This window comes from Rhodococcus sp. 06-1460-1B, assembly GCF_002258475.1.
Lineage (GTDB): Bacteria > Actinomycetota > Actinomycetes > Mycobacteriales > Mycobacteriaceae > Rhodococcoides > Rhodococcoides fascians.
On sequence record NZ_NOYS01000034.1, the window covers coordinates 1 to 57,671 of the forward strand.

At 62.6% G+C, this 57,671-nt stretch carries 48 protein-coding genes and 5 pseudogenes (1 of these 53 running past the window's edge); 43 read left to right on the forward strand and 10 right to left on the reverse strand.

What is annotated here, in order from left to right; translation table 11 throughout:
- Positions 1-386 precede the first annotated feature (386 nt).
- From CH268_RS20135 to CH268_RS20180, 11 genes and pseudogenes are all read left to right on the forward strand, one after another.
- Entirely contained in the window at positions 387-1,094 is a 708-nt protein-coding gene (locus CH268_RS20135) for an MlaE family ABC transporter permease (protein WP_228139276.1), read from the forward strand.
- Positions 1,095-1,104: 10 nt separating this feature from the next.
- Entirely contained in the window at positions 1,105-1,968 is an 864-nt protein-coding gene (locus tag CH268_RS20140; RefSeq protein ID WP_027498257.1) for an ABC transporter permease, read from the forward strand.
- 8 nt (positions 1,969-1,976) lie between these two features.
- Positions 1,977-3,014: an MlaD family protein gene (locus tag CH268_RS20145; protein WP_068052708.1), complete on the forward strand. Its 1,038-nt coding sequence runs from the start codon at positions 1,977-1,979 to the stop codon at positions 3,012-3,014.
- A complete protein-coding gene (locus tag CH268_RS20150) occupies positions 3,011-4,018 on the forward strand; it encodes an MlaD family protein (RefSeq protein ID WP_068052711.1) in 1,008 nt (335 codons plus the stop codon). The genes CH268_RS20145 and CH268_RS20150 overlap by 4 nt, the downstream gene beginning before the upstream one ends.
- A complete protein-coding gene (locus CH268_RS20155) occupies positions 4,015-5,010 on the forward strand; it encodes an MlaD family protein (RefSeq protein WP_027498254.1) in 996 nt (331 codons plus the stop codon). The genes CH268_RS20150 and CH268_RS20155 overlap by 4 nt, the downstream gene beginning before the upstream one ends.
- Positions 5,004-6,053 carry an MlaD family protein gene (locus CH268_RS20160; RefSeq protein ID WP_027498253.1) on the forward strand — a complete coding sequence of 350 codons (1,050 nt, stop codon included), beginning with the start codon at positions 5,004-5,006 and terminating at the stop codon, positions 6,051-6,053. Before CH268_RS20155 ends, CH268_RS20160 begins: the two co-directional genes overlap by 7 nt.
- On the forward strand, positions 6,053-7,090 hold the full coding sequence (locus tag CH268_RS20165) for an MlaD family protein (protein WP_032370850.1): 1,038 nt from the start codon (positions 6,053-6,055) through the stop codon (positions 7,088-7,090). Before CH268_RS20160 ends, CH268_RS20165 begins: the two co-directional genes overlap by 1 nt.
- Complete coding sequence (locus tag CH268_RS20170; protein ID WP_027498251.1) at positions 7,087-8,046, forward strand: MlaD family protein; 960 nt, start codon at positions 7,087-7,089, stop codon at positions 8,044-8,046. The genes CH268_RS20165 and CH268_RS20170 overlap by 4 nt, the downstream gene beginning before the upstream one ends.
- A gap of 48 nt (positions 8,047-8,094) precedes the next feature.
- On the forward strand, positions 8,095-8,790 hold the full coding sequence (locus CH268_RS20175) for a hypothetical protein (protein ID WP_027498250.1): 696 nt from the start codon (positions 8,095-8,097) through the stop codon (positions 8,788-8,790).
- Complete coding sequence (locus CH268_RS27965) at positions 8,774-8,941, forward strand: hypothetical protein (protein WP_155288583.1); 168 nt, start codon at positions 8,774-8,776, stop codon at positions 8,939-8,941. The genes CH268_RS20175 and CH268_RS27965 overlap by 17 nt, the downstream gene beginning before the upstream one ends.
- 49 nt (positions 8,942-8,990) lie before the next feature.
- Positions 8,991-10,271: pseudogene (locus CH268_RS20180) on the forward strand (IS3 family transposase).
- A gap of 221 nt (positions 10,272-10,492) precedes the next feature.
- On the opposite strand, the pseudogene CH268_RS20185 reads toward CH268_RS20180, so the two are convergent.
- From CH268_RS20185 to CH268_RS28570, 4 genes and pseudogenes are all read right to left on the reverse strand, one after another.
- Positions 10,493-10,847 (reverse strand): annotated as a pseudogene (locus tag CH268_RS20185) (IS30 family transposase); the annotation flags it as partial.
- 63 nt (positions 10,848-10,910) lie between these two features.
- Entirely contained in the window at positions 10,911-12,269 is a 1,359-nt protein-coding gene (locus tag CH268_RS20190) for an integrase core domain-containing protein (RefSeq protein ID WP_094665721.1), read from the reverse strand.
- On the reverse strand, positions 12,200-12,685 hold the full coding sequence (locus CH268_RS20195) for a helix-turn-helix domain-containing protein (RefSeq protein WP_094665722.1): 486 nt from the start codon (positions 12,683-12,685) through the stop codon (positions 12,200-12,202). Before CH268_RS20195 ends, CH268_RS20190 begins: the two co-directional genes overlap by 70 nt.
- Positions 12,686-12,767: 82 nt before the next feature.
- A complete protein-coding gene (locus tag CH268_RS28570) occupies positions 12,768-13,229 on the reverse strand; it encodes an IS30 family transposase (protein ID WP_441346991.1) in 462 nt (153 codons plus the stop codon).
- A 722-nt stretch (positions 13,230-13,951) separates the two neighbouring features.
- On the opposite strand from CH268_RS28570, the pseudogene CH268_RS28575 reads away from it, so the two are divergent.
- Positions 13,952-14,101, forward strand: a pseudogene (locus CH268_RS28575) (IS3-like element ISMyma10 family transposase); the annotation flags it as partial.
- A 215-nt stretch (positions 14,102-14,316) separates the two neighbouring features.
- Here the strand turns inward: CH268_RS28575 and CH268_RS20205 are convergent.
- Entirely contained in the window at positions 14,317-14,658 is a 342-nt protein-coding gene (locus CH268_RS20205; protein WP_027498244.1) for a DUF4873 domain-containing protein, read from the reverse strand.
- A gap of 132 nt (positions 14,659-14,790) precedes the next feature.
- Here CH268_RS20205 and CH268_RS20210 point away from each other — a divergent pair, with 132 nt between their 5' ends.
- The 5 genes from CH268_RS20210 (at position 14,791) to CH268_RS20230 (ending at position 20,321) form a co-directional block, all read left to right on the forward strand.
- A complete protein-coding gene (locus CH268_RS20210) occupies positions 14,791-15,759 on the forward strand; it encodes an AurF N-oxygenase family protein (protein WP_027498243.1) in 969 nt (322 codons plus the stop codon).
- Positions 15,760-15,917: 158 nt separating this feature from the next.
- Positions 15,918-17,432, forward strand: a complete 1,515-nt coding sequence (locus CH268_RS20215; protein ID WP_027498242.1) for a flavin-containing monooxygenase — start codon at positions 15,918-15,920, stop codon at positions 17,430-17,432.
- Positions 17,433-17,471: 39 nt separating this feature from the next.
- On the forward strand, positions 17,472-18,341 hold the full coding sequence (locus CH268_RS20220; protein WP_027498241.1) for an SDR family NAD(P)-dependent oxidoreductase: 870 nt from the start codon (positions 17,472-17,474) through the stop codon (positions 18,339-18,341).
- Positions 18,338-19,408 carry a ferredoxin--NADP reductase gene (locus CH268_RS20225; RefSeq protein ID WP_027498240.1) on the forward strand — a complete coding sequence of 357 codons (1,071 nt, stop codon included), beginning with the start codon at positions 18,338-18,340 and terminating at the stop codon, positions 19,406-19,408. Before CH268_RS20220 ends, CH268_RS20225 begins: the two co-directional genes overlap by 4 nt.
- Entirely contained in the window at positions 19,398-20,321 is a 924-nt protein-coding gene (locus CH268_RS20230; protein WP_027498239.1) for an alpha/beta fold hydrolase, read from the forward strand. Before CH268_RS20225 ends, CH268_RS20230 begins: the two co-directional genes overlap by 11 nt.
- A gap of 30 nt (positions 20,322-20,351) precedes the next feature.
- Here the strand turns inward: CH268_RS20230 and CH268_RS28305 are convergent.
- A pseudogene (locus CH268_RS28305) lies at positions 20,352-20,718 on the reverse strand (AMP-binding protein); the annotation flags it as partial.
- A gap of 106 nt (positions 20,719-20,824) precedes the next feature.
- Here CH268_RS28305 and CH268_RS20240 point away from each other — a divergent pair.
- A complete protein-coding gene (locus CH268_RS20240; RefSeq protein WP_068052725.1) occupies positions 20,825-21,577 on the forward strand; it encodes a TetR/AcrR family transcriptional regulator in 753 nt (250 codons plus the stop codon).
- A 31-nt stretch (positions 21,578-21,608) separates the two neighbouring features.
- On the opposite strand, the pseudogene CH268_RS20245 reads toward CH268_RS20240, so the two are convergent.
- Positions 21,609-22,124, reverse strand: a pseudogene (locus CH268_RS20245) (transposase); the annotation flags it as partial.
- Between the two features lie 572 nt (positions 22,125-22,696).
- Between CH268_RS20245 and CH268_RS20250 the strand changes: the two are divergent.
- Entirely contained in the window at positions 22,697-23,251 is a 555-nt protein-coding gene (locus CH268_RS20250; protein ID WP_027498237.1) for a PaaI family thioesterase, read from the forward strand.
- Positions 23,252-23,267: 16 nt separating this feature from the next.
- Here the strand turns inward: CH268_RS20250 and CH268_RS20255 are convergent, their stop codons facing one another.
- A complete protein-coding gene (locus tag CH268_RS20255; RefSeq protein WP_371827903.1) occupies positions 23,268-24,743 on the reverse strand; it encodes an MFS transporter in 1,476 nt (491 codons plus the stop codon).
- A 204-nt stretch (positions 24,744-24,947) separates the two neighbouring features.
- Here CH268_RS20255 and CH268_RS20260 point away from each other — a divergent pair, with 204 nt between their 5' ends.
- The 6 genes from CH268_RS20260 (at position 24,948) to CH268_RS20285 (ending at position 31,545) form a co-directional block, all read left to right on the forward strand.
- A complete protein-coding gene (locus CH268_RS20260) occupies positions 24,948-25,652 on the forward strand; it encodes a TetR/AcrR family transcriptional regulator (RefSeq protein ID WP_027498235.1) in 705 nt (234 codons plus the stop codon).
- A gap of 344 nt (positions 25,653-25,996) precedes the next feature.
- A complete protein-coding gene (locus CH268_RS20265) occupies positions 25,997-27,235 on the forward strand; it encodes an SDR family oxidoreductase (RefSeq protein WP_094665723.1) in 1,239 nt (412 codons plus the stop codon).
- 1 nt (position 27,236) lies between these two features.
- Entirely contained in the window at positions 27,237-27,434 is a 198-nt protein-coding gene (locus tag CH268_RS20270) for a hypothetical protein (RefSeq protein WP_027498233.1), read from the forward strand.
- The gene (locus tag CH268_RS20275) at positions 27,434-28,174 is read left to right on the forward strand and encodes a phosphatidylserine decarboxylase (RefSeq protein WP_068053209.1); all 741 of its coding nucleotides are present in this window, start codon (positions 27,434-27,436) and stop codon (positions 28,172-28,174) included. The genes CH268_RS20270 and CH268_RS20275 overlap by 1 nt, the downstream gene beginning before the upstream one ends.
- The gene (locus tag CH268_RS20280) at positions 28,171-29,325 is read left to right on the forward strand and encodes a hypothetical protein (RefSeq protein WP_068053212.1); all 1,155 of its coding nucleotides are present in this window, start codon (positions 28,171-28,173) and stop codon (positions 29,323-29,325) included. The genes CH268_RS20275 and CH268_RS20280 overlap by 4 nt, the downstream gene beginning before the upstream one ends.
- Positions 29,326-31,545, forward strand: coding sequence for an MMPL family transporter (locus CH268_RS20285; RefSeq protein WP_094665724.1), 2,220 nt, complete (start codon positions 29,326-29,328; stop codon positions 31,543-31,545).
- On the opposite strand, the gene CH268_RS20290 is transcribed toward CH268_RS20285, so the two are convergent.
- Positions 31,527-32,243: a hypothetical protein gene (locus CH268_RS20290; protein ID WP_027498229.1), complete on the reverse strand. Its 717-nt coding sequence runs from the start codon at positions 32,241-32,243 to the stop codon at positions 31,527-31,529. The two genes, CH268_RS20285 and CH268_RS20290, sit on opposite strands and share 19 nt — an antisense overlap.
- On the reverse strand, positions 32,240-32,773 hold the full coding sequence (locus CH268_RS20295; protein WP_045840763.1) for an RNA polymerase sigma factor: 534 nt from the start codon (positions 32,771-32,773) through the stop codon (positions 32,240-32,242). Before CH268_RS20295 ends, CH268_RS20290 begins: the two co-directional genes overlap by 4 nt.
- Positions 32,774-32,917: 144 nt before the next feature.
- Between CH268_RS20295 and CH268_RS20300 the strand changes: the two genes are divergently transcribed.
- The 18 genes from CH268_RS20300 to CH268_RS20385 form a co-directional block, all read left to right on the forward strand.
- Positions 32,918-33,694, forward strand: a complete 777-nt coding sequence (locus CH268_RS20300; RefSeq protein ID WP_027498227.1) for a CHRD domain-containing protein — start codon at positions 32,918-32,920, stop codon at positions 33,692-33,694.
- A 155-nt stretch (positions 33,695-33,849) separates the two neighbouring features.
- Positions 33,850-34,326 carry a class F sortase gene (locus tag CH268_RS20305; RefSeq protein ID WP_176458005.1) on the forward strand — a complete coding sequence of 159 codons (477 nt, stop codon included), beginning with the start codon at positions 33,850-33,852 and terminating at the stop codon, positions 34,324-34,326.
- Positions 34,327-34,654: 328 nt separating this feature from the next.
- On the forward strand, positions 34,655-35,236 hold the full coding sequence (gene rplJ, locus CH268_RS20310) for a 50S ribosomal protein L10 (protein WP_008713855.1): 582 nt from the start codon (positions 34,655-34,657) through the stop codon (positions 35,234-35,236).
- A 90-nt stretch (positions 35,237-35,326) separates the two neighbouring features.
- The gene (gene rplL / locus CH268_RS20315; protein ID WP_008713856.1) at positions 35,327-35,713 is read left to right on the forward strand and encodes a 50S ribosomal protein L7/L12; all 387 of its coding nucleotides are present in this window, start codon (positions 35,327-35,329) and stop codon (positions 35,711-35,713) included.
- Positions 35,714-36,155: 442 nt separating this feature from the next.
- The gene (locus CH268_RS20320) at positions 36,156-37,346 is read left to right on the forward strand and encodes an ABC transporter ATP-binding protein (protein WP_094665774.1); all 1,191 of its coding nucleotides are present in this window, start codon (positions 36,156-36,158) and stop codon (positions 37,344-37,346) included.
- A 5-nt stretch (positions 37,347-37,351) separates the two neighbouring features.
- Positions 37,352-38,146: an MlaE family ABC transporter permease gene (locus CH268_RS20325; protein ID WP_027498224.1), complete on the forward strand. Its 795-nt coding sequence runs from the start codon at positions 37,352-37,354 to the stop codon at positions 38,144-38,146.
- 5 nt (positions 38,147-38,151) lie between these two features.
- Entirely contained in the window at positions 38,152-39,012 is an 861-nt protein-coding gene (locus CH268_RS20330) for an MlaE family ABC transporter permease (RefSeq protein WP_027498223.1), read from the forward strand.
- Entirely contained in the window at positions 39,009-40,364 is a 1,356-nt protein-coding gene (locus tag CH268_RS20335; protein ID WP_008713865.1) for an MCE family protein, read from the forward strand. The genes CH268_RS20330 and CH268_RS20335 overlap by 4 nt, the downstream gene beginning before the upstream one ends.
- Entirely contained in the window at positions 40,361-41,428 is a 1,068-nt protein-coding gene (locus CH268_RS20340; protein ID WP_027498222.1) for an MCE family protein, read from the forward strand. The genes CH268_RS20335 and CH268_RS20340 overlap by 4 nt, the downstream gene beginning before the upstream one ends.
- Positions 41,425-42,423, forward strand: a complete 999-nt coding sequence (locus CH268_RS20345; RefSeq protein WP_008713869.1) for an MCE family protein — start codon at positions 41,425-41,427, stop codon at positions 42,421-42,423. Before CH268_RS20340 ends, CH268_RS20345 begins: the two co-directional genes overlap by 4 nt.
- Positions 42,423-43,706: an MCE family protein gene (locus CH268_RS20350; RefSeq protein WP_027498221.1), complete on the forward strand. Its 1,284-nt coding sequence runs from the start codon at positions 42,423-42,425 to the stop codon at positions 43,704-43,706. Before CH268_RS20345 ends, CH268_RS20350 begins: the two co-directional genes overlap by 1 nt.
- 29 nt (positions 43,707-43,735) lie before the next feature.
- Positions 43,736-45,004: an MCE family protein gene (locus CH268_RS20355; protein WP_027498220.1), complete on the forward strand. Its 1,269-nt coding sequence runs from the start codon at positions 43,736-43,738 to the stop codon at positions 45,002-45,004.
- Positions 45,001-46,248, forward strand: coding sequence for an MCE family protein (locus CH268_RS20360; protein WP_068283782.1), 1,248 nt, complete (start codon positions 45,001-45,003; stop codon positions 46,246-46,248). Before CH268_RS20355 ends, CH268_RS20360 begins: the two co-directional genes overlap by 4 nt.
- A gap of 84 nt (positions 46,249-46,332) precedes the next feature.
- Positions 46,333-47,025 (forward strand): hypothetical protein, encoded by a 693-nt coding sequence (locus CH268_RS20365; RefSeq protein ID WP_094665725.1) that lies wholly within the window; start codon positions 46,333-46,335, stop codon positions 47,023-47,025.
- A 57-nt stretch (positions 47,026-47,082) separates the two neighbouring features.
- Positions 47,083-48,039, forward strand: a complete 957-nt coding sequence (locus tag CH268_RS20370) for a hypothetical protein (protein ID WP_094665726.1) — start codon at positions 47,083-47,085, stop codon at positions 48,037-48,039.
- A 215-nt stretch (positions 48,040-48,254) separates the two neighbouring features.
- On the forward strand, positions 48,255-50,831 hold the full coding sequence (locus tag CH268_RS20375) for an aminotransferase class III-fold pyridoxal phosphate-dependent enzyme (protein WP_094665775.1): 2,577 nt from the start codon (positions 48,255-48,257) through the stop codon (positions 50,829-50,831).
- 525 nt (positions 50,832-51,356) lie between these two features.
- Positions 51,357-54,863, forward strand: a complete 3,507-nt coding sequence (rpoB, locus tag CH268_RS20380) for a DNA-directed RNA polymerase subunit beta (protein WP_094665727.1) — start codon at positions 51,357-51,359, stop codon at positions 54,861-54,863.
- 95 nt (positions 54,864-54,958) lie between these two features.
- On the forward strand, positions 54,959-57,671 hold the 5' portion of the coding sequence (locus CH268_RS20385; protein ID WP_027498213.1) for a DNA-directed RNA polymerase subunit beta'. Its footprint extends 1,244 nt past the window's final position; 2,713 of the gene's 3,957 nt are visible here — the first part of the coding sequence; its start codon is at positions 54,959-54,961; the stop codon falls past the right edge of the window.

Genomic DNA, 57,671 nt, shown 5'->3' on the forward strand with positions numbered 1-57,671 from the left:
TCATCACTACGCGATGGCCCACCCACAACACGGGTACGACACGCCCGAGCTGCGGCTACGCCGCCTCACCGAATGTCCACCACCCCACGGGACTTACCCGTGGAAGATCGCTCCCGGCTCGATCCGGGTCAAGGCTCTAAATCGAGATGGCTCCGTTCACTTGGGGACACGCCAACCTCTCAGGTGATTAATCCGACGGGGATTACCCGAAACCATGTACCAGGTACTGCACGTACCTGATACTGTGCGAACACCTTATCGCGACGAGCTGCGCAGACAGAAGAGGAGAGACCGGTATCTATACAGAAATTGCTGGTCGAGCGACAGCCAGTCTTGTGACCTTTGGAAATTCGATTGCCCTCGCCGGCCAGGCATTGCGGTGGGCCGTGCGCGATATTGTCACCGGACGGTTTCCGTTTCGGGAGTTTGTCACACAGACGTGGTTCGTCATCACCGTAACGACGTTGCCAGCGATCCTGGTCGCGATCCCGTTCGGCGTTATCGTCTCGGTGCAGGTCGGAAGTCTAACCCAGCAGGTCGGGGCCACATCTATCGCCGGAGCCGCCGGTGGACTCGGGATCATTCAGCAGGGGGCACCGATCGTCACCGCGCTCCTGCTCGGTGGTGCGGCAGGGTCGGCCATCGCCTCTGACCTTGGCGCACGCACCGTCCGTGAAGAAATCGATGCCATGGAGACGCTCGGACTAAATTCGACACGTCGACTCGTCGCACCTCGATTCGTCGCGGTTCTCATCGTCGCTCCGATGTTATGCATGCTCATCGTGTTTACCGGTCTCGTGGCCGGCTACATCCTTAGCGTCAACGTCCAGGGCATCACGCCGGGGAGCTACGTCGCATCGTTCGCATCGTTCGCATCATCGGCGGACATCCTTGTAGCGCTGATCAAGTCAGTGGTGTTCGGTCTCGTGGTCGTGACAATCGCGTGTCATCGGGGCCTGTCCACGAAAGGTGGCCCCAAAGGTGTGGCCACATCTGTCAACGCCACCGTGGTCCTAGGGGTAGTGGCGTGCTTCGTCATCAACGTGTTCATCACCCAACTGACCATCATGTTCGTCCCGCAGACCATCGGATGACGGAGAACACGTGACCGCAGTACCATCCACCCGTTATAGTTTTGTTACTCGTCCGATCGTGCGTGCTGTGACACCCCTCGCTGAGGTCCCCGCGCAGCTCGGGCACATTACAACATTCACCATCGACACCGTCGCCGGAATTCGGCACGTCGCAACCACCTATCGACGACAGACGTTTTTATTCATACAGGAGTTTGCCTGGGGACGAGGCGCTGTACTGGTCGGCGGGGGTACCGCGATCGTGCTTGTGATTCTCGGAATGGCTGTCGGGGCGTCCATCGGCATCCAGGGCTACGCCTCGCTAGACCTGGTCGGGATGGGGTCTCTTACGGGATTCATTTCGTCATACGCCAACACTCGAGAGTTGGCACCGATGATCGCCGCGATCGGTTTCGCAGCCCAGGCCGGCTGTCGCCTCACTGCGGAAATAGGTTCGATGCGTATCGCCGAAGAGATCGATGCGCTCGAGTCGATGGCGGTGCGGCCGATTCCGTACATCGTCAGCACGCGTGTGGTCGCGGCGATCACTACCATCATCCCCCTCTACATCGTAACGCTGATACTCAGTTTCGGCGCGGCCAAGCTGGTCGTCATCCTTTTACACGGCCAGTCGGGTGGCACCTATGACTTCTATTTCGATGCGTTCCTCAAACCGCAGGATTTGGCGTTCTCAGTAATCAAGGTCCTCGTTTTCGTGGTGTCGGTCGTCATCATCCACAGCTACCAGGGTTACTACGCCAGCGGCGGAGCAGAAGGCGTCGGCCGCGCGTCTGGTCGAGCGATCCGCAGCAGTCTCATCATCATCGTCGTGGAGGACATGATCTTAACCCTGTTGATGTGGGGTTTCGATTCGGGCGTCAAGATTTCGGGCTAGGAGTTCAAGTGGCTGTATTTCAAGATCCATCAGGACGCGCGCCCTCACTGGCGAACTTGACCCTGCGCGGGATCGGGGTTCTCGTCGTAGTGACGGTTGCCGGCTATCTTCTGGCGGGCAACGCGACCGGAAAATATGAAGACAACACGACAGTGACGATCACCACCGACGCGGTTGGTGACGGGTTGAAGGGCGGATCGGAGGTGAAGTATCGGGGCTTCACGGTGGGCAAGGTGTCCTCGGTGTCGGGGCGCGACCAAAGTGTAAATGTGAAAATCGAGCTCACCGGAGTGAACGACGACATCCGGTTGCGTCAGGGCATGGCCGTGAATTACACGTCCGCCAGCGCGCTGGGGCCGACGGCACTGGAGATTGTCGACCCCGGGCGGGGAGTCCTCATCCGTGATGGCGGCAGCGTCTATGTGAGCAAGCTGCAGTCCGAACACACTTCGGTATCGACCCTGATTCGAAAACTCTCGAAGCTGGTCGATGCTCTCGATCAGCCGGCGTTCAATTCTGTGGTGAAGTTTGTCGTCGATGATTCCCAAACGTTTGCCGATGCCGGCCAGCTCATGTTCCAGATCGCGCAGCTCACTCGGGACGTTCAACAGCGGCCAGTGGGCCAGGATTTGGCGATCGCGGCAGACCTGTCCCAGGGCGTTGCCGACTTCATGACGCCGTTCGTTCCGGGCATCCTCATAAACGTCGACGTCGCTGACTTCTTCGCCACCGACGAGGCCATCAATCAGGCCACAGGCAACCTCAACAGCACCGGCGCGGTTCTGTTCGGGGGACTGGGAGGACTGTTGAGCGAAAACTACCCGGCGTTGAGTTCGGTACTGGACGTCGGCCTCGATCTGGCGAGGCCGGTCGCCAGATCGGCATCGGGACTCGCGCAGACCATTTACACCATCCCGCAGATCCTGGACAGCATCGACAACGCCACGCCGCAAGTCGGCGAGCGAGTACAACTTCAGGTCGCCCTGGTAGTGCAGACGTCACCTGCGCTGCAGAGCGCGCTTGCAGCAGGAGGACCAAGAAGATGAAGCTCAAGTCGTTAATTCCCACCATCGTCAAGATCGTCGCGTTCGCCGCAGTCATCGGCGTTCTCACCTACGTGATCATCGCCATCCTCGAACCCAGCTCGGACGGAGCGAGTTCTGAACGGTCTGCGGTCTTCTCCGATGCATCTGGGCTCAAGCCTCGCGACGGTGTGCGTTTGGCGGGAGTAAAGGTCGGTTATGTGACGGCGATCGGCCTGAAAGGGCCCACCGCGGTCGTTCATTTCCAACTGAACAACGACGTCGCGATCACGTCGAGCACCACCGCCGCCGTGCGTTATCAGAATCTTCTCGGACAGCGATATGTCGAATTGATCGGTGCGGCACAGGGAAAGACACAGGGGGCGGCGCTCACACAGGTGGCACTCGACAAGACCGTTCCCTCATTTGATGTGTCCACCTTGTTCAACGGGTTCAAGCCGGTGTTCGACACGCTTAACGCCGACGAGATCAATGAACTGCAGTCCAACTTGTTGCGCGTTGCTCAAGGTGATGGGAGGGGTATATCGCCTGTTCTGGAGCAGGTCGCCAACATCACCGCCTACGGGGACCAGCGGTCTGAGATCATCACGAATATCGTGACGAGTCTCGGCCAGGTCTCCGACCAACTCGAAGGCCGCTCGGCGCAGCTGGTCGAACTCGTCGACCAGCTGGGATCGATCGTCGACGCCTTCAGCCGCGTGAGTGACCGGTTGCGGGAGTCGCTGGGCGAGGTCAACCGGTCCATGGAGAAAACTGTCATCGCCGGGGAGCAACTTGACTCAACGTACGACCAGAGTTTCGCGACGATCTATCAGCGTCTGGCGCGAGAACCCGGGGAGTTGGAGGGGCTGCTGAATGGCGCGATACTGCTCAAGCCCCTTATGGACTCGCTGAACGCTTCGACGAATTCCACGCCGAGTGAGGCACGATGTTCGAAAGGCCTTCTGCCCCTGCCGGATACAGCCACGATTGCGCTTATGGGGCAACGATTGGTGGTGTGTAAGTGAGGTTGTTCAGTCGAAATCGACCGCATCACCAGTCCGAACGCAGACGCGACCTCATCGTCGCCGCTGTGGTGGTGGTGACCGTGGTGGTCGGTCTGGTAATCGCCGGGACCGTGTATATCGCACCGCCCGGCCAAAAGGTGTACTCGGCTCAACTGGTCAACACCGGAGGGCTGGAGTCGGGTGATCAGGTGCGTATAGCGGGGATAAGACAGGGAACGGTGTCGTCGGTGGACCTCGCGGGAACGTTTATCACAGTCGAATTTCGACTCGACGACTCAGTGCCAGTCCGTTCGGATGCCACCGCAGCGGTTCGCCTGATCACGCCGATCGGCGGGCGAGTTCTCGATCTGGACCCAGGGTCAGGACCGACCTCGCTGTCGGGGGCGATCCCCCTTGTTCAGACATCGAGTACTTACGACATTTCGGACACGCTCGAGACGACGACGCCGGTGTTCCGCGATGTAAAGGGCGTCGATCTCCGTCAGACTGCGTCGCTGCTGCAGAATGCGTTCTCCGACGGCAACACAAACATTCCCGACGCACTGAGGAACACCAGCAGTTTGATGGAACTCTTAGAGCGACAGTACGGTCAGCTCGACAAAGCGGTCGCTCTATCCGATGAATACGTCAACGCTTTCGCCGATCAAAAACAGGTGCTGGTCGACTTTCTCCGTCAACTCAGCTTCCTTGCCAGTACGCTGGGACCTGATATCGATAACGTCCGCGGCGGGTTCGACCTTCTCAGTCGTCTGTTCAAACTTCTCACGAGGCCGCTCGTGGCTTACAGCGATGGAATCGAACCGTCTGTCCAACAATACAAGACGCTCCTCGACAAGGTGTCGTCAGAGCTGCCAGGCTACTCCGATGCCCTGGCCCAGGTTGATCAGATCACTCAGCGCCTCGGCGTCCTCCTCCAGGCGCCGGTCGGTGCGTCGACTACCACAGAACCAGAGGTTCGTGTGTGCATTCCGAGTGGTGACGACAAATGTTGACTACATGGATCCGAAGACTGTTGCTCCTGATCGCCGTGGTGGTTGTGGTGGTCGCTAGTGTGGAAATAGGGGGGAGGGTGTCCGACGACACGCGCTCCCTGTGTGCCGAGTTCACCGACGCATCGGGCCTCTTCGAAGGCAACACAGTAGCCATGCTCGGCAAGAAGATAGGCAGCGTCGTCGGGGTGCACCAGAATAGTGATCAGTCCGGTGTAAGGATCGACATGCGGATCGACAAGAGCGTTCCGCTGCCCGCCGACGTCGGCGCGACTCTGGTGTCGACATCCATCGTGACCGAACGTCAAATCGAGTTCACCAAGCCGTACTCTGATGGAGCCCGATACGAGACGGATCAGTGCATTCCGTTGAGTAAGACGAGAACCCCGCTGGGAATCAGTCAGACGCTCGACTCGATCAGCAACTTGTCCGAGGACCTGGTCAAGGACAACGGCAGGAACACCGACGCGATCTTGCAGTCCCTCGAGCTCGTCTCCCGCAATCTAGAAGGAACGCAGGGTGACGTGGCCGGGATCATCAAGGACTCAGCCACGCTCATCGACGACCCGGCAAAGCGGGATATGCAGATTCGCAGCATCGTCGGGAACCTCGCCGCACTGACGGGGGTGGCAACCGAGAACGACAAAGAGGTGACCGCCCTCTTCGACAACTTCGTAGGTGCCATCGAGGTCATCATCGCGTTCGGCCAGACCTTCGGCTCGGCAGTCGAGTACGCGGGGACGTTCGTTCCGATCCTCTCGAGGTTCGCAACAGATTTCGGTCCCCCGATATTCGCGATCGGTGATGCTGCCGTTCCGCTCATCGCCGACATGGGAGAGCAGCCGGACATGGTGGTAGCGATCGCAGCCCGCACGGCAGACCTCATCGTGAAACACCCCGATGCCAAGTCAATTGTGCAGGCGTTCGCAGTGTCGCTGCCTTTGCGAAGCCTGGTCGGTGGCTGCGCCGCGCCGGTGGCAAACGGAGTCTGCGGGTCCAGCGATGTATCGAGGACGATCGCAGGGATGATGGGGGGAGGGGCCTGATGATCTCGGTCAATCGCGCATGCCTCGGACCCATGGTGGTCGCACTGATGGCAACGATAGTTTTCGTGACATCGTGTGGGATCAACGCCGACAATCCGCCGACGATAGCGACCTCCGACGCGGACGGTTACGACATCCAGATGGAGTTCACCAGCGCACTCAACTTGCCTGCCCTCGCAAAAGTTCTCTCGGGGGGAATCAGCGTCGGGTTCGTCGAAGATGTCACGTACGAGAACGGGCATGCGGTCGTGAAAGCTCGCATCGACAACACGACTCAGCTGCCGGGGGAATCGCGGGCTGAGCTGCGTCAGGACACTCTCCTTGGTGAGATCTACGTTGCCATCCTTCCCCCAGCCGAGCCGTCGACGGGTGCCTTGCTGCGGTCGGGTTCGGTGATCCCGTTGGCACGGACCGAGCCGGCAGCAAATGTCGAGGACGTCATGCGCGGGATGTCGAATGTCCTCGGGGGCGGTGAGCTCGACAAGATCCACACCGCGATCTCGACATTGAACACCACGTTCCCCAAGGACTTGCAGCAATTCGACGCCCTATACCAGACAACGCTGGAGACCGTCTCGGAGGTCTCCTCGAATACCGACAAACTCGACGTAGTGTTGAGGTCGGCGGATCAGACTCTGAAAGTGATCTTGGACGATCCGTCGGGAATCGACCGGATGCTGACCAAGGGCGGACGCAACTTTTCTGGCCTCGGCTACTCCCTGATCGAGGTCGCGTTACTCATCGCCAACTTGCGTGATTTCGCAGTGTCCGCGGGCAGGATCGTGGATCCGGAGTACTTACGGATAAAGGAGTCAGTGGCCGGGATCGCCCCGGTGATCGATTCGATCGCCAACTCCGACATCTACTCGAAGTCCGTCACGGAGCAGGCAACGAGCGTCATCCGCGACAAACTCATTCCATTCGTGCGGTCGCCCGACATTAACCTCTCGGACATCTCCATCGATGGTCGGGACCTAGCGCGGCGTGACGCCGAATCCTTCATAACCGTGTTGAGATCAATCGGAATGATGCCGTGAACCGCAGCAGCACGCTCATATCGATACTGGCTCTCGCCGTCGTGTTCGTCGTAGGGCTCGGCTACCTCGTCGTCGGCGTGGCACACATCAACCCCACCCGCTCCGAGTACTCCTTAACCGCCATCATCGACAGCTCAGGCGGTCTGCTGGACACATCGCCGGTGATGGTGCGGGGGGTACCCGTCGGAAAGGTGTCCTCGATCAACGTCGCGGATTCGGCAATTAAGGTCGAGATGACGATTGATTCCGACCACAAGATCCCCCAGGACAGCGAGATGTCTATCCAGAATCTGTCGCTCGCGGGGGAACAGTACATCAACTTCGTGCCCGCGGGCACGGCAACCGGTGGGTACTTCGATAACGGAGACGTGGTGCCCGCGGACGCGGTGCACGTGTCGCAATCGGTTCCCCAGGTGTTGCCAAAGTTGGCTGCAGTGGCAGATGGGCTCGACCCGGAATCGATCGAGTCCATCAACAAGACCGTCGCCGAGGCCGTCGCCGGACGGCAGGACGACCTCGACACGATCGGCGACATGATGCACCGTGTAGTCGATTTCGTCGGCAAAGATGGGTCCGTCCGGGTGACCGCAGACAACGCCGAGTTCCTGCTCGGCCTCTTGGCCGATGCCGGGGACGTCCTCAGTACGGCATCTGTACGCACCCCTGACGCCGTGAACGGGCTGGCGCGGATTCAACGGGCGTTCATCAGGTTCACAACCACCTCGTACGACAAGTGGCCTCCCGTGTTGAAGCTTGTGGAAAAGCTCAACGGCTATATTCAGATCCTGCAGCCGGATCTGCTGACGATCACCCGGGCGGTGAAACCGGCGACCGAGAAAGTTGCCGACACATACGTCGACTTCGGGTCGATCGGCGACCTCCTCGGCCGGACTTTCCCGGCGTCGCGACCAGGTCGCGCCGAGGTCCCCGTCACCGTGTCGCCGCCACTACGGTGACGCCCCGTCCGCAAGCGACTGTCACCGTTATTACACAGAAGGTCCCACATGACAAATGACGACCGAACGAAACCGCACCCCGAGCCCACTGAAGTCGAGGACAGCGCGGCCGCAGCGACGCCGGATGGCGATCTACTGATGGACGAAAACGCCCCAGCCGCGTCCGCCGTAGCCACGGCTGGGGCTGGAGACAGCGACGTCGACCCCCCCTCGCCAGGTGGGCACCGCTGGTCAGCATCGCCGCGATCACGTGCCGTGGTGGTTTCGGCCGTGATCGTGGTGCTCGCTGTGCTGGCCGGCGTGTTCGCCTACCTCTACCTCGAGGCCGACGAAGCGAAGTCGGTATTGGAAAACGACGCCGCGCAACGGGCCGCCGCGGCGAAGGCCGCCTCGGATTACACGACCAGATCCCTGACCTACAGCTACCAGAACACCGACGCCTTTTTCGCGGCAGTCAAAGAGGACGCGGGTGAGGCTCTAGTCAAGCGGTACGACGAGGTTCGGCCGACGCTGACCCAGATTATCCAGCAGGCCCAGGTGCAGGCGTCGGGACGCGTTCTGGCCACCAGCGTCACCGGTGAAACCGGTGACGCCGACGGAGAATACACGGTGATGGTCTTCGCGAGCCAGAAGACGCAGAACGTGCAGAATCCACAACCGAGTGAACTGCCGACATTGTTGAAGGTGGTCGTGACGAAAACCGCCCAGGGCTGGCAGATTCAGGACTATGGCCCAGCTGAATGAGACGGCTGCTCCGCAGAAGGAGTTCCACGAAGAGCAAGATGCAGGACGGTACTCATTCTTCGACGCGGTCGCAGATGTCGGCGGGGTCGACGCCGGTGAGGAGTTGGGTGATCTCTTCGGGTGGCGGGTGCCCCCTCGATCGGGTCAGTGATCCGTCCCGGTGTTTCCGGAGGGTTCGTCTCAGGGAAAGATGAAACCTCATGGCAGCAGGATCGAAGCGGTACTCGGCGGAGTTGAAGAAGGATGCCGTCGACATGGTGGCTCGGTTGGTGGCGCAGGGCGATACCGAGTGGGCGGCGATGCGCAAGACCGCGGATTTGCTCGGTGTGGGCGCCGCTGAGACCGTTCGTCAGTGGGTTCGGAAGGTACCCGTCGACGGCCCGGGCAGCACTGTCGAGTTACGTGCCGACGCCGAGGTCATCAGGAAGTTGCGTCAGGAGAACGCCGAACTCAAACGGGCCAACGGGATACTCAAGGCGGCGTCAGCTTTTTTCGCGGCCGAAATCGACCGGCCACACCGATAATTGTGGACTTCATCGGCACTCACCAGGGAAACCGGGTGGGTGCCGATGGTCTTGTCTGGGGTGTCGACTCGATGTGCACGGTGCTCTCCGAGCACGGTATGCACATCGCCCCGTCCACGTACTACGACCATGTCACTCGGGTGCCGTGTGCCCGAATACTGTCCGATGCACATGTCATCGATGCCATTCACATGCTCCGGACGCGGCAACCGCTCGCACGGGTTCTCGGTTCGCGGAAGACCTGGATTATGTTGCGCAGCAGCGGTATCGAGGTAGCTCGATGTACCGTCGAACGACTGATGCGGGAAATGAGGTGGCACGGTGCGCTCAAAAAGAAAGCGGGTCCGCACCACCGTCGCCGATCCGACCCACCCGCGGGCCGAGGATCTGGTGAAGCGCCGGTTCACCGCGGTGGCACCGAACCGGCTGTGGGTCGCCGATTTCACCTAATGCCGCACGATGTCGGGGTGGGCGTTCACGGCGTTCGTCGTCGATGTGTTCGCCCGGAAGATCGTCGGGTGGAAGGTCGCATCGGAGATGACCACCAGCCTCGTCGATACCGCCATCACTAACGCGATTGATTCCCGAAAACGTTCTGGTGTAACTGCTTTGAGTAATCTGATCCACCACAGTGGCGCTGGATCCCAGTACACGGCGATCGCATTCGGGCAGCGTTTGGCGCAGGAGGGCATCGCGGCGTCGATCGGAACGGTCGGCGACAGTTACGACAATGCCCTTGCCGAATCGGTGAACGCCGACTACAAGAATGAGCTCGTCGACAACGGCCCTCGCTTCCCCGGTGCCGCGGAATTGTCGTTGGCCACCGCACAGTGGGTCGCGTTCTACAACCGCGAACGCCCCCACAGCTACTGCCACGACCTCACGCCCGACCACGCCGAGCAACTCCACTACGATCGCACGCGCACCCTCAATCCGGAGGAGGCACTCACGCAGTGAGCCCTCCGGAAATGCCGGGACGGATCACAGTTTGCGAGTGGTCGAACACCGACAGAATCGGGAATGTCGGGATTTTGCAGGCCTCCTCGCCGTGCCGACGGTCGAAGACACAGCGATGGTCACCACGGCGCTGAAGACGGCGTTGCGGCGACGAGATCACGGTGGACACCGCGTCGGCTCAGGGCTCATCCATCACAGCGATGCCGGCAGTCAGGGCGGATTTAACCTGTCGTCGCAACACAGTGCCGTGAAGCCGAGTTCATCTGCTCTGCAAGCACTTCCGCTGGGGTTCGCCACCCAAGTGTTTTGCGCGGGCGGTTGTTGAGTGCATCCGTCACGGCCTGAACGTCACTTCGACGGTATCGAGCGAGATCGGTTCCCTTCGGAAAGTATTGTCGCAACAATCCATTGGTGTTTTCGTTCGTTCCCTGCTGCCAGGGGCTGTACGGGTCGCAGAAGTACACACGGATCCCGGTTTCTGCGGTCAACTCCGCATGACGTGCAAGCTCCGCCGCGGTCCCAGGTCACCGATCTGCGCAGGTGCTCCGGCAGCGGTGTCATCGCAGCCTGGAGTGCATCGCAGACCGACTGACATGTATGGGCCCAGGACATCTTTGACCGATTGTCATCGACACATCGTTACCCGCTTCTGGGGCGGTGGGCGTTGAAGTTCCGAATGGCTTTGGTTGAGGTTCGCGCGTAGACGCCGAGCTCGGTGGTTCCGTCGAGGACCCGAAAGTAGTTGTCTTCGACCACGACAGTCACGATGGTTCCGGCATGGGTACGGCCGACCTTGAGCAGCTGACCGGTCACCATGACCCGGCCGTCTTTCGGGACGCGTCGCTGTACGGTCTGCGGTCCGGCCGGCGGCGGCGCGGGCAACGTTCCCGTAGCTTCCCGTGCGCCGGTCAGACCCGCGAGCTGGCTGGCATCGAGCGGGTTCGGCAGTGTCGCGAGCAGGACGTTGTCGACACTGGCGTGGATCAGCCCTGAGGCGATTCGCAGCGTCACTCGTGTTCCCGCTCTGTCGGCTCCGAGGTGAAGTCGGTGACCGGCGAGGATGACGGTTCCGTCTCGTCCTGCGGTTCGGTCGACCTCGATCGGTCTCGGTTTGGTGGGCAGGACTGCGGTGTCTACTGCCGCTGTTGCCGGAGATGGTCGGCCCTGGCGTGTGCCGCGCATGGCGAGGCGTTCGAGGTCGGTGTGGGTCAGTCGCGAGCGCACTGTCTTGATCACGGTGTCGTCGAGGATGACATGAATGCTGACCAGGTCGATCCACAGGGTGACGGTCCGTCCGGCGTGGTTGCTTCCGATCCACAATTGTTGCGCTCCAGCGACATTGGTCACGCCGCTCGGTGGTACCTGGGTGTCGAGCTCGATTGCACTGCTGCTTCTTTCACGGCCCACCGTTGTCAGGCTGGAGCTTGCAGCGGTGAGAGTTGATGACGAATCGGACTGGCCGTTGTCGGTTGTTCCGTCGTGATGCTCGTGGTGGGCTCGCGCACGGAACAAACTCGCGGGTGTTGCCATGTCCAGACTCTGGTGGGGCCGCAGGGTGTTGTAGGCGTGCACCCATTCGTCGAGGGCGGCTTGGGCAGCAGCGATGTCGGCGAATGCGCCTGCCTCATCGAGGAATTCACGACGAAGGGTTCTGTGGAATCGTTCGATCTTGCCAGTTGTGGTGGGTGAATGGCGTCGGGTCAGTCGTGCGGTGATCCCGAATTCTCGGCATGTTCGCTCGAACAGCACTTCGGCCGGCAGCGGCCGAGTGTGTTTACCGGTGAATTGCTTCCCGTTGTCGGTGAGTACCTCGAACGGCGAACCCCACTTGTGGATGGCAGCGATGAATGCTTCACATACTGCGTTCCCGGAGGGGTGCTCGAGGACGGTTGCGGTCACGATGAATCGTGAGTGGTCGTCGATTCCGGTCAGCATTTTGCACTCGCGTCCGCCGACGAGGAACATTCCGCCGACGAGGTCGAGCTGCCATAGGTGCATCGGCGCTTCGCGCTGCCAACGTTTGTAGACTCGTTTATGTTGTTGCTCTTGATGATTGACCAAGCCGTTGCGGACGAGCGTTCGGTGGACGGTCGCGCGAGATGGGGTTCGGTCTCCGATTCTTTGCTTAGCTCGAAGCAGATGCGGCGTGCGCCCCACCGCCGGTGATGTCGTCGCATCTCGCAGATGAGGGCTTCGATGTCGGGCTGGATACGGTTCGGGCTCGCATGTGGTCGTCTCGACGAGTCGACAAGTCCGTCGATACCCGAGTTTTCGTATCGCTTGCGCCACGCTGTGACGGTCTGTCTGGAGACGCCGAATCGCTCGGCGACGTCGCTGACCGGTGAGCCGTCGTTGACCTCGGTAATTGCTCGGAAAGCGGACCTGGACAGTGAGTCGTTCGGCGATGTTGGCATCGGATTCGAGGGGCTGAGGGGAAGGCACACCCAACGATCACCAAAGCTGGTGAAGCGTCAGATATGTGCCGATGACGTTCCGTCAAAGATGTGTTGAACCTTTACACGTCACCGACTCCGATCCGTAACCGGACAACGCCGGCCCGTTCTTCACCGGGGGCGCATCCCCGTACCCATCCTTACGTGGCAGATGCAGCAACGTGGTGAATCTGCTGGTGCGTTCGACAAGCGTACCCACTGTGGACCTGCCCAGCCCGATGATCAGACCTCCTTCCCAATGCCCTGGCGTTTTGCGATCAGCGACTTCGTCTGGCCGCGAGCCGATGGTGACGTCATCGGTGATGAATCCGGTGCGGAGCTTCTTCGCTCGCGCCCTCGGCTCGCGCAATGCTCGTCCGGTGCGCAGGCACGCCACCAACTCTCTATCCTGCGCTCCACGTCCTTCGATGCAGAGGGATTGGTAGATCGCTTCGTGGGAAATGCGCATCGACTCGTCGTCCGGGAAGTCGATCGGCAGGCGGTTGGCGACCTGTGCCGGGCTCATGCGCTGGCCCATCGTCGGTCCGCTCTCCGTGCCTTGTTGCGTCCCTTCCACGATGCGAACGGGCCGACAACCTCACCGTTTTCGTCGCGGATCACGCCCGAGAGCACTTCCTGTACGTACTCTCGAAGAGGTTCGTGTTCAACGAGTTTGGCTACCTTGGGTCGCCTTGCCGCAAGATCGGCTTCCATTGCGCCACTGATGTGCGGTACTCGACCTTGCCGCCGCGGGTGGCAGCGTTGCGGCGGAGTTCTCGCGAGATCGTCGACGGTGATCGCCCCGATCTGGTCTGCGATATCTCGCATGCTCATACCGTTCGCGCGAAGCAGGGCAATCTCCTCACGTTCGTGAAGGTCAGATACCTCCCCGTGGGCGGGGCCAAGTCAATCGGCGGCATACCTCCAGCGTGACGGAACCACCGTGAACCCACCGGCCCCGACACGCCGCAAGCGGTGCCGCGTCTTCACTGGTCAACCCCAACGCGATCTGCGCCCAGAACTCGCGTTCGAGATCTCGGCGTACCGGCGGACGACCCGGAGATTTCATCACCGCCCGCCCAGTCAACGTCGCCGCCCATTCTGGTGGTCGTCCCATCGAAACACCCTCCATCCCTTGAGGTGTTGCGTCGACCGGTTGAACCTGGTCAGTACACGTCGATCGCGTTCGCGGAAACGCTTGCGCTCGAGGGGATTGCGGCACCGATCGGCAGCGTCGGGGATGTGTAAGACAATGCGTTGGCCGAGAGCACAATTGGGTTGTTCAAGACCGAGGGAGTATCGAAGAGAGGCCCGTTCCTGAACGGCCCGCTAAAGACCATCGACGATGTCGAGTTCGCCACGATGGGATGGGTCGACTGGTTCAACCAACGCCGCCTCCCACAGCACCCTCGACTACCTCACACCAGACGAATTCGAGAAGGCCTACCACAGTCAAGAATCGGCTCTCCGCCCGGAGATGTTGCAAGCGTAGGAGCGGCAAGAAACCCGGGACGGTTCACTGACACGGCGCGCCGTCTGGTGGCGTTGCTTCACCCGCCTGGGCGCTATCGGACTGGATGCTGGGGAACGCCCCAGGGCGCAAAGCGGGTCGGTCAACCCTGATGTTCACTCTCTGCTATCGACTCAACTTCCTCGAGCGTGGTGGGGATGTGGTACGGCGGTCTGCTCGTGCCCGAGATGCGATAGCGGTCCCAGAAATCAGGGTCGCCCACGACGCACTCGGCGCGTCCCTCTGGTGTCGCAAAGACGGCAACCGTGCGCCTTCCCGAGAGGGCGGCGTGGAGCGCATCATTCTTGTCGATCCTTCCGTACCAGGTGTATAAGCCGTTGAGGGGCTGGAAATAGCCTTTGATCTTCACCCCGACAGCAATCTCCTTGCCACGGCACACCAAGGTGCCCTCGCCGGAGTAGTCGAGATCGTGGTCGTCAGACACGCAAGGCTCACTTTCTTCACATCAAACATTGACAAAAGAACGCATTGGCGCAGACACTATCAGTATCTGGTACCCGGAGTACGGGTATGAAGTCGAGACTCAGCTCGGCCCGGAACGCAACGGAGGTGTCACATGACCGTTCAAAATGTGGAGACCAAGCCCGACGTCTCAACGGAAGGCGCTGCGCGTGTCAGCGCCCGCAAGCCCGTCGACATGCAGAGATCTGCCGGCCGACTGCTGCGGGCGGCGGCCGAAAAATTCTATGACGCGGAGATCGACATCGATTGGGACTCACCCTGGGAGGAAGGAAAGTACTACCTGCCAGAGCATCGGGTCTCGCTCTACGGCACCAAGCTGTGGGAGAGAATGAGCGACGAGCAAAAGGCGGAACTCGGGCGCCACGAAATCGTCAGCATCCTCAGCTTCGGTATCTACGCGGAGAATCTGCTCAGCTCGGCGCTGCTCCGAACATCCGCCAAAGGCGCCCTGACAGATCAAAGGTCCCTCTACGCCCTTAACGAGATCGGCGACGAGGCACGTCACTCGACGATGTTCGCCCGACTGATCAACAAGACGGGCCTGGCACCGTACAAGTTGCCGAAGGGGTTCTTGAGCATCGCGAAGATCTTGCACTTTGTGCCTCTCGGCCCGTCCGTGTCCGGCGCGACTCTGCTCATCGAGGAGATCCTCGACCGCGCTCAGCGCGAGGCGATGAATGACCCGAAAATGCAGCCGCAGCTGCGCCAGCTCATGAAGATCCACGTTCTCGAAGAGGCCCGTCACATCACGTTCGCGCGGCTGGAAATGGTGGAAGGGATGCAGCGTCGCGGACGCATCTCGCGCGCCTGGCATAGAGGCACGTTGGCGGCCATTGCGAACTTTGCATACCCGTTGCTCATCAATCCGAAGGTATATCCCGATGTCGGAATCAGCCGTCTGCGCGGCCTGTGGGCGCAGCAGACGAGCCCGAACTATCGCGTCAACTTGCAGTTCATGTCCGAGCCGATGATCCGATTCTTCCACGAGGCCGGAATGATGGAGGGGAAGTTCACGATGGCGATGTGGCGCGCAACGCGCAGCCTGCCCGACGATCTGCGCTAACACGCCCGGCCCGGTCCGCGCGTCCCACAGCCCATTCCTCGACCCCACGACCGGATTCCTCGGTTCGTGGGCTTGGGCGGATGACATTCCCACACCTGCCACGCGTCACGGCGCGCCGTGCGGGTCCGTTTTCTGCATTCGATCAGGAGATTTTCACAATGCCGTCCTCCAACGCCAAGTCCGCCGCCACGGCGACAGACCCGGGAATAACCGAGCCCATCACTACCAAAGTTCTCATCATCGGCAGCGGCTTCTCTGGCCTCGGTATGGCCGTCCAGCTCCGCCGACGCGGGTACAGTGATTTCATCGTTCTAGAAAAGGCCGACTCCGTCGGTGGGACGTGGCGCGACAACACCTATCCGGGATGCGCGTGCGACGTACCGTCACTGATGTACTCCTACTCGTTCGAGAGTCGCGGTAGCTGGTCGAAGGTGTGGTCCTCGCAGCCCGAAATCGAGCAGTACCTGAAAGATATCTCCAACAAGCGTGGTGTCACTCAGAAGATCCACTTCGGGCAGAAGTTGGTCTCCGGATACTGGAGCGAGTCCGAATCTCGGTGGCACCTGCGTACCGAGTCGGGCCGGGAGTACGTCGCGCAGTACATCGTGTCCGGTGTCGGCGCTCTGCACATCCCGAATTTTCCGAATATCCCCGGAATCGACGAGTTCGCCGGTCAGGCGTTCCATTCGGCACAGTGGGACCACACGGTGGATCTCCAGGGCAAGCGGGTGGCCGTCATTGGCACCGGTGCCAGCGCGATTCAGTTCGTGCCGTTCGTGCAGAAGGACGCCGGCACACTCACGGTCTTCCAGCGAACCCCGGCTTGGGTACTTCCACGCAAGAACTTCGCGGTGCCGCCGGTACTTCGGACGCTGCTCAGCAAGATCCCCATTACTCGCCGCCTCGCTCGGTGGTCGGTCTACTGGGGCGCAGAGAGCCTGGCCTTCGGGCTCAACGGCCACTCCAACCTTATGCGACCAATCGAAAAGGTGGCGAAATGGAACATCGAGCGTTCTATCACCGACCCCGAGCTACGCCGGAAGCTGATGCCGTCCTACCGCATCGGATGCAAGCGCATCCTGGGATCGAACGACTACTACCCTGCGCTCGCCGCCCCCAACACGACAGTGATCAGCGATCGGATCGAAAAGATCACTGCCGATTCGATCGTCACCCCTGACGGCGTGTCACACCCTGTGGATGTGATCATTTACGCCACAGGGTTCCATGTCACGGACGGGTTCGATCAACTCGCGCTCAAGGGCGCTCGGGGCGAGGACTTGCCGTCGCACTGGCACCGGACGGGCATCAATACCCACCTCGGCATCACCACCGAGGGCTTCCCGAACCTGTTCTTCCTGCTCGGACCTAACACGGGTCTTGGGCACAACTCTGTCGTGTTCATGATCGAGCAGCAGATCAAGTACATCATGAAGGCCATCGACGCCGTCGACAGTCGAGGTGCGGAGCGTGTTGATGTGCGGGCCGAGGTTCAAGAACACTTCAACAAGAGCATCCAACACAAGCTCGCCAAGGGCGTGTGGACCAACGGCGGATGTACGAGTTGGTATCTGGACTCGCAAGGTGTCAACCGTACGGTGTGGCCCGGGTTCACCTGGCAGTACTGGCGAGCGACGAAAGACTTCGAGCCCGCCGAGTACGAGATCGCCTGACAATCCAACCGTAGGTCATCGAGAAGTGAGTATCCGACAGTGAGTAGTTCGACAGCAGGCAATTACGCGACCCAGGTCGCAGTCGTCACGGGAGCCGCCTCAGGGATCGGTCGGTCCCTTGCCCTCCAACTGGCCGAACGCGGGGCCAGCCTTGCCTTGTCCGACGTCGACGAAGTGCATCTCGAGGAGACGGCGGACATGTGCCGTACCGCGCATCGTGCGACCGTGGAGACCGCGGTGTTGGACGTGGCAGATCGTGCTGCGTTCCAGGTTTACGCAGAGAGCGTGCAGTCGTCTTTCGGGCGCGTCAACATGGTGTTCAACAATGCCGGCGTCGCCCTCGGCGCCGACGTTGTCGACATGTCCTGGGAGGATTTCGACTGGCTGATGGGCATCAACTTCGGTGGTGTCGTCAACGGGACCAAGGCGTTCCTGCCTTATCTGATCGCCTCTGGTGATGGTCATCTGGTAAACACCTCCAGCGTCTTCGGTCTGGTCGGGATCCCCAGTCAAAGCGCTTACAACGCCGCGAAGTTCGGTGTGCGTGGCTTCACCGAAGCGCTTCGGCAAGAGATGAAAATCAGTCGGCATCCGGTCACGGTGACATGCGTTCACCCCGGCGGCGTCAAGACTAATATCGTCAACAACGCTCGTGGTGTATCCGATATGGGGGCAGATACCGCCACCATTGCCTCGATGTTCAACAACATCGCCAGGACCACTCCGGAGAAAGCTGCGTGCGCCATCCTCAAGGGAATGGACAAGAAGAAGCCCCGAGTGCTGATCGGCGCAGACGCACGTGGCTTCGACTTTGTCGCACGCGTTGTCGGTCCGCGCTACCAGGACATCTCTGCGCCTGTCACACGCGCGGGCTACGCCTTGGCTCGTAAGCGGGGGATCATCAAATGACCCTCGAACAGGAGAATCGGCCGGGCACCACCGCGCGATCGCGAACGCTGACCGTGTCGGAGGTCGTGCAGGAGACCAAGGACTCCGTGAGCATCGCCTTCGAAGTGCCTGACGAGATCGTCGACGATTTCAAGCATCTACCCGGGCAGTTCATTACGTTGAAGATCCCGTCCGACCAGACGGGCCACGTCGCACGATGCTACTCGCTGAGCAGTTCGCCTCATGTCGATGACTTCCGCCTCGAGATCGGGGTGAAGCGCACCGCTGGGGGGTATGCGTCGAACTGGTTGTGTGACAACGTTTCCATCGGCATGGAGGTGACCGTCCTCACGCCATCGGGAAAGTTTACCGCTAAGAGCCTCGACGTCGACTTGCTCTTCTTCGCTGGCGGAAGCGGCATCACTCCGGTTCTGTCGCTGGTGCAGTCGGCTCTGGTGTCGGGCAGTGGGGAAGTTGTCCTGTTCTACGCAAACCGTGACTCCGATTCGATCATGTACAAGTGCCGGCTTGAGCAGATTAGATCTGAATTCGCCGAGCGGTTCACTTTGGTTGACTGGCTTGAGTCGGAGAACGGGATTCCCACATCAGAGGCTGTAGAAAAGATTATTCGTGAACACAAGGGATCGGCAATTTTCACCTGCGGGCCTTCCCCTTTCATGGATCTTGTGGAAAGCTCTGCCGCCGCATGCGGAGTGGATCATTCGGATGTACATCGAGAGGTATTCCAGTCGCTGACGGGTGACCCGTTCGACACCGCAACACTGCGTCGACTCAGTGACGACGAGGGTGTAGCTACGGCCACGGTTTACCTGAACGGAGAGTGCATCACCACGGAGTGGCCACGTAACACGCCTCTGCTCGATGTGCTGCTCTCGCGAGGGCACAATGCACCGTACTCGTGCCGAGAGGGCGCATGCAGCGCGTGTGTGTGCAAGCTCATCGATGGCGATGTCGAGATGGTGCAGAACAACATCCTCGTAGACGACGACATTGAAGACGGCGAGCGACTCGCGTGCCAGGCACTTCCGCTCACCGACGCTGTGACGGTGAGTTTCGATGACCTCTGACTCCTCGAAAGCTGGCCTATTGTCGCGGCGGTCGCGGGAGGTTCTCTCCAGTGACGGCACGAGGCTGTTTGTCGAGGAGTACGGGCTCGGTGATGATGCGCCGCTGTTGGTGTTCAGCCACGGGTGGGCTTGCCAAGGTCGGTTCTGGAGACCTCAGATCGAGCACTTCGCCACCACACACCGTGTGGTGGTGTATGACCAACGAGGGCATGGCTGGAGCGACCGGGGTCGCGCGCCCTTCTCTTCGTCGGTGCTCGGCGACGATCTCGAGGCTGTCTTGCGCGCTGTCGTCACGTCTAATCGTAAGGCATTGGTGACCGGTCATAGTATGGGCGGGATGTCCATCATGGGTTGGGCTGCCGAGCACCCGGAGTCGGTGCCCGTCTTATCCCGTGGTGCCGTCTTGGCGAGTACCGGCCCCTCGCAGTTGGTGAGTAAATCGACGCTAATTGGGTCGCCACGTCGATTCCGCGCCTCACTGGAGCGGGCATTCGCAGCCGGGCTCGCCACCGCGGGACCGGAGATGCTTGACACTCGCTTCAACCGACGGTTGGTGAAATACGGGACGATGGGTCCACACGCGCCAGCAGACGTTGTGGCTGAGTGTTCCGACATAGTACTGCGGTGCCCCCCTGCGGTTCGGGGAATGTGGGGCAGGGTCCTGGCCACCATCGATGTGAGCAAAGGAATCGACTCACTTACGGTTCCGACGACCGTGATCGTGGGCTCGGCCGACAAGTTGACACCCGCGGTTCATTCCATTGATCTCGCCGACCGACTGCAGCAGCGCCGCCGGTTGCATGAGTTCGTGGCGTTGCCACAGATCGGTCACATGATCAACATGGAGGCACCAAACTATTTCAACGAAGCAGCGGCCCGATTGGACGCAGCCACGGTAGGCGATGGCTTTTGAACCGTCGACCGGACACACATGAGCTCGTGAGACGGCCACGATCGTCGACAGGCCGCGCGTGTCCGAGTTGGGAGGGGTCCATCGAGGCGTACAGCATCGATGGCATCGCCACGGTGATCTTTTTTGCGTCGATGGTGCGCAGCACCTCGGCGGATAAAACTTCGGCAGCACCATCATCGGGCCGCCTTTCGTCAGGGTCGGCACGAAGAACGCGGCCCCAGCATGCGACAGCGGGGTGCACATCGAGAATTTGGGGAACCCGGCCATTCTCACTCCGGAGAGTTGAATCTGCGTCATCGTGAACATTGCCGAAGCCTCCGATGGCTCCCTTCGGCTTTCCGGTCGTGCCGCCGGTGTATGTGATCGACACGGTGCGATCCGGCGGACGATCGGCTGCTTGAGGGAGGGTGCCGAACCGCTGCGAGCGAACCGAGAGGTTTCAGCGAACGGCTCTCCAGCCCGACTCGCTTGAGAGGACCCTTCAGGGTATTGTTAACCCCATAATGTCATTCGTCCGCCGCGTTTCATTTACTCCATCTCAGGTGCAGCGTCGAGTGGCCGATGCCCGTAGCACCCGCTGGGATGAGCATAGAGTCGAGGTACGCGCGCAGCTGGTCGACGCGACCATACGGATCATCGAACGGTATGGTGCAGGCGTCAGCATGGACGACATCGCTGCGGAGGCCCGTGTATCTAAACCAAAGCTGTATCGCTACTTTGGCGACAAAGCGGGCTTGAACGCGGCGGTGGCGGCGAAACTCGGTGCGTTGATGTGGGATTCGGCGAAAGTCACTATTCTCGCCGACCAAGATTATCTTTCGGTTGACGACATGGTTCGCTCGTCCGTCCAGAGCTACGTCGCGCTCGTCGGGCAGTATCCCACTGTCGTCAGATTCCTTATGGCGAATCACTTGTTTCAGTACTCCGGATCGGGAAATGGCGGAGTTGCTGACGAACTGAGGTCGGTGATGGAGGTCGTCGCCGATCGGTTCACTGAAAGTCTTCAGCGTGTTCACGCAGATACTTCGGTCATTCCCTTGGCCGTGGCGTCCATTCTGGGTTCTGGTCTATCTGCGACTCAGTGGTGGATCGACAACGGTCGTGAGCAAGGGGTGGATGATACGTTCTTCGCCGCACACCTATCAGAGACGACGTGGGGAATCATCGACGGCGCGGCCGCAACCGTAGGCGTGGCCTTCTCACGCAGTCTGCCATTCAGCCATCCCGGTTTCGCGTCCCGCCACAAAATGGACTGAATCACCCTAGATATCCAATAATTGTAACTTGTCAAGCTGCGTCGGGTTGTTGCGCGGTGCGGTGTGCCCAAGCGGTGTGTTCGTCGTATTCGGTGCAGTGGCGTACGCACCCGTGCAGGAGCCCGACAAGTCTGTTGGCGAGTGCGCGGAGCGCTTGGTGGTGGAGGTCTCCGGTAGCACGGTGTTGTTCGTAGAACGCGCGAGCGGCCGGACTCTGGCTGAGGGCGCAGAACGCCCACCGGTCGATGGCATCGTAGAGCCGCCGGTTGCGGATATGTCGAGCCAGTACGGCCCGCTTCTTGCCCGACGCAACTGTCAGGGGTGACGTACCGGCGTAATTCTTGCGAGACTTGACGTTGGTGTAGCGGTCGACGTCGTCGCTGAATTCACCGAGCCCCGGGCGGCGAGGATGACACCGATTCCTGGCAGGGAGAGGTAGATGGCGGCGTTGTGTGTCAGCGTCCGGGTGTGTTTCAAAATGGCGGGTCAGATCGGCTTCGAGGTCGCCGATCTGACGGTTCAACTCCGCGATCAACGCCAAGAGTGCGCCCGGCATCGCGCTCGACCTGCGCTGCGAACGCCTGCAACCACGAAAGGCGAACGCTACCGATCCCGTTTCTGCGCCCGCTGCGCACTCCGCGACGACCTCCATGCAATCTTGATATTCGATAACGAGGACATCGCGCTGGACGCGCTCCTTCAAGCGTTGGGCGCAACAAATCGACCTCAGAGCGCGGTCATCTTGATGCGAGGCGCGCGGGCCTCGCCTGCCGCCGCGGAGCGGCAGAGATTGGGGTCGTCGCAGCATTCGGCCGAGGCAGGTCGGGTGTGAGATAGTTGCATTCGCGAGATGCCCTTCGTGGTGGCTGGAATGTTCCCTAGACAAGAACTCAGTTACGGGCAGTCCGCAAACGCGGCCTCAGAATAGTCATCTCCAGGTCCGAAATCCTCGCGGCAGATCACTTCTCTCTTTAAAGCTATGTCGGCTTGGTCGATCCTTTAGTGCGGTTCACTTCTGACATAGTGCAGTTTATCTTTCGAAACTAACAGCGGTGCAGGCCGAGCGCACGAAGACGCGACAGACTCGGCACAATGTTTTCACGACAGAGAGGTCCGACCATGAAAAGAATTCCAGACGAGGTCAGCGGGTCGGCCGGCCCCGCTATCGAGAACTGGGCGCGCTCGTTCTGGAGCACGAGTTTCGATTCGCCTGATCTACCGCCCCACCACCCCGACTGTCTTGGTTGTGGGCCGCAGAACCCGCACGGCCATGCCCTGTCGGTCCAGCGTGACGAGAACGGCGTGGTGGCTCACCATGTGTTCGATCAACGTCATGTCGGGGCACCCGGGATAGCACACGGCGGCGCGGTGGCGACCGTTCTCGACGATCTGTTCGGCTTCCTGCTCTACACAGTGGGTGAGCTCGCCGTGACGCGGCGTCTCGAGCTCGACTACCTAGCGCCGGTTCTGCTCGGCACTCCATACGTATTGCGTGCTGCCGTTCGGTCTCGTGATGGGCGCAAACTGGATCTCACGGCCACGATGGACGATGCGCAGGGCCGCTCGGTAGCCACCGCTACTGCCCTGTTCGTGGTGGTCGAGGTCGAACACTTCATGCAGTCCCAAGCCCGAGCCCAACTCCGGGCCACAGACACGAATCACACCGAAGAATAGACACCCTGGCCGACCTTCACCGACGTCCGTCACCCGCGGTGGCTGTCGTACGGCTGCGTCTACCTGGCGCAAAGACGGCGAGGACGAGTGCCCCAGCGGCGGTCAGCGCCGCCAACGACAGCGTCGCCTGACCACTTCCGTGTACGAATGCGGCTCTGGCGAACTCGGCCAGCGGCTGACCAGCTGGTCCTGCGCGGTCGGCGACCTGCAACGCGGCGGCCAGAGAATCGGCCACCGGACCACGGGCAGGCTCGGGTAGCTGGGGCAGAGCCGGCTGAATGTGCTGAACGTAACCGGCCGCGAGCACGCTACCGGCTACCGCAATCCCAATCGCGGCACCGATTTCGCGAGCTGCGTCGTTGACCGCGGCAGCCACCCCGTGCTTGGCCTCAGGAGTGTCCGAGACGATGGCGAAAGTCGCAGGGGCGGTACACAACCCCAAACCCGCACTCATGATGAGCAAGGGCCACAGCAGGTCAGGGTAAGTTGCCGCGACGGTCAATCTGCTCACCATCACCAGTCCCGCCGCGATGGTGAGCAGACCTACAGTGGTCATCACCCGCAGGCCAACAATGTTCGACAGCCAGGGTGCAATCACCGAGATCACGATGAGCGGCACGACCATAGGGGTCAACGCCAACGCGGCGGTGAGCGGTCCATAACCGAGAATCAACTGCAGATACTGCACCAACAGCAAGAACACCCCGAAGGTCACCAGAAATTGGATACAGACCGACAGTGCGCCGGCACCGAAGCCACGGCGGGCGAACAACCGGACATCGAGTAGGGGTGCCGAGGAACGTAGTTCTACGACGACGAACACCACAACTGCGAACAAGCCCACCGCAGTGCTGATGGCGACGAGCGAATCCGACCAGCCACGGGCCGGAACCTCGATCACAGCGAAGACGATCGCCCCGACCGCGACAACTACGGTCACCGCGCCCACCCAATCGACCGGTGGATGCTCCTGCTGGCGGGACTCCGCGATACTGCATGCCAACCCGGCCAGAACCGCTCCGGCGACGGTCAACCCGACGAACACCGAGGTCCACGACCACTGTTCGAGCAGCACACCAGCCCCGAGGATGCCCAGGACCGCCCCGGATCCAGCAACCCCGGCCCACACACCTACAGCGCGGCCGCGATGCGCCGGTGGAAATCCCGCGGTCAGTATCGACAGCGTCGAGGGCATGACCAGCGCCGCACCCGCCCCAGCCAACGCGCGAGCAGCGATCAGCCACGCCGGGTCGGCGAGAAACAAGGGCAAGGCCGACGCGAAAGCGAACAACGCCAACCCCGCCACGAGCACCCCGCGGCGACCGTACCGGTCACCGATCGCACCGGCAGGCAGAACGAAGCACGCCAATACCAGCGTATAACCGTCGACTATCCAGGTCAGTTGAGCTTGCGTCGCCCCTGTCGCGACCGCGATCTGTGGCAACGCTGAATACAATGCCGCCATTGCGGCCACCACCAACGCGACCGCCATGCACGACACAATCAACATCCACCACTGGGCACCGCTCCATCGAGCGACGCTGGCAGAGTCGGATCTACGTTCGTTCAACGGCCAGCCTCCCAGTTAGAGACTGATCGTCTCGGTACGAGACTATTAGTATCATAACTTTGCGGGTGTGACAGAATGGTCAAGCGAGGACATGTTTTGTCAGTCAAAATGGAGCGGAGCCCGTTCATGGTCGACCCTCTCGTTGCAGCCGAGGGTCCGGCCGACCCCCGGCTGGCGCGCTCACGTAACCGGTTGCTCGAAGCGGCGGGCCAGCTGCTGTCCACCGGCGGTGTCGAGGCGGTCACCGTGGAGGCGGTCACCCGCATGTCGAAGGTTGCACGTGCCACTCTGTACCGCCACTTCGGAAGTACCACTGACCTGCTTGCTGCAACCTTCGAGCGACTACTACCCCCAGTCGACACCGATATCGATACCGGTCCGCTACGTGAACGTCTGATTTCGTTGCTCACCACCCAAGCCGACCTCATCGACCAAGCTCCGGTGCAGATGACCACGCTGGCCTGGCTGGCAATGGGACCCGTCAACAGCGGCGACGCCAGCCGGCGCGATCTCGATCCTGGCGCGGTGGTCTCGCTTCGGGCCCGTGTCATAGAGCAATACCGCAGGTCCCTGGATCAGATCCTGACGGCCCCTGACGCTCGCGCTGTACTCGGCGAGATCGACACCACCTTCGCCCTCATTCAGCTCCTCGGACCGATAGTGTTCGCTCGCCTCACAGGACTGCGCCACATCCACGCCGACGACTGCATCCAAATCGTCGACAACTTTCTCGCCGCCCATGCCGCAAGTGTCCGATCGAGCACTTCGCGCGACCACAGCCGTCCACGGCCGGCCGCGACGCTAGACCCGCAGCTCACCGACGGCCAATAAAACTTGATGCGAAATTTCACCATCAATGCGCTATCCAGTCAGGGATCGCAGCGCTCACTGGATACGGCCGGACGTGTGCTCGAGAACTCGGAGTTGCACTGCAGTGCACTTCTGACATCGTGCAGCCGTCTTCTGAAACTGACACGAGGAACGCGAATCGGTCGTAATCTGCTCCAATAATCCGCCCGTTCGACTGTGTTCTGTTGGGAACCCTCTCAACAAAAGTTGAGCAACGCTATGGGGCGTACCAGACTTTCCCGGTCACCCGATCTCGAGCCCTCGAAATTGCTACGTTCTGCCGGTCCGAAGTGACATGGGACACCGATCGTTGCAGGGGAGCGAGAATGCACGTAGAAGCACTGTTCGGAGATGGTTCGTTGCGTCCGGTCTGGCCGCACGCGGATGCACTGATCACCAGCGAATGCCCGGGGCTTCGCTTCGCCGGCAAGTACGCCGACGTCGTCGCTCTGAGCAACGGTGATCCGACCGCGTTGCGGCCGTTCGTCGACGAGGACACCCGACGCCGGGTGGCGAGCATGGCACCGCCGCGCACCGACACGGCGCTGGTGTTCGGAGCCAACGGATTCCTCGGCGCGCACCTGATCGGCCGACTCACTCGTGATTCCGCCGTCGAGGTCGTCTATGCGATGGTGCGCCCCACCGAGGAGGAGACGGCGTTCGAGCGCCTGCAGCGCACCTTCGACCAGTACGAGATCGAGGTCGACGCCGACAAGATTCGCATCGTCGAGGGCACTCCCACGACGTTCCGGTTCGGTCTCGACAAGGCTGCCTACTTCGATCTTGCTGCCGGAGTGGGGCAGATCTTCAATTGCGCCAGCTCGACCGACTACACCGAGAGCTATGCCGATCTGCGCGACGACTGGTTCGTGAGCGTCCTGCGCATTCTCGAATTCAGCATCACCTCCACGCGTAAGCACCTCACCTACGTGGGCAGCATCGGAGCTCACCTCTACCAGAAGCCCGAGGATTTTCGCCGCCCGGATTCGTGGTGGTACTCGGGCTACGCGCAGATGAAGTGGGTCAACGCAACGCTTCTCGGGTGGCTCTCGATGTCGGACACCTACTCCGTCACCCTGTGCGAGGCCCCCTACATTCTCGGAAGTACCGAACTCGGCCGTGATCCCGGACGGGTGTACAGCTTCTGGCGCATCATCGAACTGGCCATCGCCGCCGGTGCCATCTGGGACGGCCCGGGAATGAACTACGTTCCGGTGGACGTGATGTGCGACGTCATGGCCGGCAATGCGCTGCGCAGTCACCCGTTGACGCGGCTCCTACCGAGCAACCCCACCGGTTACGGCCACGACCTCTACGCCGAGCTGCTCGGACTCGACCTGGTGAGCTGGGACGAGTTCAAAGAGCGCGTCAGTTCGCGCATTTCGCCTCGATTTGCCGAGACGATGCTGGCCGACAACATCGATCAGCTGATGCGCCTGGTGCACAAGCCCGAGGCGATACTCCCACTCGACCACGACATCTCGTGGTGCGACCACCGCCGACTGTTCGAGCTCTATTTCGAGAAAGCACAGCTCAAGACGCTCACGCCCGCCGCCGTCAACTGACGTGGCAGACGGATTCGAGCCCACCTCGGTGCGCCTACGGGACGTACCCATCGGCCGCGAGGTGACCAACGGCGTTCTCTCGCTCGGCTTCTACGTGGTGTGTGGGCTGATCGGACTGCTGCCCGGCCCGGTGCGGAACTGGGCAGCGGATGCCTTCGTGACCTGGTCGGAGAGCGTCGACGAACAGCGGCACAGCTGATGTCGTGGTGTCGGTGGGCCCTCGGCCTCGCTGCCGCGACGGCAGCTCCGTTCGCGCTGTTCGTCTACTGGCGAACCCGGTTCTTCTTTCGCGATCCGCATCGAGTACCGCCCGCCGATCCGCGAGCGGTACTGGCTCCTGCGGACGGCTTCGTCACGTACGTCAAACGAGTGGAGGCAGGCAGTACCGCGTTCGCAGTCAAGAAGGGGCGAACCATTGCCCTCGACGAGATCGCCGGCGTCGCCGAAGCCGACAGCGGGTACCTCATCGGCATCTACATGTCCGAATACTCGGTACACCGCAATCGAATTCCGATCTCGGGCATCGTCAGGATGCGCCGACACCGATCTGCGGCACCGTTCAACAAGTCGATGGCCCGGGTCGGGGCCAATCTGCTGACGCGGCGAACTCCCTACGACGTGGGCTGCGACTACCTGCTCACCAACGAACGACTCACCGTGTCGATCGAGCACGCGTGCGGAGCCGTGGTGACGGTGACGCAGATAGCCGACCTGTGGGTCAATCGCATCGTTGCGCACATCGCGGTGGGCGACACCGTCGAGCGCGGCGAGCAGTACGGAATGATCCGCTTCGGTTCTCAGTGCGACGTGTTCGTGCCCGACGCACTCGTCGACGAGATCACTGTCCGGCCAGGCAATTACGTGTTCGCCGGCGAGACGACGGTGGTGCGTTCACCGATCCTCGTCGACGGCAGACAACCGAGCGAAGAGGAACGATGATCACGATCGAAGAGGTCGACGGCAAAGCCGGTTGGCGTGAATTCGAGTCCGTCTCGGACCTGGTCTACCAGGGCGATCCGTACCGCCTACCCGACGAGTCGATGGACCTGGGCCGAATTCTCATCGCACCGCCGCCCTCGGTTGCCGCCACCCGCGTCACGAAAGCATTTCTGGCTCGCGAGAACGGGATTGCCGTCGGTCGCGTCGTGGCCATCCACGATCTGTCGTTCACCGAGTACACGGGGGAGCCGATCGGCTTCTTCGGCTTCTACGAGGCGGTCGACGATCACGACGTCGCCGAAGCGCTGCTCGACGCTGCGGCGCACTGGCTTTCGGCGCGCGGACTCGCGACGATTTCCGGGCCCTTCGGTCCGTCGATGTTCTACAGCGCAGGCATCGTCGTCGACGAGGTCCCGGCGCTGCCCCTGGTGGGGATGCCGCACAATCCGCTCTACTACGCGGCCCACTTCGAGAAGTGGGGTCTGATGGCGGTCAAGGACTTCTACAGTTACCTTTTCGACGACCCGTGCATCATCTACAACGACCCCAAATACGCGCGGCACATGCAGATCTTCGAGAAGATCAAGGCGCGATCCGAGGTGACGTTCCGGTCGATGAAATACCGGACGTTGCGACGCGACGCGAGCATCGTGCGGGATCTCTACAACAAGACGTTCGTGAACTTCTGGGGCTTCTCGCCGCTGTCCTACACGGAACTGTTCGAGTTGCTGAAGATGATGCTTCCGGTCATCGATCGTCGGCTCACCCTGCTGGCCGAACTCGACGGCAAGCCCGTCGGCTTTCTGATGGGAATCCCGGACGTCAATCAGGCCGCCGCGAAGGCGTCGCACCTGAAGTCGCGCTGGGCACGAGACCTGGTGACGCTGTGGCACGTCAAGCGTCCGGGTCGCACGGAGGTCATCGACGGAGTGCGGGTGGACATGCTGTTCGTCGATCCGGATTGCCCCGATCGAGCCGTGTCCTCTCTGCTGATCATGGAGATGTCGGTGCGTATGCGCGATCTCGGGTTCACGCGCGTCGAAGCGGCTCCCGTGCTCGACGACAGTCCGTGGATGAAGGGCTCGGTCCTGTCCCGGACGAAACTCGCTCCGCACCGCACGTACCGCATCTTCAGCCGGGAGTTGACGTAGATGACCGACACGATCTCGCGAATCGACCCGCAGGTGAGCTGCGGAAACATCGGCGACCGGTGGGGTCGACTGGTCGCGCGGCGACGCTGGGTGGTGCTGGCGATCTGGACGCTGCTGGCGGTGGGATCCGCGATTCTGTACCCAGCGCTGCAGAACTCCCTGGTGGGGGCCAACTTCTCCGTTCCCGGAACCGAATCCAGCCGCGCCGACCAACTGGTCGAGCAGCATTTCGCGTCCTTCGGCTCGGAACAGCTCGTCGTCACGTTCACCTCGGATTCGGTGGACAGCCGGAACCCGGCCTTTCGCGCACGGGTGGCCGAGGTCGTCTCGTCACTGAGGCAGTCACCGGACGTACTGCGTGTCGTCGACCCCTACGAGAGCGCAGGATTCGTCCCGACGATCTCCGACGACGGGACCTCGGCGCTCGCATTCGTCGGCATCGGCGGAGAGGCCAGCGATCGGATCGCAGTGGCCGAACGCGTGCAGGAGATGATCGGCGGTGCGTCCGGTGATGGCGTCGAGGTGGCGGTGACGGGCTACTCGCCGATGACCGTCGATCTCACCCGCGTCGAATCCGAGGACGCCGTGCGGGCCGAGAGCATCGGTCTGCCCATCGCTTTCGTGGTGCTGGTTCTGGCGCTGGGTTCCGTGGTCGCGGGCATCGTGCCGCTGGTCACCACCGGAATCGGAGTGCTGGCGGCGTTCGGCATGTTCGCGTTGCTGTCCAACGTGATGACCTTCGATGTTCTCGTCACCACGGTGGCGGCGATGTTCGGTCTGGGTCTGGGAATCGACTACGCACTCTTCATCGTCAGTCGGTTCCGGGAGGAGATCGGGCGGGCCGGACCCGGTGAAGATTCGGACAGGACCGAGCGCGCGGTGGGGGCGGCCATGGGCACCGCCGGACACATCATCGTCATCTCCGGTCTGGTCGTGTTGATCGCACTCGGAGCCCTCGCGATCGTCGATGTCCCTGCGGTGCAGAGCATCTCGTTGGTCGTCGCGCTCACCATCGCCACCGTCGTCGTGGTCGCGTGGACCCTGCTGCCGGCACTTCTCGCGGTGCTGGGAACGCGCATCGGGGCCTGGTCGCTGCCGCGACGATTCCAACCTCCCTCGGTCGACGAGCACGACGCCGCAGTTCCCACGTGGTGGTCGCGGTGGGCGCAGCACGTCATCGAGCGCCCCTGGCGTTACACGGTCGCATCCGCCGCCGTCCTCATCGTCTGCCTGGTTCCCATCGGTTCGATCTCGTACGGGGTCGATCTCGGTGCCGAGGCGCTGAGCGCGGAACCGTCCGGACGAGCCAACACGGTCCTGACCGAGAAGTTCGCGCCCGGCACCATCTCGCCCATCACCATCGTGTTCACCGGCGAGGACGACAGTCCATTGGGACCGCAGCAGATCGCCACGGTCGACGCGTTCGCGAACTCCGTGCGCGGAGACGATCGCGTCGCCTACGCGTTGGCGCAACCCGAGGGCGGCCGGTCGTTGCTGATCGTGGTCCCGTCGGTCCCGATCGACTCGACGGAGGCCGCCGACCTCGTCGAAACCCTGCGTTCTCAGGCAGTTCTCGCCGGTGACGTGGACGGCACCAGCGTGTCCGTGGGCGGTACCACCGCGCTGGTGGTCGACGCATCCGAGGAGATCTCCGGCAAGTTCGTCTGGGTCGTCGCCGCGGTACTGGCCTTTTCTCTCTGTTACTTGGCCGTCGTGTTTCGCAGCGTGGTGATCCCGCTCAAGGCCGTCGCCATGAACCTGCTGGTCACCGGGGCAGCGCTGGGTGCCACCGTCGCCGTCTTCCAATGGGGTTGGGGTTCGAGCATTCTCGGCTTCGAGAGCCCGGGTTACATCCAGGTGTATCTACCGGTGACGGTGTTCGCCGTGGTCTTCGGTCTGTCGATGGACTACGAGGTGTTCCTCATCGGCCGTATGCGAGAAGTGTTCGTGCGGGGAGCGAGCAACGACGTCGCCGTCGTCGACGGCATCGAACACACCGCCAGGCCGATCACCGCCGCCGCCGCAATCATGATCGCCGTGTTCGCCAGCTTCCTCACCGCAGACGTGCTCGAGCTCAAACAGTTCGGCTTCGCTCTTGCCATCGCGGTGCTGTTCGACGCCGTGCTGGTGCGCATGATGCTGGTGCCGGCGATGATGAAGCTCTTCGGCGAGCGCAACTGGTGGCCCGGTACGCGGAATCGTCAGGTGGTCGGCAACTGAGCCGACGCCAGCAGCGAGCCGTCCGCGCCGCGGATCTCGATCTCGGTGACGTCGCCGCGAAGTACCGCCGCGTTCATGCGGCATTCGATGGTGACGTCGCTACCGAGAAACGTGCCGGACGGGAGTTCGGTGCCCCACCGATCGACGAGGACGACCTCGTACGGGCCTCGATCGGACACGCCGTCCATGTCGAGGAACGTCTCGGTGCCCCACGTGTGCGCAACGAGGCCGCCCTCGATGTCCACGCTCGGCATGCTCGTGGTGAAAGCGACCTGCTCGTAGGCACCCAGGGTTCCCGGAGGTCCGGTGATCGCGGCCGGTGGATCCTCGGGTTGCGGTCGAGAGGCGTCGATACCGAGCACGACGCCGCTGCCGACGACCAGCCCCGCGATCGCGGCGGCGGCCGCCAGGCCGGCCGATCTGCGCGGTCCACGTGTCCGCTGGGGTGGCCACGCAGAGCCGGGTGACGTACCCAGAACTCGGGCGCGGAGGTCGGGTGACGTCGATGCTTCGAGCCACGGTTCGGTCGGACCGCGACGACCGAGAGTCCCGGTCAGCGCGCGCAGTTCGGCGATGTCCCTGTCGACGGTGGGATCGGATGCTGCGAGCTCGCGTAGCTCGGCGGCCTCGGTGTCGTCGAGGTCGTCGCCGACGGCAGCGGCGATCAGTTCGGCTCGGCGATCGTCTCGGGCGTTCATGCTTCCTCCTGTCCGTCGAGATGGTCTCGCAGCGCCCTCAGTGCGTAGAAGGCGCGAGTGCGCAATGTTCGTACGGCAACGCCCGTCGACTCGGACAGTTCCGCATAGGTGGTTCCCGCCAGGTGCACCGCAACGACGACCTGCCGATGATCGGGAGAGAGAAGGGCGAGCGCGGCGATGATGCGCAGTCGCTCGTCCACGTCGGGACTGGTGTCACGCGAGATCGCGACCGATCGTCGGTCGAGGTCCTCGATCCTTTCCGACGCCGGCTTCGGCATTCTGCTCAGAGACCGTTGGACGTCGACGATCACATTGCGCTCGATGGCGAACAGCCAGGTACGCAGCGCTCCTCGGCTGGGCTCGAATCGGGACCGGGCCCGCCATGCGCGAAGGAACGTCTCCTGGACGCAGTCCTCGGCAAGCGCTCGGTCGCGCAGTGCGTTGACGGCGAAACCGAGCATGGCCGACGCATGCTCGTCGTACGCGGCAGCGACGTCGAAGTGCAGTTCGATCACGCTCCCGATGCTCATGACAGTGACTACGTCGACGGACCCCCGGACGTTCATATCCGAGACTGGAGTATTTCTTTACCGAATTTTGAACATCGTGGCATCGACCGTCGTACACCTCTGCACGGGCTCGCCTGCCCGATGCTCCCACGGAAGGCCCACGAGATGACCAGACGCTCGATCACCCGCCCGACCATGTCCGTCCGCGGCACCGCCACCGCAGTCGTCGGCGGCACGGCCGCTGCACTGATGCTGTTCACCGCGGCCCCGGCCGGTGCCGATACCCCCGTTGCCGAACCGGACTCGTTCACCAGCGCGTTCACCGCGATGGCAACTCCCGACCAGGTGGTGAACGGCGACGGTGTCGCCACTCCGGGCCAGCCGGGCGCGACGGGCACGTTCACGCTGCGCATCAATTCCGATCTCGACATCGTCTGCTACGACATCGCGCTCGACGGCGTCACCGGCGATTACATGAGCCCGGCCAAGACCGCCACGCACATTCACGAGGCGGCGGCGGGTGCTGCGGGACCTCCGCGTCTGGCGTTCCCGAACCCGACGCCGATCGGTGACGGCCCACGTTCGAGCACCGGCTGCATGCAGGGACCGTTCACCACCGGCCTGACGCCGGCCGGTGCCGACGCCGACAGTGGAACCGGATTCACGCTGGACCAGATCGAAGCAAATCCGGCGGGCTTCGCGGCCGACACCCACACCGTCGACTTCGTGGCCGGAGCGGTACGCGGACAGCTGACGCAGATTCCGGTCGGCTCCGTCGCCACCGGAGGTGGCGGTTCGGCTCTGGCCGCGGCGTCCGATTCGGCCTCCAGTAATGCGGTGCCCGTCGTCGGCGCGGTTGCCCTCGGCGCAGTAGTCCTGGGTGCAACGGCGATCGCGGGAGTGACGTTGGTTGCTCGCCGCAGCGGAACGGCACGCAGCTGAGATCTCGGCTCCTGGTTGCTGTTACGGCAGTGGTGGTGGTGACGGGCTGTACGTCCGCACCGCCGCCATCTGCCGCACCATCACCACCTGCCGCACCAACACCTACCTCGGTACCACCTGCCGCACCAGCGACCGAGTCCTCGACCGCTGGAGATTTGCCGGGACCGGGCCCGACGGCGGATTTCGCGGCGCAGGCACCGACCCGGCTCAGCGTCGAGGCCATCGACCTCGACGAGCCGTTGATCGGCCTCCATCTCACCGAGAACGGCGAGATGGAGGTGCCGAGCGACTACGACGACGTCGGGTGGTTCACCGGCGGCGGCAGACCGGGCGTGATCGGTAGTCCTACCGTGCTGGCCGGGCACGTGGATTCCACGACCGGTCCCGCAGTGTTCGATCGGTTGTCGGAGCTTCGACCGGGAGATGTCGTGACGGTGGGGGACGGGACGGGTGGTCGAGTCGACTACCGCATCGATCGGGTCGGCGACTACGGCAAAGTGGAGTTCCCGACGGTGCAGGTCTTCGGGGCGGTGCCCACCGGCGAGATCAGGCTGATCACGTGCTCGGGCGACTTCGACGCCTCGGTGGGCAGTTACGAGCGCAACCTCGTCGTCTACGGAGTGCGGCAATAGCCCAGCGTTTTGGAGTTGACGCGGAGGATGTTGTAACCTGAACAACGGTTCGGATCACGAGTGCTCGCACTCCGGTCCAGACCGCCCAATCAAGTTCTACCCAAGACCGTTGGTCACCGCCTTCTCGAAGGATTCACTTCCGGGAGTTGCGCGGTTGAAGGTCCGAGATCGTGTCGGACGGCCCACGCAGGAGAACGAGGTAGGGAACCTGTCTGCAGTCCTCGCGACTGCCTGCTCGTTCACGCCCCGTGTGCTTCTTGCGCCGGGGCGTTCGTCGTTTTCCGGCCCTCTCGCGATCGACACAACTTCCCACGAGAGGAGGCGAAGTATGGCAAAGCCCGAAAAGGTCTCAGCAGTATCGGAGATCACCGAACAGTTCAAGGGTTCGACGGCTGCCGTCGTCACGGAATACCGTGGCCTGTCGGTGTCCGGTCTGACTCAGCTCCGGCGTGCGCTCGGCGAAGGTGCCACGTACTCCGTCGCCAAGAACACCCTGGTCAAGCGCGCAGCGGCCGAGGCAGGTATTACCGGCCTCGACGAGTTGTTCGTCGGACCGACCGCCATTGCATTCATCAAGGGCGAGCCGGTCGACGCAGCGAAGGCCATCAAGGCCTTCGCGAAGGACAACAAGGCCTTGATCGTCAAGGGCGGCTACATGGACGGCGCAACGCTGTCCGTGGAAGAGATCAACAAGATCGCAGACCTCGAGTCGCGCGAAATCCTGTTGGCCAAGCTCGCCGGCGCCATGAAGGGCAACTTGTCGAAGGCTGCAGGCCTGTTCAACGCTCCCGCATCGCAGTTCGCGCGTCTGGCGTTCGCGTTGCAGGAGAAGAAGGCTGCCGGCGCACCCGCCGCAGCCGAGGCACCTGCAGAAACAGAAGCACCGGCGGAAGCTCCCGCCGAAAGCTGATCCGCTGGTATTGGCGTACAGCTCAGCTCCACACCATCAACACCATGCCGCGGATCAGCGGTTAGGTACTTACAGGAAGGACCCGCCACCATGGCGAAGCTCAGCACCGAAGAATTGCTCGACCAGTTCAAGGAGCTCACTCTCCTCGAGCTCAGCGAGTTCGTGAAGGCATTCGAGGAGACCTTCGAGGTCACCGCAGCTGCCCCCGTCGCCGTTGCTGCTGCAGGCGGCGGCGCAGCCCCCGCCGAGGCTGCTGAAGAGCAGGACGAGTTCGACGTCGTCCTCGAGTCGGCCGGCGACAAGAAGATCCAGGTCATCAAGGTCGTCCGTGAGGTCGTTTCCGGCCTGGGCCTGAAGGAAGCCAAGGATCTCGTCGAGAGCGCTCCGAAGGCAATTCTGGAGAAGGTTGCCAAGGACGCAGCCGACGCCGCCAAGGAGAAGCTGGAAGCTGCCGGCGCGAAGATCTCCGTCAAGTAGGACCGCTTCGTTGCAGTCGTGCTTCGTGCTCTGAACGCACGAGCGCAAGAAGGGCCGTTCCCACCTCGGTGGGACGGCCCTTCTTCTGTTCTCGGACACCGCACGGGGTGCACCGTTGTGATCGATCACGGACTCCTGCAAATCGCGTGACACCGGCCTTGTGCCCCTGTTTACTCGGTTTCGCCGAAGTCCAAAGCATTCCGAAGGGTTTCGGCGGTCATTGTTTGTGGCGTGTCACAGCTTTGTGACGCAGGGACTTGTCACAGTTCTGGCGAGTCGCCGACCGTGTCGCGTGAGATGAGCCACACTGATGCAAGCTCTACAGCCTGACTCGGGGAAGTTCTTACTGGGCGGTAAGCTCCCGTGTCGGTGCGGACACGTGCATGGGATACAGTGACACAACCCACATCCGGGTCGATGTGTACGAATTGTGGAGGTCAGCGTGGGAGTCGAGGTTTCGGTCGAGGGATTGACCAAGTCTTTCGGGGTACAGAAGATCTGGCAGGACGTGACGTTGACCCTGCCGAAGGGTGAGGTCAGTGCGCTCCTCGGTCCTTCCGGTACCGGCAAGTCGGTCTTCCTGAAGTCCTTGATCGGCCTCCTGCGTCCCGAACAGGGCAAGATATTCATCGACGGAACCGACATCCTGCAGTGCTCCTCCCGTGAGCTCTACGAGATCAGGAAGCTCTTCGGGGTGCTGTTCCAGGACGGCGCACTGTTCGGCTCGATGAACCTCTACGACAATGTCGCGTTCCCGCTCCGCGAGCACACGAAGAAGTCCGAGTCCGACATCCGCAAGATCGTCATGGAGAAGTTGGAACTGACGGGTCTGCTCGGTGCCGAGGACAAGCTGCCCGGCGAGATCTCCGGCGGTATGCGTAAGCGCGCCGGTCTCGCCCGCGCTCTGGTTCTCGATCCCGAGATCATCCTGGTCGACGAGCCGGACTCCGGCCTCGATCCCGTTCGCACTACGTACATCTCGCAGACCCTGATCGACATCAACGCCGAGATCGACGCCACGATCCTGATCGTGTCGCACAACATCAACCTCGCTCGGACGGTGCCCGACAACATCGGCATGCTCTTCCGTCGCCAGCTGGTCATGTTCGGCCCCCGCGAGGTGCTCCTGACGAGCGACGAGCCGGTAGTCAAGCAGTTCCTCAACGGAACGATGATCGGTCCGATCGGCATGTCGGAGGAGAAGGACGAGGCGCAGATGGCGCAGGAGCAGGCCATGGTCGACGCCGGCCACCACGCCGGCGGCGTCGACGACGTCGAAGGCATCGTGCCGCAGATGAAGGCCACTCCCGGAACTCCGGTGCGCGAAGCCGTCGGGCGTAGGCAGGAGCGCGTCCGCCAGATCATGCACACCCTGCCGCACAATGCCCAGGTTGCGATCCAGGAAAGCCTCGACACCACCGACCCGGGTCAGCGTTACCCCGCGTATGCAGACCAGCAGCAGGGTTACGACCAGCAGGGTTACGACCAGCAGGGATACGACCACCAGGGTTACGACCACCAGGGTTACGACCACCAGGGTTACGACCAGCAGAGTTACGACCAGCAGAGTTACAGCGGGCAAGGTCATGATCAGCAGGGCTACCAAGCTCCAACACAAGGTCGGGGTCAATAGCAGACATGGGGGGATCGAAGAAGTCCACGTTCGCTCCGGCGAGCGCCGCTCTGACACAAGCCGGCAATATCGTCGAACTGTTCGTCGAGGTGGTTCGCAACACCTTCCGTAGGCCGTTCCAGTTCCGCGAGTTCATCGAGCAGGCCTGGTTCATCGCCAGCGTCACGATTCTGCCGACGGCGCTCGTCGCCATTCCGTTCGGCGCGGTCGTGGCGCTGCAGACCGGATCGCTCATCAAGCAGCTCGGTGCCGAGTCGTTCACGGGTGCGGCCAGCGTGCTCGCGGTCATCCAGCAGGGCAGTCCGATCGTGACCGCACTGCTGGTGGCCGGCGCTGCCGGTTCTGCTGTGACTGCAGACCTCGGCTCGCGCACCATCCGCGAGGAGATCGACGCCATGCGAGTGCTGGGTATCGACCCGGTACATCGTCTCGTCGTTCCCCGAGTGCTCGCGATGATCCTCGTCGCACTTTTGCTCAACGGCCTGGTCTCGGTCGTCGGCATCGCCGGCGGTTACTTCTTCAACGTGATCCTTCAGGGCGGCACCCCCGGTGCATATCTGGCGTCGTTCTCGTTTTTGGCCCAGCTGCCGGATCTGTATGTCGCCGAGGCGAAAGCAGCAATCTTCGGACTCATCGCGGGCATCATCGCCTCCTACAAGGGCCTCAATCCCAACCCCGGACCCAAGGGCGTCGGCGAGGCAGTGAACCAGACGGTTGTCATCACGTTCCTGCTGCTCTTCTTCGCCAACCTCATCCTGACCCTGGTCTATCTCCAGGTCGTCCCAGCGAAGGGAGCGTAACCGCGATGACGATCGCAAGAGGTCGCGGTGACCGCACGCTGATGCGCGTCAAGCGCGTCGGCAACGCCCCGCTCAACGTGCTCGACCGCGCAGGCGAGCAAATGTCGTTCTACCTGCGGGCCATCGGGTGGATTCCCAAGACCGCAGTGCATTACAAGAAGGAGGTGCTCCGCCTGCTGGCGGAGGTCACCTTCGGCAGCGGTGCGCTCGCCGTCATCGGTGGGACCATCGGCGTGATCGTGATGATGTCCGGCTTCACCGGCATCGTCGTCGGTCTACAGGGCTATGCAGCCCTCGAACAGCTCGGTAGCTCCGTGCTCACCGGATTCCTGTCCGCGTACGTCAACACCCGTGAGATCGCGCCGATTGTCGCAGGACTGGCACTCTCGGCCACCGTCGGCTGTGGTTTCACCGCCCAGCTCGGTGCCATGCGAATCTCCGAGGAGATCGACGCGCTCGAGGTGATGGCCGTACCCAGCGTGCCGTTCCTCGTGACCACCCGCATGATCGCAGGCTTCGTGGCCGTCATCCCGCTGTACATCGTCGGGCTGTTGGCGTCGTACGTCGCATCCCGAGGGATCAGCACCATTTTCAACGGGCAGTCCACGGGGTCCTACGACCACTACTTCAACCTCTTCCTACCTCCGGAAGACGTGTTGTATTCGTTCTTGAAGGTGCTGATATTCGCCTTCGTCCTGATCATGATCCACTGCTATTACGGCTACCACGCCTCTGGCGGACCTGCCGGTGTCGGCGTCGCAGTGGGCCGTGCCGTTCGTACCGCGATCGTCACGATCGCCGTACTGGACTTCTTCTTGAGCCTCGCCATCTGGGGCACGACCACCACAGTGAGGGTTGCGGGATGATCGACTCGCCGTCGCGACTGAAGCGAGTACTCCTCGGTTTGGCGTTCTTCCTGGTGCTCATCCTGTTCCTGGGGTGGAGCATCACGTCCTACAACAAGACGTTCAAAGATGTGGTGAAAGTCAGCCTCGAAACCGACTCGGTCGGCAACGCGCTGCCGATGAACGCGGATGTCAAGGTGCGCGGAATGATCGTCGGCGAGGTGCGCTCGGCGTCCACCGTCGACGGCGTCGTGACCTCGCAGCTCGCCATCGATCCGGACAAGGCACCGCTGATTCCGTCGAACGTGACGGCACGGTTGCTTCCCAAGACACTGTTCGGTGAGCGCTACGTCTCGTTGATCGTGCCCGAGAACGATGCGGCGTCGCCGATCTCCGAGGGCACGGTCCTCAAACAGGACACCAGCGGAAACGCCATCGAGGTCGGGCAGTTGCTCGACGGCTTGCTTCCACTGCTGCAGGCGATTCCGCCACAGGATCTGGCGAACACCCTCGGGTCGTTGGCGCAGGGCCTCAGCGGGCGCGGTGAGCAACTGGGCCAGACCATCGACAACCTGACGAACATCGTGTCGGGTCTGAACACGGAGTTGCCGAACATCCAGCAGACGTTGGTCGGGCTGGCCGACTTCTCGCAGACCTACGCAGACGCGGCACCGGACTTGGTCTCGGCGCTGGACAACTTGCGGACGACGGGCAACACCGTGGTCGAGCGGCAGTCCAGCCTCGACACGCTGTACGGCTCCCTGACCTCGGCGTCGTACACCACTGCGGACTTTCTACAGACCAACTCCGAGAACCTGATCGGATTGGCCGCGAACTCTCGGGAAGCGCTCGAGCTGCTGGCCGAGTTCTCCCCGACGTTCGGCTGCACGTTCACTTATTTCGCCGAAGGTGCCAGGCGCGGAAAAGTCGTACTCGGTGAGGGCGACGAGTACCCCGGCATCAACGTCTCCGCACCGTTCGTCAACCCGAAGGGTCGTTACTTGCCGAACCAGGACGAGCCGCGCTTGTTCGACGATCGCGGAGCCACCTGTTTCGAGCCCGCGGCGCCGGGGGAGTTCTTCCCGCAGTATCCGGGAGGCTCGATCAACGACGGTTCCTACCAGGTGCCGACCCGGAACCCGGGCCCGCAGGTGATCGAAGGACAGGGACCACCGAAGTCTGCCCAGAGTTCCATCGTTCCCGCCGTCTCCGCATCCGCGCAGCCGGCGAGCTACGAGGGCTCCGACTTCGAGCGCGACACTCTGGCCGTGATCTACGGACAGGCGAGTGGTGTTGCACCGGACAGTATTCCGTCGTGGGCGGCCGCTATCGGCGCACCGGCACTGAGAGGAGTGGAGGTGACCGTGCCATGAGAGGCCTTCTCGCGCCGATCATCAAGTTGGTCGTGTTCGCCGTGATTACGATCATTGCTACGGCCACCCTTGCCTTCACCATCGCCAATTCCAGCGGCGGCGGCGGCACCAAGTTCTCGGCTGTGTTCACGGACGTCACGTCTCTCAACGAGGGCGACGAGATTCGTATCGCGGGCGTTCGTGTCGGCCAGGTCGACAAGATCGAGATCGCCAACGAGCGCGAAGCCAAGGTGGACTTCACTCTGAGCAGTCGTGATTGGCTCCCGGCCAGTTCGACGGCGACCATCCGATTCCGGAACCTGGTGGGCCAGCGCTACATCGCCATCGAGCAGGGTTCGGGAGATCAGGGTCGGAAGATCACCGACGGTGCCACCATTCCGTTGGAGCGGACCAAGCCTGCGGTGAACCTGACCACGCTCTTCGACGGCTTCCGCCCGCTGTTCACCACGCTCAGCTCCGATGACGTCAACAAGCTGTCGTACCAGATCATTCAGGTGTTCCAGGGGGAGTCGGGCACCATCAACGAACTGGTCACCAATACGGCGACCCTGACCAACACCGTCGCCGACAAGGATCAGGTCATCGGGCAGGTCATCACCAATCTGAACAACGTGTTGGAGACGGTGAACCAGAACGACGGGCAGCTCGACAGCCTGATCGTCAACACGCAGCAGCTCGTCTCGGGCCTGTCGGCCGACCGTGGTGTCGTCGGCTCCGCCGTGACGTCGCTCGCCGGCCTGACCAACGCGACCGCCGACCTGCTCGAGCCGACCAGGCCGTCGATCCAGGGTTCGGTGACTGCGTTGAACACGTTGGCCGAGACAGTCAACCGACGAAGCGACGACGTGGACACGGTCCTCGGAATTCTGCCCGTCAAACTCGAGAAGCTCATTCGCACGGCCCAGCAGGGATCCTGGTTCACCTTCTATCTGTGCGGTATCGACATCGTCGCCGGACCGGGTAGTTCGCCGAATCTGAATCTGCCGACCGGGCTGCCGACCGTCAACCAGCCGCTGTACACGAACTCCGCAGCGCGTTGCAAAGCTGGGGGGATCAAGCAATGAAATCTCGTCGTAGTCCGGCCACCATCGGTGCGCTAGGTATCGCAATCATCCTGCTCGCCACGATGTCGGTCTTCTTTCTCGACCGGCTCCCGATCATCGGTGCGGGTTCGGTGTACACCGCCGAGTTCAGCGAGGCAGCAGGGCTCAAGCCGCCCAACGAGGTCCGTATCGCGGGCGTGAAGGTCGGCAAGGTCACCGATGTGCGTCTCGACGGCGACCGGGTGCTCGTGGACTTCACGGTCAAGGACGCCTGGGTCGGCAACGAGTCGCGAGCGGCCATCGCCATCAAGACTGTGCTGGGGCAGAAATATCTGGCGCTCGACCCGAGCGGTCCGGAGACGTTGAGCCCCAAGGACCCGATTCCGCTCGAGCGCACCACGTCCCCGTACGACGTGATCGACGCGTTCTCCGCTGCGGCCTCGACCATCAGCGACATCGACACCGATCAGCTGGCGACGAGCATGCGGACCCTGTCCGAGGCGTTCTCCGAGACGCCTGCGAACATCCGTGCCTCGCTCGACGGTGTGACTCGGTTATCGCAGACCGTGGCCAGCCGTGACGAGGAACTGAAGAAGCTGTTCGAGGCCACCGGCGAGACCTCGAAGGTGCTGGCCGACCGCAACGAGCAGTTCAACCAACTGATCACCGACGCGGGCCCGCTTCTCGAAGAGCTCAACAATCGGCAGCAGGCCATCTCGCAGCTGCTCACCGGCACTCAGCGAGTGTCGCAAGAGCTGACCGGCCTGGTTCGCGACAACGAGGCCACCATCAACCCGATGTTGCAGCAGCTCAACGGCACCATCGAGATCCTGCAGCGCAACAACGACAACCTCGACCGTGCGCTGAAGCTGTACGAACCGTTCATTCGGCTGTACACGAATCTGACCGGCAACGGCCGGTGGATAGACATCACGCTGGCAAACCTCACACCGCCCGGAGTTCCGTTGATACCTGGTTACCGCCAGCCCTCGCTCGATACGTTGGCGGGGAACTGATGACAGACACGCAGACAGCACCGAGAAGCAAGAACAAGCTCGCGCTGATCGCCGTCGTCGTGACCGTGGCGCTCGTCCTCGCGGTCGCCGGCTGGTGGCTGTTCACCAGGGCCGGAACGACCAAGATCACCGCCTACTTCGACAAGTCGATCGGCATCTATTCCGGCTCGGAGGTGCGCGTGCTTGGCGTCAAGGTCGGTACGGTCGACTCCGTGACGCCGCAAGGCGAAGACGTGGAGGTCGTCCTCCGCGTCGACCGTGGGGTCGACATTCCTGTGGACGCAAAGGCCGTGCAGGTCACCCCGTCGCTCGTCGCCGACCGCTACGTCCAGGTTTCACCCGCCTACACCGGCGGCGACACCATGGCCGACGGCGCGACGATCGGTCGCGATCGAACCGCAACACCCGTCGAGGTCGACGAGCTGTACAAGTCCATCGACGACCTGTCCACCGCCCTCGGTCCGGACGGCGCGAACAAGGACGGCGCTCTCACAGATCTGGTCAACACCGGTGCAGCCAACCTCGACGGCAACGGTGAAGCGTTGGGCAACAGCATCACCCAGCTCTCGGCCGCCGGTCGAACGTTGAGTGACTCGCGCACCGACGTGTTCGACACGATCAAGAACCTGCAGACGTTCGTCAGCGCCTTGGCCGTCAACGATCAGCAGGTACGCAACTTCAACACCCAGTTGGCCGACCTGACCGGTTTCCTGTCGGGGCAGCGAGAGGACCTCGGAGCTGCACTCCAACAGCTGTCGGTCTCGCTCGGCGACGTGGCGACGTTCGTCGCGGACAACCGGACCCAACTGACCGATGCCGCGAACGGTCTCACGGTTCCGACGCAGACACTCGCCGACAACCGCGAGCAGCTGGTGCAAACGCTCACGTTGCTGCCGCTGGCCATCAGCAACCTGGTAAACGCCTACGACGCCGAGTCGGGAACGCTCGCCACGCGCGCCAATCTCCAGAACGAGACCCAGGATCCGCTCGGCACCCTGTGTCAGCTCATCGATCTCGGAAAGCTGGTTCCCGGTGATCCGCGCTTCGAAGCACTCGGTGCGCAGATTCAGCCGATCATCGATCAGTGCTCCAACATCACCACGATGATCCAGGCCCCGATCAAAGACCAGAACCGGATCGTGCTGCCGTTCGGCGTTCTCACCAACGACATCGAGCAGAACGTGTCCGTGCCGGGCACCGTGCCTGGCGTCGTCTCGCCCAGGCTCGGAAACAGCTCGATGCCCGGACTGGAGCAGTCGTACATCGGAGGTGGGGGACAGTGAGAGCCTCTGTGAATCGGAATCGAGCTCGAGTGAAGCGTTCTTTGGTGGTCGGAGCCGGTGCGTGCGTGGTGGCGCTGTCGGCCGGAGCATGCTCGTCGGCCGGCATCTACGCGATACCGCTGCCCGGCGGTGCCGACGTCGGTGAGAACCCGTTGAACCTGACGGTGCAGTTCGACGACGTACTGGACCTCGTCCCGCAGTCGACCGTGAAGGTCGACGGCGTCTCGGTCGGCCGCGTCGACTCGATAACGGTCCCGAACGACGGCTGGACCGCCGACGTCAACGTCATCTTGAATTCCGACGTCGACCTTCCGGCCAACGCGATCGCATCGGTGCAACAGACCAACCTGTTGGGCGAGAAGTTCGTGCAGCTCTCGGCACCTCCTGGCGACGAGGAAGCAGCGCGTCTGCAGGACGGGGCCACGATCCCGCTCGATCGCACCCGCCATGCCACCGATATCGAACAGGTACTCGGTGCGCTCTCGCTGCTGCTCAACGGCGGCGGTGTCGGGCAGCTCTCGCCGATCGTCAAGGAACTGAGCACGGCGTTCGACGGTCGCGAAGGCAGAACCAAAGAGCTTCTGCAGCAAGCGAACACCCTCATCGACGGCCTCAACCAGCAGCGTGACGACATCACCCGCGCCATCGACGGGCTGGACACTCTCAGCGGCCGCGTCAACACGCAGACCGACAAGATCGACGCAGTGCTGAAGGATTTGCCGATCGCCACCGAGGTTCTCGAGCAGCAGCGCCCGCAGCTGACCGAGATGCTCGGAGCGCTCGACCGTCTCGGAGCCGTCGGCACCGACGTGATCGACCGTTCCAAGGACGATCTCATCGCGGACCTGCGGGCACTACGCCCCACGCTCCAGGCCCTGGCCGATTCGGCGGACGACGTGGTGAGCTCGCTCGCGGTGATCCCCACCCTGCCGTTCGCGGACGGCACCGAGAAAATCATCGAGGGCAACTCGGCGAACCTGTTCCTTTCGCTCGACCTGTCGATCGGAACTGCGTTGCGCAACTTCGGCGTCGGGGAGGGCGATCCGGTCTACATCCAGCCCAAGTACGGCAACACGCTGCCCGTCGTCGACCCGTCGAATCCGTACTACAACGGCAACGGACCGCGCCCGGGTTGGCCGACGATCTCGCTGCTGCCGTTGCCGCCGATCATCCCGTCACCGGTTCCCGGCCCTGGTGCACCTGCGAACGAGCAGGCAGCGGCGGCCGCCGCGCCCGCACCGGCCGATCCGTTCGCACCGTTGAACGATCTGCTCGAGCGATTCGGAGTTGGACAGTGAGATCGAGACTGGTTCGCATTCAATTGGTCCTCTTCGTCGTGGTCGCCGTACTGGGGTCGGTCTATGTCGGTGCCAAGTACGTGCGACTTGACAACATGCTCGGCTTCGGGCAGTACCAGGTCGATCTGAACCTCGCCGATTCCGGTGGCATCTTCTCCAACGCCGAGGTCACCTACCGAGGTGTCCCGGTGGGAACCGTCGGAGATCTGGAACTGACCGAGGACGGCATCCGAGTCGCGCTCATGCTCGACAACGGTGGCCCCGACATCCCTGCCGACACCAAGGCCGTCGTGGCCAACCGATCGGCAATCGGTGAGCAGTACGTCGACCTGCAGCCCGAGACCGATCAGGGCCCGTTCCTGGTCGAAGGGTCACAGATTGCGCAGGCCGACACCACCACGCCGGTGCCGGTGGAAGAGGTTCTCGCCAACACGAACACGCTGGTTCGGTCGGTACCGCTGGAGACGTTGACGCGAGTCGTCAACGAGCTCGGCGTCGCATTCGACGGTAAGGGCAACGATCTCGCTTCTCTCGTCGATTCGCTCGGGAACATCTCCGAGGCTGGAAACGAGGCCCTGCCGCAGACGCTCGCGTTGGTTCGCGATGCGGTGCCGGTGCTGAACACGCAGTCCGAGCAGTCGGACCTGATTCGACAGTTCAGTACCAGCCTGGACGAGGTGACGGCTCAGCTGAAGTCGAGCGATCCGGACATCCGTCGCCTGATCGATACCGGTACTGCGGCGGGCGACCAGCTCGGTGGCCTCATCACCGATGCGGGTCCTGCTCTGACGACCGATATCAACAACCTGGCCCTGGTTGCTGCTCAGGCCGAACCTCGGTACGTTGCGCTTCGTCCGTTCCTGACGTTCCTGCCTGCACTCGGTGCCGGTATCTCGACGATCGTCCCGGACGACGGCACGATCCATCAGGGTCTGTTGCTCGAAACCAACAACCCGCCGCCGTGCACCGTCGGCTACGAGGGCAGCCAGGCGATCCTGGACGAGGAGAAGCGGAAGAATCCGAACTTCGACGAGACGCGGGAGAACTACCCGCTGAACCTCGATGCGAACTGCGCTACGCCGCAGGGCAGCGTCACCGGTGTTCGTAGCGCGAACCGAATCGTGTTCGCCGATCCGGACGTGCCGCAGCCGTGGGACCTCAAGCCCAAGGTCGATCCCGAGAAGCTGAACCTCAACCCCATTGCCACCCAGTTGGCACCGCTGATCGGCGTCACGCCGAAGTAGTGAAATCGGTGGAACTGCTGCTCAGCACTATCGTCGGGCCGAGAGTGGTTCGGCCGGATATTACCGAGTAGTAGGGTGGAAAGTGTGAACTCGAGCACCGAAGCCCTGGAGTCCTCAGCGACTCCAGGGCGTAACAAGACCGCGAAAATCCTCTTTGCCGTCGTCACGGTGATCGCCGTGGCGGCCCTCGCAGCGGCCGTGTTCTTCGGATACGGCTGGGGCAATGCGTTGCTGAGTCAGAAGCCCACCGCGGACACCCGCGACTCTGCTCTCACCGGCGCTCAGCAAGCGGCCGTCAACCTCAACACTGTCGACGCGGCCAACATCGACCAGTCGTTCGACAACATGAAGTCGTCCATCACCGGCGACCTGATGCTCAACGACCTCGAGCAGACGCGGTCGGGTATCACCGACCAGGTTCGTCAGTCCGGTGCCAAGAGCGACGCCGAGGTGCTGCACGGAACGTTGACCGAGCTGAGCACGGACGAGAACACCGCCACCGCTCTCGTGGTCATCGCGACGACCACTACCTGGCCCGACCGCATCGAGCGCAGCAAGCTGACGATGAGCCTGGCCATGGAAGAGATCGACGGGGTGTGGAAGACCAACAAGGTCGACCCGATCGGTTCGCGGATCTCGCTCGACAACCCCAGCACCAACCCCGTCATCCCGAACGAACCGGGCGGCCCCGCCGATCCGAATGCCGCCGATCCGAATGCGGCCGACCCCGGTACGGACGCGACGCCTGCTCCCGAGCCGGACTCCGGCGGTAACTGAGAATCTGGCAGTGGTGTTTTCCGTCTGTACCGAAGTGAGTTTCGAAGGAGTTCTGTAGTGCCTCCCCAGCGTCGCAAGATCGTTCCACCCACCACCACCAGCAAGGTTCGACGCAAGGTGGCCGGCACCGGGAAGCCGACTGCAGCCGACACCGACACGGCGTCGACCGACGCCGAGGGATCGGCGGCCGCCGAGTCGCAGGCCGTTACGACGCCGACCGAGCCGGTTCTCGACAAGCCCGCAACCGACAAGCCTGTGACCGAGAAGCCGTCACTCGCGAAGTCTTCGGTCGACAAGCCTGCAACCGACAAGTCTGCAACCGAGAAGCCTTCGGTCGACAAGCCTGCAACCGACAAAACTGCAACCGAGAAGTCTTCGGTCGACAAGCCTGCAACCGACAAGTCTGCAACCGAGAAGCCTTCGGTCGACAAGCCTGCAACCGACAAAACTGCAACCGACAAGTCTGCAACCGACAAGTCTGCTGCCGACTCCATCGCAAGCGCCTCGTCCTCCGGACCGGTGTCGGGTATCGGCTACAAGCACGTGATCGTCGTCGCGGTGATTGCCGTGGTGCTCGGCGCGTTCGCTGCCGTTGCCGCGTTCAAGCCGTTCGCCACGATCGACAATGCGGCGTGGGTGGATTCCGCGGCCACCCAGGAGGTCACTTCGGCTGCGACCGATGCGCTGCAGACCCTGTACACGTACAAGGCCGAGACGATCGATGCCGATTTCGATGCGGCCCGCGCTGTTCTCAATCAGTCGATGCTCGACGAGTTCAACTCCACCGCTGAGACAACCAAATCTGCTGTGGTGCAAACGAATACGGGTACCGAGGCCATGGTGACGGACATCGGTGTCACGCGGTTGGAGGACGACAAGGCCGAGCTGCTCGCCAATGTGAACATCAGCGCTACGCAGAACGGCGTCGCGTCGGGCAGCGCCGAGGGCCCGTTGACGGTGAACATGGAGAAGGTCGACGGCTCCTGGAAGCTCTCGGCCATCGACGATCAATAGTCGCTCCAACCAATAGCTCGATCAGGCCCCGTTCGACGCAGAAGCCCTGCGCGGACGGGGTTTTTTCGTATCGTTTTCGGCCGTCTCTCACCGACTTCGGGCCGAGCTACCATCGCGTTTGCGTCCTGGTTGGGACGAGCCCTGGTTGTTCGGGACAACCATTTTCACGCTCGGACAGCCAGGGGTGGATCCGATGAAAACGGAGCATGCTGGTCATGACTGACACAACTATCGATTTTTCCGTGCTGGAATCCCGGTCCGGTCGATCGGGCTTTGCCGAGCACGTCAATCCCGAACTGTACCGCTTGTTGTCTGCGCTGAACCTGGATCGCGAGTACGTGCGCGGCGACGGGACGGTCCTGTTCGACGCCTCGGGCCGACGCTATCTCGACTTCGCGGGGGCGTACGGAGCCCTTCCGTTCGGGCACGGTCCCACTCCGATCTGGCAGGCGGTCAACGACGTTCGCTGCAGCGGGGAGGCAATTTTCGTGCAGCCCTCGGTGCTGAGCGCGGCCGGTGAATTGGCAGATCGGTTGGGGCGCTTGGCCCCCGAGGGGTTGACGCGAACGACGTTCGTCAACAGTGGTACCGAGGCGACGGAGGTCGCGCTCAAGATCGCCCGAGCGCACACCGGGCGGCTGGGTGTGCTGACCACCGCGAACAGTTTCCACGGTAAGACCCTCGGTGCCTTGTCTGCGACGGGAAACATCAAGTATCAGAACGGTTTCGGCGCTCCGGTCGAGGGATTCGATCATATCGAGTTCGGGGATTCGGATGCGCTCGACGCGGCCCTGGCGGCAGCACCCGGGCATTATGCAGTGTTTCTGGTGGAGCCGATTCAGGGTGAGGGTGGAGTGGTGTGCCCGCCCGACGGATACCTGCGCCGCGTGCGGGAGATCTGCGATCGGCACGGGGTGCTCATGGCACTCGACGAGGTGCAGACCGGGCTCGGCCGGACGGGCCGGATGTTCGCAGCCGAGCACGACGGCGTGGTGCCGGACATTCTTACTCTCGCCAAGGCGCTCGGTGGCGGGATCGTGCCGGTGGGCGCGGTGCTGAGCCGCCCGGAGTTGGTGGGGGAGAGCTTCGCGCTACGGCACACGTCGACCTTCGCGGGGAACGCGTTGGCTGCACGGGTGGGTATCGCGGTACTCGAAGAACTGACTCGGGACGGCTGCGCGGTGGTGGAGAATGCGGCAGTACTCGGCCATCGGCTGAAGAACGATCTGAGCGCGCTGGCCGAGAAGTATCCGTCGGTGGTCACCGAGGTACGCGGCCGCGGACTGTTGCTGGGCATCGAACTCACCGCGGACGTGAACTTCGTCGGACGGCAGTCGCTGCTCGGATCGATCGCAGATCAGCACAACCTCTCCGCGGTGATCTGCTCGTACCTGCTCAATGTCGAGGGGATCCGAGTGGCTCCGACTCTGTTCGGCAACAGGGTGATTCGCATCGAGCCGCCGCTCACGGTGTCCGGGGTGCAGTGCTCGCGTCTGGTCGCAGCACTGGACCGGGCGTTGGGCTACGCGGCAGCGGGAGACATGGACGGATTGTTCGGGCACCTGTTGGGCCGTCCGACCGTCGCCACGCCGCCTGCCCTCGCGGCGCTGCGTCCCGGGCGTACCCCCGACATCGCGGTACGGCCCACCGATCGACGTTTCGCGTTCATCGCACATCCCCTCGATCTCGGGTTCTTCGCGGCATTCGACCCGGCGCTCGAGGTGTTCGACGACTCCGAGCGACAGGACTTGCTCGAGCGGTTCGCGGCGTCGACGTCCGAGCTCGAACCCGCGTCGTTCGTCATCGGCAGTGGCCGGGTCGTCGGAGGCGGGGACGCGACGGCGCACGGTGATCTGATCGGGCTGCCGTACACCTCTCAGCAGTTGCTGCAGCTGCCGACCCAGCGTGCGCTGGCAGTGGTGGGCGGTGCCGTCGAGCTGGCGATCTCACGCGGTGCAACGGTCGTCGGGTTGGGCGGTTACTCGTCGGTGATCACCGTCAACGGGTTGGGTCTCGGCGCGACGACGCGTCCCATCACCACCGGCAACACGTTCACCGCTGCGGCCAGTCTGCGGGCTGTTCGACGCGTGTGCCGTGAACGCGGAATCGATGTCGCGCGGGCTCGGGTGACGATTCTCGGTGCCGCCGGGGCGATCGGGCGAACCATCGGCAGGCAGTTGGCCGGCGAGGTCGGTGCCGTCGTGCTGGTCGGTAGGCAGGGGGAGAGTTCGGTGATCGCTCCCAAGCTGTGGGCGGCTGCGCAGGAGATGGTGGCGAGCGCTCGGGCGGGTGCGGGGTCGGGGGAGCTGGCCGCCGCCGCGCACGCTGTCGACGGTGATCTGGACGATCTGATCAGGTCGCGGCACCTGGGGTTCTTCACCGATCCCGTTGCTGCGGTGCATGATTCGTTGATCGTCATCGCTGCGACGTCGGCACCACATGCGTTGATCGATCCGACGGATCTGATGGAGGGTGCCATCGTCTGCGATGTGGCGCAGCCGCCGAACATCGGCCGGGACGTGCGCAGTGAGCGGCCGGACGTCACGGTGTTCGACGGCGGCATCGTGCAGGTGCCGGCGGGTTCGGATTTCGGGCTGACCTACGGGTTGGCTCCTGGGCTGACCTACGCCTGTATGGCCGAGACGATGCTGATCGCGTTGTCGGCTGAGTTCGGACTGCGCAGTGTCGGGGCCACCCTCGACGGCGAGAGCGTCGAACGGTTGGGTGAGTTGGCCGATCTGCACGGCTTCGCGCTCGCCGAGGCCACGCGGTGGCGGGAGAGCGCCCGGTAGTCGGCAGGGGCGGGGCGCGTCGGTGTCCCCGCCCGCAGCCCCGCCCCGCCCCCGCCCCTGCCGTCTGCGTCAATGGACCCTTGCATACGTCTCGGCGGTGCAATGGTCCATCGACGCGACCGGTTCGAGTGCGGTCTCACGGAAAACGGGTCTCACGGAAAACGGATCGGGCCGAACCTCTTGACGAAGGAAGGCTCAAGGGTCACTCTTGTCGTCAGGAGCACCCCCAGCGGTTCTGAAGCGCAGCGGCATCGGGCGTACGGCAGGCGACACGCTTTCGTCGAGTCAGCGCACGAATGGACCCCGGGTGCTACTTTTGATGCCCCCGTTGCGCTCTGCGCACATTTGGGGTACCTTTGGACGTTGCGCTGGCTGCCTCCTGTCCACCTCTCGATCGCTGTTACCCGAAAGCACGTTTTCGGGCCGCTGTGATGGGGATTCGGTCTGGTTGCACCAGCCGAAATTCGCCCCACATATAGCAAACAGATACAGCGGCGGTCGCACTGCACGAGCGACCCGCGTGAGGTGCTGGAAGGACGCATCTTGGCAGTCTCTAGCCAGACCAAGGCAGTTGTCGGAACACCGGGAGCCCCGAGGAGGGTTTCGTTCGCGAACATTCGCGAGCCGTTGGAGGTACCCGGTCTCCTCGATGTACAGACGGATTCGTTCGAATGGCTGGTAGGTGCGCAGAGTTGGCGTGACCGTGCCGCCGCCCGCGGAGACAGCAGTGTCGCCGGTGGACTCGAGGACATCCTGACCGAGCTCTCTCCGATCGAGGACTTCTCGGGCTCGATGTCTCTCTCCTTCTCCGACCCACGATTCGACGAGGTCAAGGCCTCGACCGATGAGTGCAAGGACAAGGACATGACGTACGCGGCTCCGCTGTTCGTCACGGCCGAGTTCATCAACAACAACACCGGTGAGATCAAGAGCCAGACGGTCTTCATGGGTGATTTCCCGATGATGACCGACAAGGGCACCTTCATCATCAACGGCACCGAGCGTGTCGTGGTGTCGCAGCTGGTGCGTTCTCCGGGCGTCTACTTCGATCATTCGATCGACAAGACCACCGAGAAGGACCTGCACAGCGTCAAGGTGATCCCCGGTCGCGGTGCATGGCTCGAGTTCGACGTCGACAAGCGCGACACCGTCGGTGTCCGCATCGACCGCAAGCGTCGTCAGCCCGTCACGGTGCTGCTGAAGGCTCTCGGTTGGTCCACCGAGCAGATCACGGAGCGCTTCGGCTTCTCCGAGATCCTCATGGCCACCCTGGAGAAGGACAACACCGCCGGTACCGACGAGGCGCTCCTCGACATCTACCGCAAGCTGCGTCCGGGCGAGCCGCCGACCAAGGAGTCGGCGCAGACCCTGCTGGAGAACCTGTTCTTCAAGGACAAGCGCTACGACCTCGCTCGCGTGGGTCGCTACAAGATCAACAAGAAGCTCGGCCTCAACTCGGGTCAGCCCATCGTGGCGTCGACCCTCACCGAGGAAGACATCGTCGCGACCATCGAGTACCTCGTGCGTCTGCACGCAGGTGAGACCTCGATGACCGCACCCGACGGCGTCGAGGTTCCGGTCGAGGTCGACGACATCGACCACTTCGGCAACCGTCGTCTGCGTACCGTCGGCGAGCTCATCCAGAACCAGATCCGCGTGGGCCTGTCCCGCATGGAGCGCGTCGTGCGCGAACGTATGACGACTCAGGACGTCGAGGCGATCACGCCGCAGACCCTGATCAACATCCGTCCCGTCGTCGCTGCGATCAAGGAGTTCTTCGGAACCTCCCAGCTATCGCAGTTCATGGACCAGAACAACCCGTTGTCGGGTCTGACGCACAAGCGTCGCCTGTCGGCACTGGGACCCGGCGGTCTCTCTCGTGAGCGCGCCGGCCTCGAGGTCCGCGACGTTCACCCGTCGCACTACGGCCGCATGTGCCCCATCGAGACCCCGGAAGGCCCGAACATCGGCCTGATCGGATCGCTCTCGGTGTACGCACGCGTCAATCCGTTCGGCTTCATCGAGACCCCGTACCGCAAGGTCGTCGACGGCAAGGTCACCGACGACGTCGATTACCTGACCGCCGACGAGGAGGATCGCCACACGCTCGCGCAGGCGAACTCTCCGGTCGACGATTCGGGTCACTTCGTCGAGGACAAGATTCTCGTCCGTCGTAAGGGTGGAGAGGTCGAGTTCGTCTCGTCCGACGACATCGATTACATGGACGTCTCGCCGCGACAGATGGTCTCCGTCGCGACCGCGATGATTCCGTTCCTCGAGCACGACGATGCCAACCGTGCCCTGATGGGCGCGAACATGCAGCGTCAGGCCGTCCCGCTGGTGCGCAGCGAGGCTCCGATCGTCGGTACCGGCATGGAGCTGCGTGCAGCTGTCGACGCCGGTGACGTCGTCATCACCGAGAAGACCGGTGTCGTCGAAGAGGTCTCCGCCGATTACGTCACGGTCATGGCCGACGACGGATCGCGCAAGACCTACCGGATGCGCAAGTTCGCGCGTTCCAACCAGGGCACGTGCGCCAACCAGCGTCCGATCGTGGACGAGGGACAGCGCGTCGAGTCCGGCCAGGTCCTCGCCGACGGCCCCTGCACCGAGAACGGTGAGATGGCACTCGGCAAGAACCTGCTGCTGGCGATCATGCCGTGGGAGGGCCACAACTACGAGGACGCGATCATCCTGTCGCAGCGCCTCGTGGAAGAGGACGTTCTCACCTCGATCCACATCGAGGAGCACGAGATCGATGCTCGCGACACCAAGCTCGGTGCCGAGGAGATCACTCGCGACATCCCGAACGTCTCCGACGAGGTCCTCGCTGACCTCGACGAGCGCGGCATCATCCGTATCGGTGCCGAGGTTCGTGACGGCGACGTGCTGGTCGGAAAGGTCACGCCCAAGGGCGAGACCGAGCTGACCCCCGAAGAGCGCCTGCTGCGCGCCATCTTCGGTGAGAAGGCTCGCGAAGTTCGCGACACCTCGCTCAAGGTTCCGCACGGCGAGAACGGAAAGGTCATCGGCATCCGCGTCTTCTCGCGCGACGACGACGACGATCTGCCTCCCGGCGTCAACGAGTTGGTCCGCGTCTACGTGGCTCAGAAGCGCAAGATCCAGGACGGCGACAAGCTCGCCGGCCGCCACGGCAACAAGGGCGTCATCGGCAAGATCCTCCCGCAGGAGGACATGCCGTTCCTGCCCGACGGCACCCCGATCGACATCATCCTCAACACCCACGGTGTTCCGCGTCGTATGAACATCGGGCAGGTCCTCGAAACCCACCTGGGTTGGATCGGCAAGACCGGTTGGAACGTGCAGATCGCCGCGGACGGCAGCAAGCCCGATTGGGCCGAGCGTCTGCCCGAGGAGATGCTGGCGGCTCCGGCCGACAGCAACATCGCCACCCCGGTGTTCGACGGTGCCAAGGAGAATCAGCTCGCCGGCCTGCTGGAGAGCACGATTCCCAACCGCGACGGCGAGCAGATGGTCGGCTCCGACGGAAAGGCCACGTTGTTCGACGGCCGCTCCGGCGAGCCGTTCCCGTACCCGGTGTCGGTGGGCTACATGTACATCATCAAGCTGCACCACTTGGTCGACGACAAGATCCACGCTCGTTCGACCGGGCCGTACTCGATGATCACGCAGCAGCCCCTCGGTGGTAAGGCTCAGTTCGGTGGACAGCGCTTCGGTGAGATGGAGTGCTGGGCCATGCAGGCCTACGGTGCCGCGTACACGCTGCAGGAGCTTCTCACCATCAAGTCGGACGACGTTGTCGGCCGCGTGAAGGTGTACGAGGCGATCGTCAAGGGCGAGAACATTCCCGAGCCCGGTATCCCCGAGTCCTTCAAGGTGCTCCTCAAGGAGCTCCAGTCGCTGTGCCTCAACGTGGAGGTGCTGTCCTCGGACGGCGCTGCCATCACGATGGCCGACGGTGACGACGAAGACCTCGAGCGTGCCGCAGCCAACCTGGGAATCAACCTCTCCCGCAACGAAGCTGCCACGGTCGACGACCTCGCTCAGTAGTTCTGTGGTCTCCGGGCCTGCGTCACTGCAGGCCCGGAGGCGTTTCTCTCATTTGCTCTTCCAGCACAACACCCATAACGGGGAAAGGAAGTTACGTGCTCGACGTCAACTTCTTCGATGAACTTCGCATTGGCCTTGCCACTGCGGACGACATCCGTCAGTGGTCCTACGGCGAGGTCAAGAAGCCGGAGACCATCAACTACCGCACGCTCAAGCCCGAGAAGGACGGCCTCTTCTGCGAGAAGATCTTCGGCCCCACCCGGGACTGGGAGTGCTACTGCGGCAAGTACAAGCGCGTCCGCTTCAAGGGCATCATCTGTGAGCGCTGTGGCGTCGAGGTCACTCGCGCCAAGGTGCGTCGTGAGCGCATGGGCCACATCGAACTGGCCGCTCCGGTCACGCACATCTGGTACTTCAAGGGTGTGCCGTCGCGTCTGGGCTACCTGCTCGACCTGGCTCCGAAGGATCTCGAGAAGATCATCTACTTCGCTGCCTACGTCATCACCACGGTCGACGACGAGCTCCGTCACAACGAGCTCTCGACGCTCGAGGCCGAGATGGAGGTCGAGAAGAAGGCCGTCGCAGATCAGCGCGACGCCGATCTCGAGGCTCGTGCGCAGAAGCTCGAAGCCGACATCGCCGAGCTCGAAGCCGAGGGTGCCAAGTCCGACGTGCGCCGCAAGGTCAAGGACGGCGGCGAGCGCGAGATGCGTCAGCTCCGTGACCGCGCGCAGCGTGAGCTCGATCGTCTCGAAGAGATCTGGACCACGTTCACCAAGCTCGCCCCCAAGCAGCTCATCGTCGACGAGCTCATCTACCGCGAGCTCATCGACCGGTACGGCGAGTACTTCACCGGTGCCATGGGTGCAGAGTCGATCCAGAAGCTCATGCAGACCTTCGACATCGATGCCGAGGCGGAATCTCTTCGCGAGACCATCCGCAGTGGCAAGGGTCAGAAGAAGCTGCGCGCGCTCAAGCGTCTGAAGGTCGTCGCTGCGTTCCAGGCCGGCCGTAACTCGCCGATGGGCATGGTTCTCGACGCTGTCCCGGTCATCCCGCCGGAGCTTCGTCCGATGGTGCAGCTCGACGGTGGCCGTTTCGCGACGTCCGACCTCAACGACCTGTACCGCCGCGTCATCAACCGCAACAACCGCCTCAAGCGTCTGATCGATCTCGGTGCTCCCGAGATCATCGTCAACAACGAGAAGCGGATGCTGCAGGAGTCGGTCGACGCCCTGTTCGACAACGGCCGTCGTGGACGTCCGGTCACCGGACCGGGTAACCGTCCGCTGAAGTCGCTCTCCGACTTGCTCAAGGGCAAGCAGGGTCGATTCCGTCAGAACCTCCTCGGCAAGCGCGTCGACTACTCGGGCCGTTCGGTCATCGTCGTCGGCCCGCAGCTCAAGCTGCACCAGTGTGGTCTGCCGAAGCTGATGGCACTCGAGCTGTTCAAGCCGTTCGTGATGAAGCGTCTGGTGGATCTGAACCACGCGCAGAACATCAAGTCGGCCAAGCGCATGGTCGAGCGTCAGCGTCCGCAGGTGTGGGACGTTCTCGAAGAGGTCATCGCCGAGCACCCCGTGCTGCTGAACCGTGCACCCACCCTGCACCGGTTGGGCATCCAGGCGTTCGAGCCTCAGCTCGTCGAGGGCAAGGCCATCCAGCTGCACCCGCTCGTGTGTGAGGCGTTCAACGCCGACTTCGACGGTGACCAGATGGCTGTCCACCTCCCGCTGTCCGCCGAGGCTCAGGCCGAGGCACGCGTGCTGATGCTGTCGTCGAACAACATCCTCTCGCCGGCATCGGGCCGTCCGCTCGCCATGCCGCGTCTGGACATGGTGACGGGTCTGTACCACCTGACACGTCTCGATGCCGGTGCTGTCGGCGAGCGCGTCGACGCATCGACCGATCAGGCCGAGTTCGGGGCGTACTCCTCCCCGGCCGAGGCTCAGATGGCCGTCGATCGTGGATCGCTGACCGTGCAGTCGCAGATTCGCGTTCGTCTCACCACGCAGCGCCCGCCGCGTGACATCGAGAACGAGCTGTTCCCCGAGGGCTGGAACCGCGGCGACGCATGGACCGCGGAGACCACTCTGGGACGCGTGCTCTTCAACGAGCTGCTTCCGGCGGACTACCCGTTCGTCAACGAGCAGATGCCGAAGAAGCGTCAGTCGACCATCATCAACGATCTCGCCGAGCGTTACCCGATGATCGTCGTCGCACAGACCGTCGACAAGCTCAAGGACGCAGGCTTCTACTGGGCCACGCGTTCGGGTGTCACCATCTCGATCTCCGACGTCCTCGTGCCGCCGGAGAAGCCGCAGATCATGGAGACCTTCGAGGCTCAGGCCGATCAGATCGAGAAGAAGTACCAGCGTGGCGCACTCGACAAGGTCGAGCGCAACTCCGCACTGGTCAAGATCTGGCAGGACGCGACCGAGCAGGTCGGTAAGGCCATGGAGGCCCACTTCCCCGACGACAACCCGATCCCGATGATCGTGAAGTCCGGCGCAGCCGGAAACATGACTCAGGTTCGCTCGCTCGCCGGCATGAAGGGCTTGGTGACGAACCCGAAGGGTGAGTTCATCCCGCGTCCGATCAAGTCTTCCTTCAAGGAAGGCCTGACGGTCCTCGAGTACTTCATCAACACGCACGGTGCTCGTAAGGGACTGGCCGACACGGCGCTTCGTACCGCCGACTCGGGCTACCTGACGCGTCGTCTGGTCGACGTCTCGCAGGATGTCATCGTTCGGGAAACCGACTGTGGCACCGAGCGCGGCATCGTCACGACGATCGCCGAGAAGACCG

Bases quoted from the DNA above. Each gene is read 5' to 3' on its own strand.
- CH268_RS20150 (WP_068052711.1), top strand. From the start codon at position 3,011: ATGAAGCTCAAGTCGTTAATTCCCACCATCGTCAAGATCGTCGCGTTC.
- CH268_RS20160 (WP_027498253.1), top strand. From the start codon at position 5,004: ATGTTGACTACATGGATCCGAAGACTGTTGCTCCTGATCGCCGTGGTG.
- CH268_RS20165 (WP_032370850.1), top strand. From the start codon at position 6,053: ATGATCTCGGTCAATCGCGCATGCCTCGGACCCATGGTGGTCGCACTG.
- CH268_RS20175 (WP_027498250.1), top strand. From the start codon at position 8,095: ATGACAAATGACGACCGAACGAAACCGCACCCCGAGCCCACTGAAGTC.
- CH268_RS27965 (WP_155288583.1), top strand. From the start codon at position 8,774: ATGGCCCAGCTGAATGAGACGGCTGCTCCGCAGAAGGAGTTCCACGAA.
- CH268_RS20190 (WP_094665721.1), bottom strand. From the start codon at position 12,269: ATGCACCTATGGCAGCTCGACCTCGTCGGCGGAATGTTCCTCGTCGGC.
- CH268_RS20195 (WP_094665722.1), bottom strand. From the start codon at position 12,685: ATGCCAACATCGCCGAACGACTCACTGTCCAGGTCCGCTTTCCGAGCA.
- CH268_RS28570 (WP_441346991.1), bottom strand. From the start codon at position 13,229: ATGAGCCCGGCACAGGTCGCCAACCGCCTGCCGATCGACTTCCCGGAC.
- CH268_RS20210 (WP_027498243.1), top strand. From the start codon at position 14,791: ATGACCGTTCAAAATGTGGAGACCAAGCCCGACGTCTCAACGGAAGGC.
- CH268_RS20215 (WP_027498242.1), top strand. From the start codon at position 15,918: ATGCCGTCCTCCAACGCCAAGTCCGCCGCCACGGCGACAGACCCGGGA.
- CH268_RS20225 (WP_027498240.1), top strand. From the start codon at position 18,338: ATGACCCTCGAACAGGAGAATCGGCCGGGCACCACCGCGCGATCGCGA.
- CH268_RS20230 (WP_027498239.1), top strand. From the start codon at position 19,398: ATGACCTCTGACTCCTCGAAAGCTGGCCTATTGTCGCGGCGGTCGCGG.
- CH268_RS20240 (WP_068052725.1), top strand. From the start codon at position 20,825: ATGTCATTCGTCCGCCGCGTTTCATTTACTCCATCTCAGGTGCAGCGT.
- CH268_RS20250 (WP_027498237.1), top strand. From the start codon at position 22,697: ATGAAAAGAATTCCAGACGAGGTCAGCGGGTCGGCCGGCCCCGCTATC.
- CH268_RS20255 (WP_371827903.1), bottom strand. From the start codon at position 24,743: ATGGCGGTCGCGTTGGTGGTGGCCGCAATGGCGGCATTGTATTCAGCG.
- CH268_RS20260 (WP_027498235.1), top strand. From the start codon at position 24,948: ATGGTCGACCCTCTCGTTGCAGCCGAGGGTCCGGCCGACCCCCGGCTG.
- CH268_RS20265 (WP_094665723.1), top strand. From the start codon at position 25,997: ATGCACGTAGAAGCACTGTTCGGAGATGGTTCGTTGCGTCCGGTCTGG.
- CH268_RS20275 (WP_068053209.1), top strand. From the start codon at position 27,434: ATGTCGTGGTGTCGGTGGGCCCTCGGCCTCGCTGCCGCGACGGCAGCT.
- CH268_RS20280 (WP_068053212.1), top strand. From the start codon at position 28,171: ATGATCACGATCGAAGAGGTCGACGGCAAAGCCGGTTGGCGTGAATTC.
- CH268_RS20285 (WP_094665724.1), top strand. From the start codon at position 29,326: ATGACCGACACGATCTCGCGAATCGACCCGCAGGTGAGCTGCGGAAAC.
- CH268_RS20290 (WP_027498229.1), bottom strand. From the start codon at position 32,243: ATGAACGCCCGAGACGATCGCCGAGCCGAACTGATCGCCGCTGCCGTC.
- CH268_RS20295 (WP_045840763.1), bottom strand. From the start codon at position 32,773: ATGAGCATCGGGAGCGTGATCGAACTGCACTTCGACGTCGCTGCCGCG.
- CH268_RS20300 (WP_027498227.1), top strand. From the start codon at position 32,918: ATGACCAGACGCTCGATCACCCGCCCGACCATGTCCGTCCGCGGCACC.
- rplJ (WP_008713855.1), top strand. From the start codon at position 34,655: ATGGCAAAGCCCGAAAAGGTCTCAGCAGTATCGGAGATCACCGAACAG.
- rplL (WP_008713856.1), top strand. From the start codon at position 35,327: ATGGCGAAGCTCAGCACCGAAGAATTGCTCGACCAGTTCAAGGAGCTC.
- CH268_RS20325 (WP_027498224.1), top strand. From the start codon at position 37,352: ATGGGGGGATCGAAGAAGTCCACGTTCGCTCCGGCGAGCGCCGCTCTG.
- CH268_RS20330 (WP_027498223.1), top strand. From the start codon at position 38,152: ATGACGATCGCAAGAGGTCGCGGTGACCGCACGCTGATGCGCGTCAAG.
- CH268_RS20335 (WP_008713865.1), top strand. From the start codon at position 39,009: ATGATCGACTCGCCGTCGCGACTGAAGCGAGTACTCCTCGGTTTGGCG.
- CH268_RS20340 (WP_027498222.1), top strand. From the start codon at position 40,361: ATGAGAGGCCTTCTCGCGCCGATCATCAAGTTGGTCGTGTTCGCCGTG.
- CH268_RS20345 (WP_008713869.1), top strand. From the start codon at position 41,425: ATGAAATCTCGTCGTAGTCCGGCCACCATCGGTGCGCTAGGTATCGCA.
- CH268_RS20350 (WP_027498221.1), top strand. From the start codon at position 42,423: ATGACAGACACGCAGACAGCACCGAGAAGCAAGAACAAGCTCGCGCTG.
- CH268_RS20375 (WP_094665775.1), top strand. From the start codon at position 48,255: ATGACTGACACAACTATCGATTTTTCCGTGCTGGAATCCCGGTCCGGT.